Here is a 56,273-nt window from a genome sequence, read left to right as displayed (position 1 = left end):
GGTGCGCCGGGCGGCCTCTTCGACGCCGAGACCAACATCAAATATGCCGCAAAATATCTGCGCGGCGCCTGGCTCGTCTCCGACAACAAAGAAGACGACGCTGTCCGCCTCTATGCGCGCGGCTATTACTACGACGCCAAGCGCAAGGGCATGAATGATGTCGCCCAGGGTAATTACTGAAACCTGGCAGCTACCAAAACAAACCAATTGAAACAGCGGTCGTAGCCTACGGCTGCGGCTGAGCCTGCCGGTGTGATTCGGCTTGCTGTTGCGGCGCTCGCGCTTGCGGCAACGCCGCCAGGACTGCCTTCAGAAGCGTCTGCGGTTGATAGCCGAGCCAGCCCGGCGTCAGGCCGAGCCGGACGACGATCAGATTGGCGGAAGGCACGATCGCCATGCTCTGCCCGTCATGCCCCGTGAGCCAGAACGTATCCTCGGGCAGCCCGAACGCGGCGCTCGATCCACCCGGCGCAAGCCAAGCCTGACCTTGCGTATACCGGCCGTTCGACGCCGCCGTCGGCGTGCGCATGGCGCCGACGAAGCCCTCCGGCAACAGCCGCTGTCCGTTCCACACGCCATCCTGCAACAGGAACTGCCCGAAGCGGGCCCAATCATGCGCCGTCGCGTAGAGATAGGAGCTTCCGACAAAGGTGCCGCGCGCGTCGAGTTCGAAGACGGCACTCGTCATTCCGAGAGGGGAGAAGAGCGCGTCGTGCGGATAGGAAAAGGCTGCCGGCGCATTGCCGATTCTGTCCATCCAGATACGCGACAAGAGCATCGCAGTGCCGCTCGAATAGCGGAAGCGCTGACCCGGCGGCGCCTCTATCGGGGCATTGGCCGGCAACGACACCATGTCGGGGTCGAGATAGAGCATGCGCGTCACGTCAGCGACGTTGCCATAGTCCTCGTTGAACGCCAGGCCGCTCTCCATGCCGAGCAAGTCGGATACCTTGATCCTGGCGCGCTGATCGTCCTTCCACTGCGCCAGCAGATGATCATCGTCGAAGGAAATCTTGCCATCGAGCATCAGCCGGCCGAGGATCGCCGCATTCACCGTCTTCGTCATCGACCAGCCGATCAGCGGCGTCTTCGCCGAGAATCCGGGGCCGTAGGCTTCGGCCACGATGCGGCCGTCACGCACCACCACGATCGCCCGCATCGCCGGCCCGGAAAGTCCGGCATCGCCCAGGAGCGCGGCGATCTTCTCGTCGGGATCACCTACCCCCTCACCCTGCGGCCATAAGGCATCATTCGTCTCCGCTCTGACCGTCGCATCGAAGGGCACGGCATTCGCCGCCGCTTCGAAGTCGCCGTCCGGCACGCTCGTACAACCGAGACCGCTGCGATGGAAGGCGTAACTCGGCGCGAACAGCCCCATGAAGCGCGCCGTCACACGGCTGTTTTCGCGGTCGACGCTTACACTCATCAGCCGAAGCAACGGATTTCCGGGCGCCTGGACATCGTCATGAAGCACATCATCCGCCTCCCGGCCGGCAATGAAGACATTGGAGCAGACGATCTTGGCGGCATAGCCGCCGCCGACGCGCAGAAGCTCCGGCGGCCGGACGAACAGCCAGGCGGCGCCGGCAACGACGATGAGAACGACAAGGAGAGCAAGCGCCTTCAGGACACGCAGGACAAATCGCATGGCATTCCTCCGAATGCTTGGAGAGAAGCAGGAATTCCGCCTGCCGGAAAGGGCGCGGCGCGAAGAATATTCCGTCACCCAATCACTTTCCGAGGAGGGCGATGTTCTCGAACGGCGCAGGCCCTCAGCCCACGTCATCAAACTGTAGCAGTGGCGCGCTACACGCCCTGAACGCTAAAAAGGTGACAGACTCATGTCAGAATTTGCACCGGATGCCGGCTTCCGCAAGAACCGGAAACTCAAGGACGCCCTTCTCCGCCACAAGGCTTTTTCGAAGGAGGGCTTCTCCGAGCGGCTCTTCGGTCTTCTCTTCTCCGGCCTCGTCTATCCGCAGATCTGGGAGGATCCGGATCTCGACATGCAGGCGATGGAGTTGAAGCCCAATCACCGCATCGTCACCATCGGTTCGGGCGGCTGCAACATGCTCGCCTATCTCTCCAAGGCGCCGGCTTCGATCGACGTCGTCGACCTCAACCCGCACCATATCGCGCTGAACCGCCTGAAGCTTGCCGCCTTCAAGCACCTTCCCTGTCACGCCGATCTCATCCGCTTCCTGGCGATGCCGAACGAGAAATCGAACAGCCGCGCTTATGATCAGCATCTGGCTGCCAAACTCGACGAGGCGACGCGCAGTTACTGGAACGGCCGCAAGTTCGGCCGCCGCCGCGTCACCGTCTTCGACCGCAACATCTATGAAACCGGCCTGCTCGGCCGCTTCATCGGTGCTGCCCACCTCCTTGCCCGTCTGCACGGCGTCAAGCTGCGCGAAATGACCAAAACCCGTTCGATCCGCGAGCAGCGCCAGTTCTTCGACGAGCAGATCGCACCCCTGTTCGAAAAGCCGGTCGTACGCTGGATCACCGGCCGCAAAAGTTCGCTCTTCGGCCTCGGCATTCCGCCGCAGCAATATGATGAGCTCGCAAGTCTTGCTGACGATCATTCGATCGCGCCGGTGCTGAAGCATCGCCTGGAAAAGCTCGCCTGTCATTTCCCGATGCGCGACAACTATTTCGCCTGGCAGGCCTTCGGCCGCCGCTACGGCACCGAAGAAGAAGGCCCGCTGCCAACCTATCTGAAGCCGGAGCACTACGAGGTGATCCGCGCCAATATCGACCGCGTCAACGTCCACCACGCAAGCTTCACCGAACTTCTGGCCCGCGAGCCGGCGGCTTCCCGCGACCGTTATGTCCTACTCGACGCGCAGGATTGGATGACCGACGGACAGCTGAACGACGTCTGGCGGGAGATCACCCGCACGGCGCGCGAAGGCGCTCGCGTAATCTTCCGTACCGCCGCCGAAAGAAGCATCGTCGAAGGCCGTCTGTCACCTTCGATCCGCGACCAATGGGATTATTTCGAAGAGAAGTCGCGAGAGCTGACCGCGCTCGATCGTTCGGCGATCTACGGCGGCTTCCACATTTACGGGAAGAAGGCGTGAGCAAGATCGGAGCCGAGATGGCAGGAAAGAGCGATCAACATGCCAGCCTGATGGACGGCATGTACCGCTACCAGCGCCATATCTACGACCTGACCCGCAAATATTACCTCCTCGGCCGCGACAGCACGATTCGCAATCTCGACGTGCCAGACAGCGGCACCCTGCTCGAAGTCGGCTGCGGTACCGGCCGCAACATGGCTTTGGCTCACAGGCATTTCCCGAGCGCCAAGCTGTTCGGCCTCGACATTTCCCAAGAAATGCTGATCTCGGCGCGCAAGACCTTCGCCACGAAAGCGACAATCCCGGAATTCCGCGTCGCCGATGCCACGGCGTTTACCCCGCGCGAATTCGGCGTCAGCGGCTTCGACCGCATCCTGATCTCCTATGCCCTGTCGATGATCCCGGACTGGGAGCGCGCCGTCGATGCGTCGATCGCCGCACTCAATCCAGGCGGCCAGCTGCATATCGTCGATTTCGGCCAGCAGGAAGGCCTGCCGCCTTGGTTCCGCCGCATGCTGCAGGCCTGGCTTGCGAAATTCCATGTCACTCCGCGCGCCGATTTGCAGGAGGTCTTGGAAGCGCAGGCCGAGGAACACAATGCGCGATTGTCCTTTGAAACAGTCGGCGGCGGTTACGCCTGGCGGGCGGCCATTATCAGCAGGCGCTCATAATTCGCTTGAAACTAACCGATTTTTTACGTTGATATGATGAAAAGAGGGTTATTCCTCTGCTGGGCTCGTCATTTTCGAAGGTCAGGCTGTGGGGCAAAGAGATCATTCGGTTCACGACGGGATACCCATGCGCCGGCTTTTGTTTTGCGTTCTGCCCCTGGCCATCCTGCTGGCGGGCTGCTCCTCCTCCGGTCATGACTATCTCGAAACCGCATCGATAAAGCCAAAGACGCGCTTCAAGGACACCGATCCTCAGGATTTCGGCTCGAAGCATCCGCAGCAGAACGCGATCCACGGCATCGACATTTCCAAATGGCAGGGTGACATCGACTGGGCGACGGTGAGGAATTCCGGCGTCGGCTTCGCCTTCATCAAGGCGACGGAAGGCAAGGACAGGGTCGATCCGCGCTTCGACGAATATTGGCGCGAGGCGCGCGCCGCCGGCATCCCGCACGCCCCCTACCATTTCTATTATTTCTGCTCCTCGGCCGATGAGCAGGCCGACTGGTTCATCCGCAACGTGCCCAAGGAGGCCATGCGCCTGCCGCCGGTGCTCGACGTCGAGTGGAACGCCGAATCGAAGACCTGCCGCTATCGTCCCGACCCGGTAACGGTGCGCTCCGAAATGCAGCGCTTCATGGACCGGCTGGAGGCCTATTACGGCAAGCGCCCGATTATCTACACCTCGGTCGATTTCCACCGCGACAATCTCGCCGGCTATTTCCAGGATTATCATTTCTGGGTCCGCTCGGTGGCGAAACATCCCGAAGTGACCTATTCCGACCGCCGCTGGGCCTTCTGGCAATATACCTCGACCGGCGTTATTCCCGGCATCAAGGGGCCGACCGACATCAACGTCTTTGCCGGCAGCGCAAAGAACTGGAACAATTGGGTCGCGGCCGTTTCCAAGGATAGAAATTCTTAGTAACGTCTTTCAATCTTTCTTGCTTCCGTCACATTCCTCTGTGAAAGCGACGGATATCCATTTGCTATAAGGACCACCTTCATGCACCGCTCGCTCGCAAGCCGCTCTGCACTCGCCCTCCTGTTTGGCCTTGCTTTTGCAGGCGGCGCGGCCGCCCAGCAGGCGCCCACGGCCTCGGCTCCGGCAGCTCCCTGCGGCGGCGATCTGTCGGCCTTCCTCCAGGGCGTCAAGGCTGATGCGGTCGCCGCAGGCGCCAGCGCCGCGGCCGCCGACGAGGCGCTGGCCGGCGCCGAAATCGATCCCAAGGTCCTGAGCCGGGACCGCGCCCAGGGCGTCTTCAAGCAGACCTTCCTCGAATTCTCGCAGCGCACTGTTAGCCAGGCCCGCCTCGACATCGGCCGCCAGAAGATGAAGCAATATGCCGACGTCTTTGCCCGGGCCGAGCAGGAATTCGGCGTTCCCCCAGGCGTGATCACTGCATTCTGGGCGATGGAAACCGATTTCGGTGCGGTCCAGGGCGATTTCAACACCCGCAATGCCCTGGTGACGCTGTCGCACGACTGCCGCCGCCCGGAGCTCTTCCGCCCGCAGTTGATCGCCTTGATCGAGATGGTCGAGCACGGCGACCTCGACCCCGCCACCAACACCGGCGCCTGGGCCGGCGAAATAGGCCAGGTTCAGATGCTGCCGCGCGACATCATCGCCTATGGCATGGATGGCGACGGCGACGGCCATGTCCGCCTGAAGCAGAGCGGCCCGGACGCCATTCTGACGGCAGCGAAATTCATCCAGCATCTCGGCTTCGAGCGCGGTCAACCCTGGCTGCAGGAAGTCACCCTCCCCGACAACCTGCCTTGGGAGAAATCCGGCCTTGGCGGCGCAATGAAGGCGAGCGAGTGGTTCGCGCTCGGCGTCAAGCCGCGCGACGGAAACACTGCCTTCGGTGAGTTGGAGGGCGATCTGGTCCTGCCGCAGGGCCGCATGGGGCCGGCCTTCATCGCCTATCCCAATTTCAAGATCTATCTCGAATGGAACAAATCGTTCATCTACACGACGTCGGCCGCCTATTTCGCCACCCGCCTTTCCGGCGCCCCGACCTATCTCAAGGGCACACCGGAACAGGGGCTTGCCAACGACCAGATGAAGACGCTGCAGACCAAGCTGCAGTCACTCGGCCACGATGTCGGCGAGATCGACGGCATTCTCGGTTCCGGCACGCGTATAGCGATCCAGAAGGAACAGCAGCGCTTGGGCATACCGGCCGACGGCTGGGCGACGCCTGCCCTTCTCAACGCTCTCTGATCGCCTCTGACACTCCCGCCGCTCGTTTCGCAAGAAACGGGTGGCGCCGCTCACCGTCCGCGTTAAAGCATAATGCTGAGGAGCGACGCCGGGTCTAGACGATGCGGCTTTTTGGAGGACGAGGGCATGGACAGCAGAATGAGTGCCTGGATCTGGAGCCTGCTGCTCCTGCTCGGTCTTATCTGGGGCGGCTCCTTTTTCTTCGCGCGCATCGCCGTCCAGCATATTCCGCCGCTGACGCTCGTCTTCCTCCGTCTGCTGCTGGCCGGACTGGCGCTGCACGTCTATATCGCCGGCCGTTTCGATATCTATTCGACCCTGAAAGCCCGCTGGCGCGAATTCCTGATCCTAGGGCTGATCAACAATGCCCTGCCGCATGCGCTGATCTTCTTCGGTCAGACCCGCACCGGCGCCGGCCTTGCGGCGATCTTGAACGCAACGACGCCGATCTGGACCGTGCTGATCGCCAATTATCTCACCTCCGACGAAAAGCTGTCCTCGGCCAAGATCGCCGGCTGCCTCGTCGGCCTCGCCGGAACGATCGTGCTGGTCAGCCCTGGCCTGTCGGCCAGCGGCCAAGCCCCCCTCTGGGCGCTGCTGCTCCCTGTGCTTGCCGCCATCTCCTACGGGTTCGCAGCCACCTACGGCAAGCGATTCAAGGACGTTCCGGCACCGGTCACCGCAGCCGGCCAGTTGACCGCGTCCTCGCTGATCGCTTTGCCGCTGTCGCTGCTGGCCGATCGCCCCTGGACGCTCTCCTTGCCGACGCTCGACATCCTGCTCGCCGTCCTGGCGTTGGCGCTGTTGTCGACCGCCTTCGCCTACATTCTCTATTTCCGGATCATGGCGGCGGCGGGCGCCACCAACGCCTCGCTTGTCACCCTGCTGGTGCCGCCAAGCGCCATCCTGCTCGGCGTGCTTTTCCTCGGCGAACGGCTGGCGATTGGCGAATTCGCCGGCATGGCGCTGATCGGTTTCGGCCTTGTCATCCTCGATGGCCGCGCCCACCGCCTGCTGGTGAAAGCCGCCTGACGATCGGTTGCATATTCCCTATGTTTTCAACCGGTTGCCGAGCCGCCATGTTTCGGGCGCATAGGTAAATTCACGATCGCCTGATTTAACGCAGCGTTAAAATGTGTGAAGAAAAATTTGCATGAAATTATCGTTTTACCTCAACGACTTGAGAAAACGATGTTCGACTTATCCACCGGCCGCTTCGGCAGCGCAGCATAAGATTCGCTTTTCAACCGACATATTTGAGACATAATATCGGCCGGTTAACGCGAGGAGACAGACATGGGACTCACGCAATCCTTGAATGTTCTGTTGGTCAGTGCAGCGTTTGCTTTCGTCCTGTCCATGCTCTTTATTTGAGCTGACGGGCTGGGAATGCTGATAGTGCCTAAACTCCCCTGATCAATCCGCCAACGAAAAAGCGCATGTCCCGCCCGACATGCGCTTTTTCACTTTTGAACGTCTGAAAGGATCAGGCGGCTGCGCCCGCGCTCTTTGCCGTCCGGCGGGAGTAGCCGAGGTTGTCGAGCACCGCGGAAACCAGCGGCGCGCGGTTCATCGTATAGAGATGGAAATCACCGATGCCGCGCCGGACGAGATCCTCGATCTGCTCGGCAGCAACTTCGGCCGCGACCTTTGCCCGATCCTCGGGCTTGTCGTCGAAGCCCGCGAAACGCTCATCGAGGAAGGTCGGGATGACCGCGCCACAGGCACCGGCGAAACGCTTCAGTTGCGTCAGGTTCTGGATCGGCATGATGCCGGGCACGATCGGGATCGAAATGCCGGCGGCGCGCACCTGCTCCAAGTAGCGCTCGAAATTGTCGTTGTCGAAGAAGAACTGCGTCAACGCCCGGTCAGCGCCGTTATCGGCCTTGCGCTTCAGCATCTCGATATCGGCGGCCGTATCACGGCTTTCCGGGTGTTTTTCCGGATAGGCGGAAACCGAAATCTCGAAATCACCGACCGACTTGAGACCGGCCACCAGTTCCGCGGCATTGGCGTAACCGCCGGGATGCGGCTGATAGGGCGCACCGACGCCGCCAGGCGCATCGCCGCGCAACGCCACGAAATGCTTTACGCCGACCTTGCGAAACGTATCGATCATTTGATGCGTTTCCTCCTTCGTCGCACCGACGCAGGTCAGGTGCGAAGCGGTGGCAAGCGGCGTCTGCGACAGGAAGCGCGTCACCGCCGACAGCGTCGGCGCCTTGGTGGTGCCGCCGGCGCCATAGGTCACCGACACGAAATCCGGATCCCAGTCCTGCAGCTTAGCGACGGCATCCCAGAGCTGCGCCTCCATTTCTTCCGATTTCGGTGGAAAGAACTCGAAGGAGATCCCGAAGTTGCGCCCGCGTCCTTCGCTTTTCAAAGCCATATTCATACTCTCCCGGCAAATGTAGCTTCGGCGCCTTCGCTGGTCTGCGAAGCCATGAGGCGCCTCGGATCGCGCGCGAGCCAGACGGTGACCGTCAACCCCTGCCCGCCCTGCTGACCCGGATGAAGATCGACGACCTGCTCGACGTCGAGCCCGGCCTTGCGCAGCCAGTCGGACATCGCCTGGTGCGAAAAGCCGAGACGGACATGGGCATGTTCGTCGCGGAGATATTCGAGCGTGTGCGGTGCGAGATCGATGACCACGAGCCGCCCGCCCGGCCGCAGCATGCGCGCCGCTTCCGCGATCGCAATCTCCGGCTGGTCGAAGAAATGCAGCACCTGATGGATCGTCACCAGGTCGAAATCCTGCCCCTCGAACGGAAGGTTGAGGATATCGGCGTGGCGCACCGTCGCCTTGGTGATACGCGACTTGTCGAGATTGGCGCGCGCCACGCTCAGCATGTCGCGGCTGGCGTCGACACCGACAGCGCGGCGGTAGAGCCCGGACAGGAGTTCGAGGATGCGGCCGGTGCCGGTGCCGAGATCCAGCAGCGAATCGATCGGCTGGTTGCCGAGCAGCCGAATGACGGCGGCGTCGACCTCCTCATCGGCCGCGTGCAGGCGACGAAGCTCGTCCCATTCGGCGGCGTTGCGGCTGAAATAGGCCTGCGCCCGCTCGGCCCGCTGGCGCTTGACCTGCGAAAGCCGCTCGCCGTCGCGAAGGATGGTGGGATCATTCTCGGAGACGTGTCTCAGCAATGCCCGCACCAGCATGGCCGCCTTGCCGTCCTGTTTGAGGCGGAAATAGGCCCAGGCGCCTTCTTGGTAGCGTTCGATCAGTTCGGCCTCGCCGAGCAGCTTCAGGTGGCGGGAGATTCGCGGCTGCGATTGGCCGAGGATTTCGGTAAGATCCGTGACCGTCAGGTCGCCGCCGTCGAGAAGGGCCAGAAGACGCAGACGCGTGGGTTCGCCGGCCGCCTTCAAGACGTCCACCAACCCATCCAGTCCCAGCTTCAAAGGTTCGCTCATCATTGGCCCAATCAAGATATAAACATATCTTTATGTGATTTGAAAAGCGGTGGCAAGCGGCAATTCGCACTGTTCGCGAAATTGCCTGCGCAAATTGCGACAGGGCCCGAGATGAAAAAGCCCCGGTCGAACCGGGGCCTTTGCAAGCAGAAATAAAGCAGGATCAGCGCGTCAGGCGCTTGTGAGCCTGACTGCCAGGATTGAGGGCGTCGGGGCCGAGGCGGCGGATCTTGTCCTGCTCGTAATCCTCGAAATTGCCTTCGAACCATTCGACATGGCCCTCGCCTTCGAAAGCCAGGATGTGCGTCGCCAGACGGTCGAGGAACATGCGGTCGTGGCTGATGATGATGGCGCAGCCGGCGAAATTCTCGAGCGCGTTTTCGAGAGCGCCGAGCGTTTCCGTATCGAGGTCGTTGGTGGGTTCGTCGAGCAGCAGAACATTGCCCCCGGCCTTCAGCATCTTGGCGAGGTGCACGCGGTTGCGCTGACCGCCCGAGAGATTGCCGACCTTCTGCTGCTGATCACCACCCTTGAAGTTGAAGGCGCCGCAGTAGGCACGCGAGTTCATGTCGAACTTGCCGAGCTTGATGATTTCGGCGCCACCGGAGATTTCCTCCCAGACCGTCTTGTCGGCGGCCAGCGCGTCGCGGCTCTGGTCGACATAACCGAGATGCACGGTCTCGCCGATACGGATCGAGCCGCTATCCGGCTTTTCCTGGCCAGTGATCATCTTGAACAGGGTCGTCTTGCCGGCGCCGTTCGGGCCGATGATGCCGACGATGCCGCCCGGCGGCAGCTTGATCGACAGGTCGTTGATCAGCGTGCGACCCTCGAAGCCCTTGGTGATGCCTTCCAACTCGATGACCACCTGGCCGAGCCGTTCGCTGACCGGGATGATGATCTGCGCGTCGCCGGGACGCTGCTTCTCGGCCGCCTCCACCAACTGCTCGTAGGATTTGATACGCGCCTTCGACTTGGCCTGGCGAGCCTTCGGGCTGGAGGCAATCCATTCCTGCTCGCGGCTGATCGCCTTCTGGCGCGATGCCTCTTCGCGGTTTTCCTGCAGCATGCGCTTGGCCTTGGCCTGCAAATAGGCGGAGTAGTTGCCTTCGTAAGGGATGCCGCGGCCGCGATCGAGTTCGAGGATCCAGCCGGTGACGTTATCAAGGAAGTAGCGGTCGTGGGTAATCATCATCACGGCGCCGGGATAGTCGCGCAGATGCTTTTCGAGCCAGGCGATGGTTTCGGCGTCCAGATGGTTGGTCGGCTCGTCGAGCAGCAACAGATCCGGCTGCGAGAGCAGCAGGCGGCAGAGTGCGATGCGGCGGCGCTCACCCCCGGACAGGCTGGTGACCTCGGCATCGCGCGGCGGGCAGCGCAGGGCTTCCATCGCCATCTCGACCTGGCTTTCCAGATCCCAGAGGTTCTGGCTGTCGATGATGTCCTGGAGCTTCGCGCCCTCTTCCGCGGTCTCATCCGAGTAGTTCATCATCAATTCGTTGTAACGATCGACGATCGCCGTCTTCGCGGCAACACCTTCCATGACGTTCTCGAAAACCGTCTTGGTGGGGTCGAGTTTCGGCTCCTGCTCGAGATAGCCGACTGTGGCACCCTCGGCGAGCCAAGCTTCGCCGGTATACTCCTTGTCCTGGCCGGCGATGATGCGCAGCACAGTGGATTTACCGGCGCCGTTCGGTCCGAGGATGCCGATCTTGGCATCCGGGTAGAAGGAAAGGTGGATGTTCTCCAGGATCTTCTTGTTGCCATAGGCCTTGTTGAGGCCGGACATATGATAGATGAATTGACGTGCCATGCTGCGCTGCTCCGGGCGGGAAACTTCGTTTCGTGCCGCTATGTAGGCGAAACAGCGCCTATGAGCAACGCCGAAACCCGTTTACGCCGGATTCCGATCAGAAGCCCGCCGCATCGACAACGCCCTCGTCACAGCCGAACGAGGTTTTTCCCGCTCCCTGGATCAGATCGGCAAGGCCCGCGCTTTTTGCCGATGCCGTTCCCGCATCAGCAGACAGGCCGATCGTCAACTCGCTGATCACCCTGACATTGCCGGCTCGCCGGCAGCTCATCTTGACGCGCTCGCCCGCACCCGGTCCGAAGCTCTTGTCGAAAGCAGCCTTGATCGCCTCGGCCCTGACCGTCTTGCCGATATTGGCGGCGAAGAGATCGCGCACGGCCGATGTATTGAGCGCATCCACCAGATGGACGCCGACGCCGAAATAATCCTCCACGCTCATTTTCGTGCAGGTGCCATGCTTTATCCATTCGTGCCGTTCGAGGCCGGACTGCGTGCCGGGCATCGCCTTTGCAAGCGACGCCTGCGTCTCGGCCGAAAGCGTGACGTCAGGCAATGTCTCCCATTTGCCGTCCTTGTCGGCAGCCTTCTGGTCGTCGCTGACGCCGCAATAATCCTGCCGCATCGGCCACAGGCCGTGCAGCGAGAAATTCGTCGCATCATGGCGCTCGCCGGTCTGGCTGGCGCATTCGGGCTTCTTCTGGTTCGTCTGGCAGAAGGCGGGCTGCCAGCTCGCAGCAAGAATGAAACGGGTACGGCCCTCGGCCTCCTGCGCCACGGCAGCGCCGGCAAGGATCATCGACACGGCGAATGTAAAGGTACGCAACTGCATGCTGCTCATTTCAACCCCCAAAGAAGAACAATGCAGGAACAGATAAGCACAAAGAGTAAACGGCAGCAACCCTGAATCGCAACTATCCTGGAATTTGTTATCGACTGCGCGTCGTCGGAAACAGTCGGCTGTTCCGGGAAGCCCTGTTCTCGAGTTACGCACGGACGCTGTCGCACTTATGGCTGCAGAATATTCTGCTTAAATCGATTCCGCTTTAAGAAATTATGCAGTAGCGATCTGCTCTGCTGCGGCAGGGAGGATCCGGATGTTTTCTGATACGCAAAGGCTCGCCATAGGGGAAGCGTCTCTGGCCTATCATCATGCCGAGGCCATCCACCCGGCACGCGGCATCCTGTTGATATCGCATGGCTTGGCGGAGCACTCGAAGCGATATGGCCGCTTTGCCGATGCGATGGCGGCGCGGGGCTATCAGGTCTATGCCCATGATCACCGCGGCCACGGCGAGACGAGGGCTCCCGACGCGCCGATCGGCCGCTTCGCCGGCCGGAATGGCGTCGACCGGGTGATCGGCGACGTCTTGGCCATGCGCGCCCATGCGGCCTCGCGCCATACCGGCTTGAAGGTGATCCTGCTCGGCCATTCGATGGGCGGCCTCATCGCGCTCAATGCCGCCGTCACCGCTCCGGCCGACTTCGACGCCGTCGCCGTGTGGAATTCGAATTTCGCCGTCGGCCTTGCCGGCAGAGCCGCCCAGGCGATCCTGCTTGCCGAGCGGATGCTGAAGGGCTCCGACGTGCCGAGCGGCCTCCTGCCGAAGCTCACCTTCGGCGCTTGGGGAAAATCGATCCCGGACCGCCGCACCGAGTTCGACTGGCTGTCGCGCCATGCCGATGAAGTCGACAAATATATCGCCGATCCGCTCTGCGGCTTCGATGCTTCGGTCTCGCTCTGGCTCGATCTCTTCGAACTGACGTTTCGCGGACCGCAGAAGCTCCATCTCGACCGCCTACCGCGCGACATGCCGATCCATCTGGTCGGCGGCGGCGAGGATCCGGCGACGGAGCGTGGAAAAGCCATCCTCTGGCTGGCAAACCGTTTGAAAGCCCAAGGCTTCTCTCATATCAACGTCCAGATATATCAGGATATGCGACACGAAACGCTGAACGAGATCGGCGCCGACGCGGCGACCGCCGCCTTCGCGCACTGGTGCGACGAGGCACTCGCAAGATCCTGAGCCAGAGAGATTCCATCATGAGCAGCACTTCCGCCCGCCCCGCTTCGTCCACCTCGGAGGTGACGACGGGGCTTGCGCTGATGTTTCTTTCGGTGATGTTCTCGCCGCTCATCGATATCTTCGCCAAGCTTGCCGTCGTCACCATCCCCTCCGCCGAGATCACCGCCGGCCGCTTCCTCGTGCAGGCGCTCTGCATGCTGCCGATCGTGCTATGGCGGCGCAGCTTTACCGATTTCTCCTGGCGCCAGAGCCTGTTCCACGCCATCCGCGGCTTCGTCATCACCGTGTCGATGATCTCTTTCGTCACCACGCTGAAATATATGGCGGTCGCCGACGCGATCGCAATCTTCTTTATCGAGCCGATCATCGTGACGATCCTCGGCGGCATTTTCCTCAAGGAGACGATCGGCTGGCGGCGCTATACCGCCTGTGGCGTCGGCTTTTTCGGGGCGATGCTGATCATTCAGCCGAGTTTCGAGGAGGTCGGCTACATCGCGCTCCTGCCTGTCGTCAGCGCGCTCTGCATTGCGGCCTTCGTGTTGATGACCCGCGTCCTCTCGCACAGGGAAGATCCCTGGTCGATGCAGTTCCAGATGGGCATCTGGGGCTTGCTCTTCTGCGCCCTCCTGCTTTTCGTCGGCGAAGGAAGCGGCTCCGATCTCTTCGATCCTGTCATGCCTGCAGGCAGCGCTTGGTTCTACGTCGCCGGCGTCGGCGCCATGGCCGCGATCGCCGGCATCCTCGGCGTCTATGCCTTTCGTGCGGCACCGGCGTCGACGCTGGCGCCGCTGCAATATTTCGAGATCGTCTCGGCAACGATTTTCGCCTGGCTTGTTTTCGGCGATTTTCCGGATGCGATCAAATGGCTCGGCATCACGATCATCATGGCCTCGGGCTTCTACATCCTATGGCGCGAGCGCCGCTTTGCTTCAAAGCCCGTATCCGATACATCTGAGGTGACGCTGGCGCCGTAGACACCGACGGGAGGAACATGACCGAGACCGCGACGAACAAACCGCCGCTTGCCGGCATCCGGGTAATCGAGCTTGCCCGCGTGCTCGCCGGCCCCTGGGCGGGCCAGATGCTTGCCGATCTCGGCGCCGACGTCATCAAGGTCGAAAATCCCGACGGTGGCGACGACACCCGCCAATGGGGACCGCCCTTCGTCGAAGGCGCCGACGGCGAAAATCTCTCGGCCGCCTATTACCATGCCGCCAATCGCGGCAAGCGCTCGATCACTGCCGACCTCAAGAGCCCTGAAGGCCAGGATCTCGTCCGTCGTCTCATTGCCACCGCCGATGTGGTGATCGAGAATTTCAAGGTCGGCGGCCTCGTCAAATACCAGCTCGATTACGACAGCGTTCGCAAGCTGAACCCGAGGCTCGTCTATTGCTCGATCACCGGCTTCGGCCAGACCGGCCCCTATGCCGGCCTTGCCGGCTACGATTACATCGTCCAGGGCATGTCCGGCTTCATGTCGATAACCGGCGAACCGGATGGCCAGCCGATGAAGGCGGGCGTGGCGATCGCCGACATCTTCACCGGCATCTATGCCGTCTCGGCGATCGAGGCCGCCTTGATCCATGCGCTGAAGTCAGGCGAAGGCCAGTTGATCGACATGGCGCTGCTCGATGTGCAATCGGCCGTGCTCGCCAATCAGAACATGAATTACCTGATCTCCGGCGCCGCACCGCCCCGCCTCGGCAACGCCCATCCGAACATCTCGCCCTATGAGGTGGTGCCGACGGCCGACGGTTATCTCATCCTTGCCGTCGGCAACGACGGTCAGTTCCGCCGCCTCTCAACCATCCTCGGCCTGGAGACGATCGCGGATGACGAGCGTTTCTCCACCAACAAGGCCCGCGTCGCTAACCGCGGCGAGGTGCGCCGCTTGATCTCCACCGAGACGCTGAAATGGCAGAAGGCGGATCTCCTGAAGGCCTGCGAGCAGAACGCCGTTCCATCAGGAGCAATCAACACGATCGAGGAAATGTTCGCCGACCCGCAGGTCAAGGCCCGCGGTCTGCGCATCGACCTTGCCGATGCCGCCGGCACCGTCATCCCCGGGGTCAGGACGCCGGTGGTACTGTCGGAAACACCGTTGCACTACACGAGGCCGAGCCCGCGCCTCGGCGAACACAGGGAAGAAATTCTGGCGGAACTCACCGAGCTTGAGAGGAAGGCATCGTCATGAAGAAGGTATCATTATGAAAAAGACCGGCGGGGAATTGATCGTTGAGGCGCTGAAGGCAAATGGCGTCAAACGCCTCTCCTGTGTGCCCGGCGAGAGTTTCCTCGCAGTTCTCGACGCCTTGCGCGATAGCGATATCGACGTCCTCGTCTGCCGGCAGGAAGGCGGGGCGGCGATGATGGCGGATTGCTGGGGCCGGCTCACCGGCGAGCCGGGCATCTGCATGGTGACGCGCGGCCCCGGCGCCACCAACGCCTCCGCCGGCCTGCATATAGCCAAGCAGGATTCGATCCCGATGATCCTCCTGATCGGCCAGGTGCAACGAGAGGCGCGCGAACGGGAGGCTTTTCAAGAGGTCGAATTCCGCCGCGCCTTCACCGAATTCGCCAAATGGGTTGGTGAGATCGACGCCGCCGCCCGCATTCCCGAATTCGTCACCCGCGCCTTTGCGGTCGCAACCTCCGGCCGTCCCGGCCCCGTAGTGCTGACACTGCCGGAAGACATGCTGCGCGACGAGGTCGAGGCACCCCGCGCCAGGCATTATGCCAGCGTCGAGGCCCATCCCGGCCGCAGCCAGATCGACGATTTTTATCTGCGCCTGCTCAAAGCCGAACGGCCGATGGTAATCCTCGGCGGCACGCGATGGGATGCCGATGCCGTCGCCGATTTCGCAACCTTCTCAGAACGTTTTCAGCTGCCGGTCGGCTGTTCATTCCGCCGACAGATGCTGTTCGATCATCTTCACCCCTGTTATGCCGGCGATGTCGGCATCGGCATCAATCCGGGGCTCGCCAAGGAGATCAAGGAGAGCGACCTCTTGATCCTGCTCGGCGGCCGCATGTCGGAAATGCCGTCCTCCGGCTATACGCTGCTCGACATCCCCTACCCGGCCCAGTCGCTCGTTCATATTTATCCGGACCCGTCGGAGCTCGGCCGCGTCTATCGTCCCGATCTTGCCATCTGCGCCAGCCCCGCCGATTTTGTCGAAGCACTCGCCGATCTCGAAGCCCCGGCCGAGCCGCGCTGGGCAGAGCGGACCGCGCATATGCATCAGGCCTATCTCGCCTGGTCGAAGCCGCCGGCCACGGGTCCGGGCGCCGTCCATATGGGACCGATCATGGAGTGGCTGGAAGGCAATATCGGGCCGGAGACGATCTTCACCAATGGCGCAGGCAACTACGCCACCTGGCTGCACCGGTTCCACCGGTTCCGCCGCTTCAACACCCAGGCCGCGCCCACCTCCGGCTCGATGGGTTACGGCCTGCCGGCGGCAGTGGCCGCCAAGCGGCTCTTTCCCGAGCGCGAGGTCATCTGTTTTGCCGGCGACGGCTGCTTCCTGATGCACGGCCAGGAATTCGCAACCGCCATCCGCTACGATCTGCCGATCATCGCAATCGTTATCAACAACGGCATGTACGGCACGATCCGCATGCACCAGGAGCGTGAATATCCCGGTCGCGTCAGCAGCACCGATCTGACCAACCCCGACTTCGCAGCCCTTGCCCGCGCCTATGGCGGCCACGGCGAGACGGTGGAAAGCACAGAGGAATTCGCTCCCGCCTTCGAGCGCGCGCGCGCAAGCGGCAAACCTGCGATCATCGAAGTGAAGCTCGATCCGGAAGCGATCACACCGACGCGCACTTTGTCCGAAATCGCCCAAACAAAAAGCCGGTAAGTTGTCCCACCGGCTTTGAGAGACGGAACTGCGGCGACCTTAGTCGAGCGCAGCCGTGACGATGAACTCGACCTTGTATTTCGGCGCGGCGAGCTTGGCTTCGCTGGTGGCGCGTGCCGGCGGATTGGCCGGATCGATCCAGGCTTCCCAGGCTGCGTTCATCTCGCCGAAATAAGCAATGTCCGAGAGATAGACGAGGGTCTGCAGGATCTTCGACTTGTTGCTGCCGGACGCGGCAAGCAGACGGTCGACCTCGGCAAGCGCAGACTTGCACTGATCGGTGACGCTTTCGCCTTCGCCGACCTGGCCTGCGAGATAGATCGTGTTGCCGTGAATGACGGCGCCGCTCATACGTGTGCCGACGTCGATACGCTTAATACTCATTATCGTCTCCTGGGTGATTGGAAGTGGCGGCGCTGCGGAGCAGCGCCTGAAAATCAGCGTCCCGCACGACGCTCAACTGCGGATATGATGCGTCTTCTGGTAGATCGCCGTCGAGCGGGCGCCCGAGCGGCAATAGCCGAGCATCGGCCGCGGGAATTCGTCGAGCGCGTCGACCATGCCCTGTACCGCTTCCTCCGTCACGCCCATCGGTCCAACCGGCACATGGGCGATATCGAGACCGAGCTCTTTGGCGCGCGCCTCGATGGCGGAAAACGACGTCTGGTCGGGGCTTTCATGATCGGGGCGATGGCAGACGATCGATTTGAAGCCGAGCGCCTTGATCTCATCGAGGTCTTCGAGCGTGATCTGCCCCGAAACCGAATATTCATCGTCGATCTGGCGAATATCCATCGTCTTGTCTCCTCAAAGATCGTGGGCTGATGGTCTACGACGGGAGGCCCGCAAGCGTCAACAACACTTCACTCACAGGAACGCAAAGGTCAGCGCATAGCTGCGGCTTTCACCGGGAGCGAGCATGTTGAATTCACCGGCCGCCTGAAGCTCGTCGCGCGATACCCAGCGATGCGAAACCGGCTCGATGCCGATGATATGGGCCGGCGCCTTCTGGTTCCGCCAGATCTGCAGATAGGGCAGCGTATCGGCGCGGAAGCGCACGCTGAGCGTCCTGCCGCCGATTGCGGCGATCGGACCGAGCCTGACTTCCGCCAAGCCCTCCTCCGTCGCCGGCGCCGGCACGCAGAAGATGCCGCCAGGCTCTTCGCCGAATGTCCAGGGGAAGCCGCCATTCTCCAGCATCCGGCCTTCGAGCCGCGTGCCCTCGTCCAGCCATTTGCCGCCGGTGTTCATGTGATACATCAGGAAGGTCGGCACCGTCTGGTCGCTGGTATTGACGACCCGGTCCTCGAGCCGCACCTCGCCGGTCGCTCCGTCGATCCGCCACAGCCGCTCGATGCGCTGCGGCAGTCCCTCGACGGTCACGATGTCGATATCGGCGCGGCATTCGGCATTGCCATTCTCGTATTTCGTCCACAGGATCTTGGCGGCGTGGCCGGAGGCCGATCCGTGCAGCGGATAGACCTTGCCGTCGGCACGGCCGGCGATCGGCTGGCGATGGCGGATATGATCCGGCCCGCAGGTGAAGAGAAAACCTTCGAGCGAGTGGTCGATTCGCGGATCGCCATCGTCAGGAATCGCCCGTTTCGGCGCAATATCGACGCCTTCGACGATACATCCGCCGACATCCAGCACCGATGTTTCATCGAGCATAAGGCGCGGCCCGCTTGCAGCGGCAAATTCGATCATCTCGGGTCTCCAATTTATCGGCCGCCGTAGCGTTAGGTTTAGCACTGGCCTTCGTCAATCGGCGCCGTTCTCCTCTTGCTCTTTTGCCGCAACCGTGGATTTTGCGGAACGGACACAAGGATGCAAACGTTTATGAGTAAAAGGAAATCTTAGGGATTTTCATATTTTGTTCAGCACGCTTTCATAAATTCCACACTAGCGTCAAAATTCGCGGGTGTGTGTCGGCCCAGTCACTGTTCGAGGTGTGAGACGTGAATCGCTTTTTGAAGTCGGCATTTTCGCTTGCGGCCCTGCTGGCAGCCGTTGCGGCTGCAGCACCGCAGGCTGGCGCGCAGCAGTTTCGTGACCGCCGCCAGAGCGATGTCGTACTGGTCACTCCGAACGGCGAAATCCTCGATTATGTCCCCCGCGGCTTTGCCTATGCCCGCGACCGCAGCGGCAACCGCGTGCTGATCGACGCCTACGGCAACGTCGTCGCCACCGAAATGCGCGCCCGCGGTTATTATCCGCCGCCGCCCGCCTCACGCGATGTCTATGCCGACCAGGGAGGCAACGACCCTTATTATGCCGACGACAACCCCTATGGCGACACGCGTTATTCTGAGCGGGGCGCCGTCACCGGCGGCATTCCGCGCGACGCAGCGATCGAGCGCCTGCCGCTCGGCGAGGAGCCCTATCCGGACGACAACAGCATCGGCAATCCGCAGTCGGGCGACGATTACGCCTCGATCGATCCCGATCAGCAGATCCCGCCCGCCGATGCGCCGAAGGCAGCACCCAACGAGCCCGTGATCACGCTGAAGAACAAATCGAAGCCCGAGATCGTCGCGCTGCAGGTCTTCCTCGACCGCGCCGGCATCTCTCCTGGCGTCATCGACGGGCACATGGGTTCGAACGTCACCAAGGGCATTTATGCCTATAATCAGATGACGGGGTCAAATCTCGATCCCAATGACACCGATGCCATTCTGGAAGAGCTGCGCATGAACGGCGGCCTGCCCGTCGTCAGCTATACGATCACGCCGGCCGATGCCGCCGGCCCCTTCGTCGCTGAGATCCCGGAAGATTATTCGCATAAGGCGCTGCTGCCGTCGCTCGCCTATACCTCGACCACTGAAATGCTGGCCGAGCGTTTCCATATGGACGAGGCCTTCCTTAAGGAGATGAACCCCGGCGCCGATTTCAGCGTTCCCGGCACGGTGATCAAGGTCGTCAATCCAGGCGAGATGAAGACCGGCGAGGTCGCCCGCATCATCGCCGACAAGGGGCGCAAACAGGTTTTCGCCTATGACGGCGCCGGCAATCTCATCGCCGCCTACCCCGCTTCGATCGGCTCCACCGACACCCCCTCCCCGTCCGGCACGGTGACGGTCGAGCGCGTCGCGTTCAATCCCGGTTATACCTACAACCCGAAGATCAACTTTCAGCAGGGCGCCAACGACAAGATCCTCAACATCCCCCCAGGGCCGAACGGCCCGGTCGGCACCGTCTGGATGGCGCTTTCCAAGCCGACCTACGGCATCCACGGCACGCCGGAGCCCTCCAAGATCGGGCGCACCCAGAGCCACGGCTGCATTCGCCTGACCAACTGGGATGCAACCGAGCTTGCGAAAATGGTCAAGCCCGGTGTGACGGTCGAGTTCGTCGACTGAGCCAAAGCCAAACTGGTCACAAACGATAAGGCCGCCGGATCGCTCCGACAGCCTTTCTGTTTCAATGCTTGGGTATTCAGGCCGCTGTCGCCATGCGAGCCGAGGCGGTCAACCGAACAGGCACCTTGCGCATGATTTCCTCGGCGAAACAGGTGGCGTTCTCACGCGCCTTGTCGAGATTGCTGACGCGCGTGGGGTCCATGGTCTGCAGCGTGCCGCCACAGTCGAAGATGTCGCGGAAGGCCGAACGTTCGATGATCGCCGTGTCCAGCACCGGCACGTGCCGCTCGTTGAGCAGCGACTTGACGAGCTGCAGCGCCCGCGTCGTCACCATCGAGTTGACCCGGGTCAGCACCACCGAATGACCGATCTTGATGCCCGCCTTCTCGTCCAGATACTGCAGCAGTTCGAGCACCTGCGCGCCGCCGCGCGCATCCATGGCACAGCCTTGGATCGGGATCAGCACGTGATCGGAAAGGCCGACGGCGGTGGCAAGCAGCGGATTGCGGGCGCCCGGCAGATCCACAATGAAATAGTCGGTATTATGCTTGTTCTCGCTGATATGCTGCGGCAGCGAGGCGGTCGTCACGAAATCGATCACCGAAATATTGGGCACGTGCCCCGATATCTCGTGCCAGCGTGAAATCCAATGCTGCGGATCGGCATCCAGAATGGTCACGCGATAGCCCTGACGGGCAAGCTCGGTCGCGAGCAGCAGAACAGCGGTCGTCTTGCCGGCGCCGCCCTTGGTATTTGCGAATGTAATGACTGGCATGTTCGGTCCTCGGAGGAAATGGCGCGAGTCGGCATCGCTCTTTTGCGCACTGTCGGAGCATCGTGCGGTTAACCCATCCTTTACAATCATGGTTAACAAATTGCGAACGCGCGCGGCGAAATTGCAGCCTGTATTTTTCATATCCCTAAAATTCAGGATGTTTCCGAGACGAAAAGGCCCGGAAAGCAAGAGCTTTCCGGGCCGGTCTGCAGGTCCGCCGCGATCTTGTCAGAAGCAATCCTTGAAAAGCGCCTTGGTATTTTCGAGCGTCATCGCCACCGGATTGCCGCCGGCGCTCGGATCCTCGATCGCCATGGCCGACAATTCGTCGATGCGGTCGGGCGCGATTCCCATCGCCGTCAGCGTCTCCGGCACGCCGAGCTCGGAACGAAGCGTCAGCACATAGTCGTAGAAGCCGTCAAAGCCGCCCGATATGCCGAGATAGGCGGCTGCGCGGCCGATCTTCTCCTCGATCGCGGCGCGGTTGAAGCGCAGCACCGCCGGCATCACGACGGCATTGGTCATGCCGTGATGAGTGTTGTAGACGGCGCCGATTGGGTGCGACAGCGCATGGATGGCGCCGAGCCCCTTCTGGAAGGCGACGGCACCCATGGCGGCGGCCGACATCATGTTGGCGCGGGCTTCGAGGTCGGTGCCTTCCCGATAGGCGCGCGGCAGGAATTCCTTGACGAGACGCATGCCTTCGAGGGCGATTCCGGCAGACATCGGGTGATAGAAAGGCGAGGAATAGGCCTCCAGGCAATGCGCGAAAGCGTCCATGCCGGTGCCGGCAGTAATGATCTTCGGCATGCCGACGGTCAGTTCCGGATCGGAAATGACCACACCCGGCAGGAACTTCGGATGGAAGATGATCTTCTTCACATGCGTGACGGAATTGGTGATGACGCTGGCGCGCCCGACCTCCGAACCGGTGCCCGCCGTCGTCGGCACCGCGACGATCGGGGCGATGCCTTCGAGGCTCGCACGCGTCCACCAGTCGCCGATATCCTCGAAATCCCAGACCGGCCGCGTCTGGCCAGCCATGAACGCAACGCACTTGCCGAGATCGAGACCTGAGCCGCCGCCGAAGGCGACGACGCCGTCATGGCCGCCATCCTTGAAAGCCTTGACGCCTGCATCGAGGTTCTTCTCGTTCGGGTTCGGGTCGACGTCAGCGAAGATCGCCCGGCCGAGGCCGGCATCTTCGAGGATATCAAGCGCGGTTTTGGTGATCGCCATCGAGGCCAGGCCGCGGTCAGTGACGAGCAGCGGCTTTTTGATGCCGAGGCTCTTGCAGGCGTCGGCCAGTTCCTTGATGCGGCCCCGGCCGAGCTTGACCGATGTCGGATAGCTCCAGTTTGCGGTGATGTTGCTGCTGCTCATGCTGTGACTTTCTTCAGGTGGAAGGATTTCGGACGCGTCAGATTCTGGAAGCCGATGATCGACAGCGAGCCGCCGCGGCCGGTCTCCTTGACGCCGGTCCAGCAGAGCGCCGGATCAAGATAATCCGCGCGGTTCATGAAGACGGTGCCGGTTTCGATCTCGCGGCCGAGACGTGCTGCCCGCTCGGCATCTTTGGTCCAGAGCGAGGCCGTCAGCCCATACGGGCTGTCGTTCATCAAAGCCAGCGCTTCCTCGTCGCTCTTCACCTTCATGATGCCGACCGCCGGGCCGAACGTCTCCTCGCGCATGAAGGCCATGGAATGGTCGACATCGACGAGGACCTGCGGGGCGAGATAGGCGCCGCCGTCGTCCTGAGGGAAAAGCTTGGGATCGACAAGCGCCTTGGCGCCCTTGGAAACCGCATCGGCGATCTGCTCGCGCACCACCTTGGCGAAGCGCTTGTTCGCCATCGGCCCGAGCGAAGTCTCGGGATCGAGCGGATTGCCGAGCTTGTAGTTCGACACCCAGGCGACCGATTTCTCGACGAAGGCGTCATAGAGCGATTCATGCACATAAATGCGCTCGATGCCGCAGCAGCATTGGCCGGAATTGTAGGTCGCACCGTCCATCAGCGTATCGACGGCCGCATCGAGATCGGCGTCTGCCATGACATAACCCGGATCCTTGCCGCCGAGTTCGAGACCAAGGCCGGTAAAGGTGCCGGCGGCGGCCCGCTCCATCGAGCGACCGCCCTCGACCGATCCGGTAAAGTTGACGAAATTGAAGCTGCCGGCTGCGATCAGCGCCGACGTCGTTTCATGATCGAGAAAGACGTTCTGGAACACGTCCTCGGGAACGCCGGCTTCGATAAAGGCTTGCACCAGCCGCTCGCCGACGAGCAGAGTCTGCGAGGCGTGTTTCAGCACCACAGTGTTGCCGGCCATGAGTGCCGGGGCAACCGTGTTGATCGCCGTCATATAGGGATAGTTCCAAGGTGCCACGACGAAGACGACGCCATGCGCTTCGCGCTCGATGCGGCGCTCGAAACGGTCGCTCTCCTCAACGACGAGCGGCGCCAGCGCATCAGCCGCGATCGAGGCGACGTAGTTGGAGCGCTCGTTAAAGCCCTTATATTCGCCGCCATACTTGATCGGCCGGCCCATCTGCCAGGCAAGCTCCGGCACGACGACGTCGGACATCTCGTTCAGCCGTGCGGCGCCCTTCAGAACAAGCTGAACGCGTTCTTCAAGCGGCCGTTTCGCCCAGGCCTTCTGCGCCTTGCGGGCGCGCGCCACCACGTCCTTGGCGGCGTCGAGCGACAGTGCTGCGCGCTCCGCGTAAACCGATCCGTCGACCGGTGAAATGCATTGGATCATTGCCATGATCGATTTCCTGTCCTCGTATCATTCAAAATGTGGGTGGGCGACCGCCCCTCATCCGCCTGCCGGCACCTTCTCCCCGCTGGCGGGGAGAAGGGACTGCGCAGCAACGCTTTCGTCAACCGCAAATCCCGCGCAGGGCACGTCCCCTCTCCCCGTTTTAACGGGGAGAGGGTTAGGGTGAGGGGCAAGCAAACCCACAAAACGCTATTAAGCTCTTTCGAACCCGCGCGCCACTTCCCAATCGGTGATGCGGCGGTCGTATTCTTCCTGCTCCCATTCGGCAGCACGAGTGTAATGGTCGATGACGTCGTCGCCGAAGGCTTTGCGCAGCATCGCCGATTCCGTCATCGCATTCGCCGCCGAACGTAGTGTGCGCGGGATTTCGCGAATGTCCTTGCCGCCATAGGCGTCGCCGACGAAGGGAGCTTCGAGTTCCAGCTTGTTCTCGATCCCGTCGATACCAGCGGCAAGCAGCGCGGCGAAGGCGAGATAGGGATTGAGATCGGAGCCTCCGACCCGACATTCGATGCGGATACCCTTGGTCTCCTCGCCGCAGAGACGATAGCCGGCAGTGCGGTTGTCCTTGCTCCAGATCGCCTTGGTCGGCGCAAAGGTGCCGGCCATGAAGCGCTTGTAGGAATTGATGTAGGGCGCCAGGAAATAGGTGATCTCGCTCGCATGGGCGAGAAGCCCGGCAACGTAATTGTGCATCAGCGGCGACATGCCGTATTTGCCGGCATGGTCGAAGAACAGCGGCTTTTCCTCGAGGCTCCAGAGCGACTGGTGGATGTGCGAAGAGCTGCCGGCCGCATTGTAGTTCCACTTCGCCAGGAAGGTGATGGCCTTGCCCTTCGACCAGGCGATCTCCTTGCAGCCGTTCTTGATAATCGCATGCCGATCGGCCATGGCGAGCGCATCGGCATAGCGCACGTTAATCTCCTCCTGGCCGGCGGAGGCCTCGCCCTTGGAGTTCTCGACCGGAATGCCTGCGCCCTGCAGTCCGGTGCGGATCGCCCGCATCACCTCTTCTTCCTTGGTGGTCTGGAAGATGTGGTAGTCCTCGTTATAGGCGCTGGCGAGCTTGAGATTGCGGTAGCCCGAGGCATGCGCCGCCTCGTAGCTCTGGTTGAACAGGAAGAATTCGAGCTCGGAAGCCATATAGGCCTTCATGCCCATGTCTTCGAGCCGCTTCACCTGCTTCTTCAAGATCGCGCGCGGCGAATGGGCAACCTCTTCATGGGTGTGATGGTCGAGCACGTCGCAGAGTACCAGGGCCGTACCTTCGAGCCAGGGAATGCGGCGCAGCGTCGAAAGATCCGGCTTCATCGTATAGTCGCCGTATCCCTTCTCCCAGCTCGTCGCCTTGTAGCCGGAGACGGTTTCCATCTCTATGTCGGTCGCCTGCAGGTAGTTGCAGCTGTGCGTTTCTTTCCAGGCGCTCTCGACGAAATATTCCCCCTGGAAACGCTTTCCCATCAGCCGGCCCTGCATATCCACCTGGCAGGCGAGAACCGTATCGATGCGCCCTTCGGCAACATCCTTCCTAAGATCGTCGATTGTGTAGCTGCTGCTCATGATTGATCCGCCTGAACTGGAATTGAAGAAATCGGGGCAACGAAATCGCATGCGCTCGGCCTGGTACACGGCCCGATGCCTTTTCGTTGATCCGGTGATGGGGCCGCAGGATGCGGCCCCGCCACTTGAGAGGGAAGCCTCGATGCTTAACGTTCGCCGCTTTCGCCGACGGCCGCCTCGGCCGCCGCGATCTCGGCCTGGCGCTTCGCCACGTCGGCGCCGATCGGCGGCCCCTTGAAGCGACGGCTCTCGAAGCCGAACCAGACGATGCCGGTGACCACGAGGAAGCCGACGGTGATGTAGAGCGCCCATTCGTTCGGTGGCTGGATGCCTAGAATGAAGATCAGCATCATCGCTATGATCGACAGCACCGCGAACAGCTTGAAGACGCCCTCTCCGAGGTTCCACGGGCCCATTTTGTCCCACTTCGACGTGCCCCAGGCGAAGAGGCCGAGCGTAATCGGGATCGCGAAGGAGAAGAATAGGAAGATGACCGTGCACGAGACGACGATCGTGTAAACCGGGGTATCCCCGATCGTAACGAGCGACGAGCCCCAGACGAACAGCACCGACAGGATCGAGCCCGTCCAGATCGCGGCAACCGGGGTACGATACTGCGGGCTGACCTTCGACAGCGCCTTGGAGGCCGGCAGCCCGCCGTCACGCGAGAAGGCGAAGATCATGCGGGAGACCGAGGTGACGGTCGCAAGGCCGCACAGCCATTGGCTGACGAAGATCGCAAGATAAAGGAGGTCCTTGACGACCGGGTTCACCTGGCTGTCCATCGCCCAGAAGAACACGTTCCAGCCCTGTTTTGCCGCCTCATCCATGTTCGGCAGCATCAGCACGAAGGCGCACAGCATGATATAGCCGAACAGCGCCGACCATAGAACCGAGGCCACCATGCCGCGCGGGACCGAATGGGCGGCCTTGACCGTCTCTTCCGACGTATGCGCAGAGGCGTCATAGCCGGTGATGGTGTAGATCGGCAGCAGCAGACCGAGAAGGAAGACCCAGGCGCCCGAGGTGGACGGCCAGACGTTGCCACCGACTTCGCCGGAATAATTGGCGAAGGTGAAGAGCCGGCCGAATTCATAGGAGGGCGCCGCGAGAAGGCATACGACCGCCAGCGCGATCGAAGTCGCGAAGATCAGGTAGCCCGAAAAGTCGGTCAGCTTCGCAGTCAATCCGATGCCCATGTGGTTCACCAGGGCCTGAGCGCCGGTGATGATCACCAGGAACAGGATGCGCACCGTCGTTGTGTCAGTCAGCCCGAGATAGGTCGTGCCGAAGGAGCCCATGAAGAAATAATAGGTGCCGACATTGATGGCGCCGAGCACGGTGACGAGACCAAGCAGGTTGAACCAGGCGGTCAGCCAGCCGGTGAAGCGGTTGCCGAGAATCGAGCCCCAGTGATAGAGGCCGCCAGCCGTCGGATAGGCGGAGCTGATCTGCGCCATGGCGACGGCGAAGACGAGCGAGATGAAGCAACCGACCGGCCAGCCGATGCCGATCGCCGCTCCGCCGGCGCCCGAGGTCGCCTGGGCCAGCGAATTGATGCCGCCGGAAAGAATGCAGATGATGGAGAATGATACGGCGAAATTCGAGAACGAACTCATCCGTCGTTCGAGTTCCTGGGCATAGCCCATCGAATGCAGGATGTGCACATCCTGCTTCTTATCAAGTTCGGTATAGTCCGACATGACTTCCCCCTGTTCACGACAGGCCGCGGAATTGCGGCCTGTCTAGTGCCAATTGCCCGCGGCTTTTTCGCCGTGCGGACGTCCGCAGATAAACTGCTCCCTCGGGTCTTGTTTTTTATTCAGGCTTCCAGGCTGTGCTGGAGAAGCCCTGTCAGATAGTCGGCCATGACCCCTTGGCCGCCATCGTCTGCGATGAGGTCGTTACGGACCTCGATCATTACATTGCGCAAGCCGTTCGAAAGCCCGTGCAGGATCAGCGTGTGGGTCACGCCGTCCGCAGGCCCGTAAGGCTGGTTGCGTTCAGTCCTGTAAAGCGGCGCGCCGGCCGCAGCCTCCAGCATGCGGTCGGCGAGCCGACTGTCCTCGTCGTGCAATATGCCGAGTTCGACGGCGCGTTGCCGTCCATGATAGACCGGCGTGAAGCTGTGCATCGTCACGATGACGGTATCCTGCCCCCTCGCCCGACGATCGCGGATCAGTCCGCGGATGGCATCATGGAAAGGCACGTAAAGCGCATCGGTGCGCGCCAGACGCTCCTCGGCGCTCAAATCCTTGTTGCCGGGAATGGCATAGATCTCGCTGGTTTCCGGCATGGCGCCCAATGAACTTGGCGGCCGGTTGCAGTCGTAGATCAGCCGGGAGAAGCGCTGGAAGACGAGAGTCGCGTCGAGTGCCTGCGACACGCCGCGGGCAACCGCGAGCGCACCCGGATCCCAGGCGATATGGCTCGACAGCGCTTCGTTGGGTAGGCCGAGATCGCCGAACCGGGCAGGAAGTGTCTTCGAAGCGTGTTCGCAGACGAGCAACACTGGGCTCCGGCCGTCGATGCGTTCGATCCCGACGCAATCGCCATCCGCTTCGCTGAGGATTTTTGGCCGGGCCAGCACCAACGGCGCCACTCCTATCCCTTAATAAAAGCTTTATAGAAAAGAATTCTTCAGCTTTTGGCGACTGTCAAGCAGTCGCTGAAAATTTCTTTTCATGACAGTGGTTGACATGGATTGTGACAGCGTTGTTAACTTTGGTCGGAGGAGTGGCGCCAGACCACCCCCGGGGAGCAAGATCAAGTGACCACTGCGTCGAAGACGGTTTCGGACGTCATACATTCGCATCTCGGCGTGTTGACACGTGCCGAGAAACAATTGGCGGAAAGCCTTCTCGACAATTATCCGGTTTCCGGCCTCGGCAGCATCACCACGATCGCAGAGAACGCCGGCGTTTCAACACCGACCGTCGTACGGATGGTGCAGAAGCTCGGTTTCAAGGGGTATCCCGATTTTCAGGCGCGCCTGCATCAGGAGGTCGAAGCGACGATTTCCAATCCCATCACCAAGCACGATCGCTGGGCGCAAAACGCGCCGGGCACTCATATCCTCAACCGTTTCGCCGATGCCATCATGGGCAATCTGCGCCAGACACTGACCGATCTCGATACGGCGACCTTCGACAGCGTCGCCTCGCTGCTGTCGGATCGCAAGCGCGGCCTCTATTTCGTCGGCGGCCGCATCACCGGCGCGCTGGCCGAGTATTTCTTCACCCATATGCAGGTCATCCGGCCGGCCACGACACTGCTGTCGTCCAATTCCAGCAGCTGGCCGCAATATGCCCTCAACATGAACGCCGGCGACATCCTGATCATCTTCGATATCCGCCGCTATGAGCAGGAAATGGTCAGCCTTGCCACCGCCGCCCGCAAGCGCGGTGCCGAAATCGTCGTCTTCACCGACCAATGGGCCTCGCCCGCTGCCAAACTCGCGCGGCACGCTTTCCGCGTCCGCATCGAAGCGCCATCGGCCTGGGATTCGTCGGTCGTCACTCTTTTCATCGTCGAGGCTCTGATCGAGGCCGTCCAGAATTCCACCTGGGATGAGACGAAGGAGCGCATGAAGACGCTGGAAGGGCTGTTCGAGCAGAGCAGGCTTTTCCGCAAACCGAGTTAAGAGGGAAAGGCTAAAAGAGAGGGAAAAACAAACGCGGACTTGGCGGAAGTGAACGATGCCGTCGCAAATGAAACATCAGTCACAAGCGCCTGCTGTTCCGGCAAAACTAACGTCATCCAACCGTCACACAAGCTTCATGTAAGCTGATTAACAGCATCGCCAGACACTGAAAACCGAAGGAGAACAACAGTGATCTCTAACATTTCTCGACTCCTGTCGCTTTCTACTGCGATGATCGTGGCTTCGACCGCGATTGCCGCCGCAGAACCGAGCGCAGAACTGATCGCCGCCGCCAAAAAGGAAGGCACGCTGACCACGATCGCTCTCCCGCACGACTGGTGCGGCTACGGCGAGGTCATTGCGGGCTTCAAGGCCAAGTACGGCCTCGAGGTCAACGAGCTGAACCCGGATGCCGGCTCGGGTGACGAAATCGAAGCGATCAAGGCCAACAAGGGCAACACCGGTCCGCAGGCCCCCGACGTCATCGACGTCGGCCTCTCCTTCGGCCCGTCCGCCAAGAAGGACGGTCTGATCCAGCCTTACAAGGTCTCCACCTGGGATTCGATCCCGGATACAGCAAAGGATCCGGAAGGCTACTGGTACGGCGACTACTACGGCGTTCTCTCGTTCCTCGTGAACAAGGACCTCGTCAAGGAATCGCCGGCTGATTGGCCCGACCTGAAGAAGAGCGATTACGCAAACAGCGTCGCGCTGGCAGGCGATCCGCGCACCGCCAACCAGGCTGTCCAGGGCGTCTACGCCGCCGGTCTTTCCGCATCCGGCGGTGACGCTGCCAAGGCAGGCGAAGAAGGCCTGAAGTTCTTTGCCGAGCTGAACAAGGCCGGCAACTTCGTGCCCGTCGTCGGCAAGGCCGCTCCCTTCGCGCAGGGATCCACACCGATCATCATCGCCTGGGACTATAACGCGTTGTCTTGGGGTGAAGGCCTGAAGGGCAACCCTCCGTTCGAAGTCGTCGTTCCGAAGACGGGTGTCGTCGCCGGTGTATACGTGCAGGCGATTTCCGCCTTCGCTCCGCACCCGAACGCCGCCAAGCTCTGGATGGAATACCTCTATTCCGACGAAGGTCAGCTCGGCTGGCTGAAGGGCTATTGCCACCCGATCCGCTTCAACGATCTTGCCAAGAACAACAAGATCCCGAAGGAACTGCTCGATAAGCTGCCGCCGGCAGCAGCCTATGAAAAGGCCGTCTTCCCGACGCTCGAAGAGCAAGCGGCAGGCAAGGAAACCATCACCAAGAACTGGGATTCCGTCGTCGGCGCCAACGTTAAGTAAACTCCGATCCGGCCTCCCCGCCCCAAGGGCGGGGAGGTCTTCTCACTCCGATGCCCAGGATGAGCTTTTCATGAGTACCGTTTCAACGCCGATGGTGAGCAGCGCCCCCTTGATCAACAAAGACCGCGTGATCGACTGGCTGGGCATTGCGCCCTTCATCATTTTTTCTCTTCTGTTCCTGATCATCCCCACGCTCTATCTTGTGGCGGGCGCATTCCTGACGCCCGAGGGCGATTTCACGCTGAAGAATATCGGCGATCTTTTTACTCCATCGATCATGAGCGCCTACTGGATCAGTATCAAGGTCTCGGTGGCATCCGCCCTTGGCGGCGCGCTGATCGGATTTTTTCTCGCCTGGGCCGTCGTGCTCGGTGGTCTGCCCGCCTCGGTGCGCTCGACGCTTTTGACCTTTTCCGGCGTAGCCTCGAATTTCGCCGGCGTGCCGCTTGCCTTCGCCTTCCTGGCGACGCTCGGCCGCACCGGCCTCGTGACGGTATTCCTGCGGGAATGGTTCGGCTTCAATCTCTACGGCACCGGCTTCAACCTTCTGTCCTTCTTCGGCCTAACCATCACCTATATGTATTTTCAGATCCCGCTGATGGTGCTGATCCTGACGCCGGCGCTCGACGGCATGAAGAAGGAATGGCGCGAGGCCTCCGAGATTCTAGGCGCCACCAACCGCCAATATTGGATGATGGTCGCCCTGCCGATCCTGTGGCCGAGCCTGCTCGGCACCACGCTGCTTCTCTTCGCCAACGCCTTCGGCGCCATTGCCACCGCCTTCGCGCTGACTGGCAGCTCGCTCAACATCGTGCCGATCCTGCTCTACGCGCAGATCCGGGGCGACGTTCTGCACAATGCCAATCTTGGTTACGCCATTGCGCTCGGCATGATCGTCATCACAGGCGTCTCCAACGTCCTTTACCTCATGCTGCGCATGCGCGCCGAGCGGTGGCAGAAATGAAAACACAACGTCTTGGAGCCTGGATTGCCATCATTCTCGGCGCATCCTATTTCATCATTCCGCTGATCGGCACGATCGAATTTTCGCTGCGCATGCGCCGCGGCGAATACAGCCTCGACGCCTATCAGTCGGTTTTCTCGGACATACAATTTCGCGAGACCTTCGGCTACTCCATGCTGATGGCGTTGCTCACCATCGTCTTCGGCATGCTGCTCGTGGTGCCGACGGCCTACTGGGTGCGGCTGCGCCTGCCGCAGATGCGTCCTGTTGTCGAGTTCATCACGCTGCTGCCGCTCGTCATTCCGGCGATCGTCATCGTCTTCGGCTACCTCAGAATGTACAATTCGTCATCCTACTTGCCGCTGACGGGTTCGACGACCGGGACCAACGCCCTGCTGGTCTTCTCCTATATCACGCTGTCCCTGCCCTACATGTACCGCGCCGTCGATACTGCCATGCGCGCCATCGATGTCCGTACGTTGACGGAAGCGGCCGAAAGCCTCGGCGCCCGCTGGACGACCATCATGTTCCGCTGCATCTTCCCGAATGTCATGAGCGGCGTACTCTCCGGCGCCTTCATCACATTGGCGATCGTCATGGGCGAGTTCACCTTCGCCGCATTGCTCAACCGTCCGGCCTTCGGCCCCTATTTGCAGCTCGTCGGCGCCAACAAGGCCTATGAACCTTCGGCGCTCGCCGTCATCGCTTTCTCGATCACCTGGCTCAGCATGGGCCTGCTCAATCTCGTTTCCCGCTTCGGCAAAGCCCGCCCGGCAAAGGCTTAAGGTAACCGGCTCATGTCTTTCCTCACTCTGAATAACATCCAGAAATCCTTCGGCCCGGTTCAGGTCGTCAAGAATTTCAACATGAACATCGAGAAGGGCGAATTCATCTCCTTCCTAGGCCCGTCAGGCTGCGGCAAGACCACCGTCCTGCGCATGATCGCCGGCTTCGAAACCCCGACCGGCGGCACGCTGACCATCAACGGCAAGGATCAGAGCGCGCTGAAGCCGAACCAGCGCAATATCGGCATGGTCTTCCAGGCCTATGCCCTGTTCCCCAACATGTCGGTGCACGACAACGTCGCCTTCGGCCTCAAGGTTGCCGGCGCGCCGAAGCCGGAGATCGACGCCCGCGTCAAGGAAATGCTCGGCCTGATCAAGCTCGATCATCTCGCCGACCGTTACCCCTATCAGCTGTCGGGCGGCCAGCAACAGCGCGTGGCACTTGCCCGCGCGCTCGCCGTTAAACCGCAGGTGCTGCTGCTCGACGAACCCCTCTCGGCGCTCGATGCCAAAATTCGCGTGTCACTGCGCGAGGAAATCCGCCAGATCCAGCAGCAGCTCGGCATTACCACCGTCTTCGTCACCCACGACCAGGAAGAGGCGCTGTCGATTTCCGATCGCATCGTCGTCATGAACGCCGGCAAGGCCGACCAGATCGGCTCGCCCTTCGACATCTACAACAAGCCGGCCACGCGCTTCGTCGCCTCCTTCGTCGGCACGCTGAACCTGATTGAGGCCAAAGTCGTCGATCCGGATACCAACCTCATCCAGATCGGCGATCAGAAGATCACCCTGAAACAGTCGGTCGCAGCCCACAAGGCGGGCGAGACCATCTCGCTGGCGCTGCGCCCGGAAGCAGGCTCGCTCTCCGACACTGCCAGAAGCGATACGGCGCTCACCGGCCAGGTCGTCTCGGCTCACTTCCTCGGTTCAGTCATTCGCACCCGCATGAATGTCGGCGGCAACGTCATTTCCTTCGACATGTTCAACAGCCCCGGCGTCACCCCGCCCCAGGCCGGAGAAACCGTGACGCTCCGCTTCATGGCTGCCGATTTGCTGATCATCCGCGACTGAGTTCACAAATATAGCTCACGCAAGAGGCGCCGCGAAACGGCGCCTTTTCATTGCTAGGAATGATCGAGGAGAGGTCGTGACCGCCTGAAACACCCGGCGCGGTGTGCCTCCACGCCAGGGGCAGGTTTGGCTTGAGCGCCATCCCCACTCTCCGTCATCCCAGGCCTTGAGCTGCCTTTGAGCCTGGGGTCCATGCCCGTAGCTGCTGATGGATGCGGTTTGGATGCTCGGCTCAAGGCCGAGCATGCCGGAGTGTGGGGTTGGATGGTGGAACAATCGCGCGCAGACCCTCATGTCAGGCATGCCACCTGTCAGTGAACCCACAATGCCGGCTATCGCCAAACAATTGACAATGCCGCTCTCACCGAATCGCCCGGTCGTCCGCGTCAAAGCGATGCACACGCGCTTGATCCGGCGTCGCATAGACGATCTCATCGGGCTCATACTGGTGCTCGCCGAAAAGGCGCGCAGTCAGCAGGCCGCACTGCTCGGATTCCAGATAGATGATCGTGTCGGCGCCGAGATGCTCGACATGCACGACCTTCGCAGGCCACGTCCCCTGCTCGCGCGACAGCGTCATGTGTTCGGGACGCACACCGATCGTCTTGGCGCTATGATCGCCCACCTTGTCGCCGGGGACGAAATTCATCTGCGGCGAGCCGATGAAGCCGGCGACGAAGACGTTGGCCGGGCGGTTGTAAAGCTCCATCGGCGAGCCGATCTGCTCGATCGAGCCGGCATTCAGCACGACGATCTTGTCGGCAAGCGTCATCGCCTCCACCTGGTCGTGGGTGACGTAGATCATCGTCGCCTTCAGGCCGCGGTGCAGCCGGGCGATTTCGAGCCGGGTCTGGACGCGCAGCGCCGCATCGAGGTTCGACAGCGGCTCATCGAACAGGAAGAGTTCCGGTTCGCGCACGATGGCGCGGCCGATCGCGACGCGCTGCCGCTGGCCGCCGGAGAGCTCGGCTGGCCGCCGCCCTAGATAAGGCGCGAGCGAGAGCATGCCGGACGCCTTGCCGACCCGCTTGTCGATCTCGTCCTTGGCCGTTCCCGCCTGTTTGAGGCCGAGTCCCATATTGTCCTTGACCGTCAGGTGCGGATAGAGCGCATAGGACTGGAACACCATGGCGATGCCGCGCTTGGCCGGCGGCGTCAGCGTCTCGTCGCGGCCGTTGATGACGACGGCGCCCGAGGTCACGTCCTCGAGGCCGGCGATGCTGCGCAACAGCGTTGATTTTCCGCAGCCGGACGGCCCGACGAAGATGACGAATTCGCCGTCCTTGACTTCGAGATCGATGCCTTTCAGCACCTCATGCGTGCCATAGGTCTTGCGGATGGATTTGAGTTGAAGCGATCCCACTGTGTTTCCCTTACAATCTGACCGGCTGGCCGGTACGCACGCTCTCGTCGGCGGCAAGGCAGATGCGCAGCGACGCCACCGCATCCGCCATATGGCGATCGAGGTTCAGATCCTCGCGGATCGCCCTCAGCATGAAGGCCTGTTCCAGGTCGCAGAGCGCCTGATGACCAGGCTCGCCTGTCATCCTCATATCCTGGTCGGGCCTGATGAATTTGCCGTCGGGGCCGGTTTCAGCCGTGTGCAGACGGATCACCGACGTCTTGGTGTGCGTGTCTATATCGTCGGACTTGGCATTCGGATCCATGACGATCGACACTGCGCCCTTCGGCGACATTACATCCTTCACGAAAAAGGCTGTCTCGGAGATCATCGGTCCCCAGCCGGCCTCATGCCAGCCGACCGAACCGTCCTCGAAAAGCACCTGTAGGTGGCCGTAATTATACATGTCGGCGGCGATTTCATCGGAGAGACGCAGCCCCATGCCGCGCACCTCGACGGCTCTCGCATCGGTGATCTGGCACATGACGTCGACATAATGCACGCCGCAATCGACGATCGGCGGGGTCGTGCGCATCAGCGACTTGTGCGTCGCCCAGGTCGGACCGCTGGACTGCTGGTTGAGGTTCATGCGGAAGACGTAAGGCGGGCCGAGCTTGCGCGCCTCTGCTATCAGCTTCATCCAGGACGGATGATGGCGAAGGATATAGCCGATCACCAGCTTGCGCCCCGCCTTCTTCGCTGCCGCAACGACCCGCTCGGCATCGGCGACGGTGGTCGCCAGCGGCTTTTCCACGAAGACATGACAACCGGCCTCGAAGGCGGCGACGGCATAATCGGCATGGCTGTCGGAATAGGTGTTGATCGAGCAGAGATCCGGCTTCAGCTCTGCAAGCGCCGTCGCGAAGTCGGGATGAACAGTATAGCCCTGCAGCGCGGGCTCCAGCTCCGGTGTCGAGCGATTGACGAGACCGACGATTTCGAAGCCGGGATTGTTGTGATAGGCGAGCGCGTGGCTGCGGCCCATGTTGCCGAGGCCCGCAACGACGACGCGGATCGGTTTCTCCTGGCTCATTTGACGGCTCCCGACGTGATGCCGCGGATCAGCTGCCGCGAGAAGATGACGTAAAGGATCAGGATCGGTAGGATGGCTAGCGACAGGGCCGCCAGCACCGCATTCCAGTTGGTGACGAACTGGCCGATGAAGATCTGCGAACCGAGCGTCACCGTCTTGGTGCTTTCGGCAGGCGCCAGGATCAGCGGGAACCAGAGGTCGTTCCAGATCGGAATCATCGTGAAGACGGCGACTGTCGCCATGGCCGGGCGCACCAGCGGCAGCACCAGGCGGAAGAAGATCGCATATTCGGAAAGCCCGTCGATGCGCCCGGCATTCTTCAGATCGTCCGAAACCGTGCGCATGAATTCCGACAGGATGAAGATCGCCAGCGGTATGCCCTGCGCGGTATAGACGAGGACGAGCGCCGTCAGCGTATTGACGAGACCGGCCGCCACCATGCCCTGCAGGATCGCCACCGTGCCGAGGCGGATCGGGATCATGATGCCAATCGCCATGTAGAGCCCGAGCAGCAGATTGCCGCGGAAGCGGTATTCAGACAGAGCGAAGGCGGCCATTGCGCCGAACAGCAGCACCAGCAGGATCGAAACAACAGTCACAACGAAGCTGTTCTGGAAATAGGTGGCGAAATCGCCTTGCCCCAGCACCGTCTGGTAGCCGACGAGGCTGAAGGTCGACGGCGTCGGGATCATCAGTGGTTCGCGGAAGATCGAGTTGCGATCCTTGAACGAGTTGACGATGGTCAGGAACACCGGAAACAGCGCGACCAGCGTATAGGCGCCGAGCGCCAAGTGCACGAGGCCGGTGCGGATCGGAGATGTGCGTGCCTTGGACATGCGCGCTCCTCAGAACTGGTAGCGACGCATGCGCCGCTGGATGACGAAGAGATAAAGCGAGACGCCGGCGAGAATGATGAGGAACATCACGGTCGCGATCGTCGCACCCATCGAGCGGTCACCAAGCTGCAGCTGGAAACCGAAGAAGGTGCGGTAAAGCAGTGTCCCGAGAATGTCGGTCGACATGTCGGGTCCGGCAAGCGCGCCCTGCACCGTGTAGATCAGGTCAAAGGCGTTGAAATTACCGACGAAGGTCAGGATCGATATAATGCCGATCGCTGGCAGGATGAGCGGCAGCTTGATCTTCCAGAACTGGGCCCAGCCGGTGACGCCGTCACATTCGGCCGCCTCGATCACCTCTTCGGGAATGCTGAGCAGCGCTGCATAGATCAGCATCATCGGAATGCCGATATATTGCCAATTGGAGATCAGCGACACGGCGATCAGCGCCGAACCCGGCTTGCCGAGCCACGGCGCGAACAGGAATTTCAAGCCGATGAGGTCGAGCATCCAGGGCGCCACACCCCAGATCGGCGACAGGATCAGCTTCCAGATGAAGCCGACGATGACGAAGGAGAGCAGCGTCGGCAGGAATATCGCCGTGCGGTAGAAGGCCACGCCCCGCAGCTTCGGTACCGAAAGCAGGGCTGCGAGCGCAATGCCGATCGGGTTCTGCACGCACATGTGGATGGCGAAGAAGATCACGTTGTTGACGAGGGCGTTCCAGAAATCATGCGCCCAGCGCGGATCGCCGAACAGCACCTTGAAATTCGCAAGCCCGACGAAGGCCGGCTGCCCGTCGACAGTGTTATAGAGCGAGAGCCTCAGCGTTTCGATGAGCGGCAGCACCATGACAGCGGAGTAGACGATCACCGCAGGCAGCATGAAGACGAAGATGTGCCAGCGCACCGGGCGCTTGATCGGGACGATATCGGCCGCGTTGTCGGTTTCGCTCATGGCTTTGCCTGTTCTTGTCGCCTCGCCGCAATCTTGCTGGCGCAGATGGAAAATGTTGCGCCTCGCCCGAACTCTCTGCGGTTGGCAAGAGAGGAAACGCCCTGCTGGGGATGCGATAACGGGCTGGGAGGTCGCTGCGAGTCTCCTTCTCCCCGCAAGCGGGGAGAAGGTGGCCGGCAGGCCGGATGAGGGGCCGCAAACGCCACCCCTGATCGCATTCACTTGGCCGGCTTGTACCAGCTATCGAGGCCCTTCTGCAGCTTCTCGGCGGCGACCTGCGGCGTATCCGTGCCGTTGATCACATTGGCCGATTCGACCCAGGTCTCGTTCTCGAGGTTCGGCGTGCCGCGCGACAGGATCTGGTAGGTCGAGCGGACGGTCGACTTGTAGGGGCCGCGCCAGGAAACGAACTCCTGAGCGAGCGGATCGGACATCTTCACCGGGCTGGAGTTCAGGCTGAAGAAGCCCGGCAGCGCGTTCGCATAGATATCGGCGAATTCGGGCGAAGCGACCCAGCTGAGGAACTTCTTAGCTTCCTCAGGATGCGTGCTCTTCGCGTTCAGGGCGACGCCGATATCAGGATGATCGGAAATATAGCCCTGGTCGCCTGCCTTCGGAACCGGCGGCGGGAAAGCGCCCATCTTGAACTGCGCCTGCGTGTTGAAGAGCGCGATCTCCCACGAACCGGCCGGGTAGATGGCGGCGCGGCCCAGCGTGAAGAGGTTCTGGCTGTCCGAATAGGTCTGGGCTTCGAAACCATCGCCGAGATAGGGCTTCCACTTGGCAAGCTCTTCAAAGGGCTTGACCCATGCGGGATCGGTCAGTTTCTGCTTGCCTGCGATCAGGGCTAGGCGGCCCTCTTCACCCTTCCAGTAGTTCGGGCCGATGTTCTGGTAGCCCATGGTAGCGGCTTCCCAGAGATCCTTCGTGCCCATGGCGAGCGGAATATAGGTGCCATCGGCCTTGATCTTGTCGAGGGCTGCGTAGAACTCGTCCTGCGTCTTCGGCACGGAGATGCCGAGCTTGTCGAAGGCATCCTTGTTGTAGATGAAGCCGTGGATGACCGAAGCCATCGGCACGCAGAAGGTGGACTTGCCGTCGTCGGTCGTCCAGGCAGCCTTGGCGACCGGCGAGAAGTTCTCCATACCCGACAGGCTGGTGATGTCGACGAGCTGCTTCTTGTTGAAGAGTTCGAGCGAGGCGTCGAACGGACGGCAGGTAATAATATCGCCTGCGGAGCCGGCATCGAGCTTGGCGTTCAGCGAAGCGTTGTATTCGGTCGGCGCTGTCGGCGAGAAGACGATCTTGATGCCCGGGTTTTTCGCTTCGAACGCCGGAATGATCTTCTCCTGCCAGATCTGCAGGTCGTCGTTACGCCAGCTTTCGACGGTCAGCGTGACATCGGCGGCATGGACGAGACCTGCCGAGGTCAGCAGGCTTGAGGCAAGCAGCAGGCTTTTCAGAGCAGTGTTTTTCATTTCCCTCTCCTGTTTTTAGCGCCGAGGCGCCGTTTTCGATCTGAAACAAGCAATTGGCGCGCCTGAGGAAACGCCCAATGCCCCTTGGAGGGCCGCCAGCAACTGCCGGCCCCGAAAGCTCGATAGGCCGAAGGCGATCGCCTGCGGTCCGGCTGCGCACCCTGCAGATAATCTGCATCGCGCGATGCCTGAGGGGGAAAGCTATGGATCCTAAATTATCCGCCAGCCTACCAAGCCAGGGGATCATTCTCCGATCATCTTCGAAGCGGGTCCGGCTTGGCTTTGCTGCCGGTTTTCGTGGTCTTCGAAATGCTGTTCCCTTTTTCCGAATTAAGGCCAAAAAAATACCAATTGTCCAGATGAAATTTAACATTTCGGCCATCAAAAATTCATTAAAAAATTTTGTTGAACAAAATCAATGGACTAAAAAGATAAAATTTTGCCGCCGCCCCCCACTTGGTAAATGGTATTTTTTTGGTATTGTAAGAAAAACCAAGGGGAACGGCGTATCGGAGGCCCGATGACGGAGCTTGCAATCGGCATAGACGGCGGCGGGACGAGCTGCCGGGCAGCGGTCGCGGATAGAAACGGCAACGTCCTTGGCCGCGGTAAGGCAGGCCCTGCCAATATCCTGTCCGACCTGGAAAACTCCCTGCTCAACATCGTCGAATCCGCCCGGCAGGCGCTCAGCGACGCTGGTCTCAACGCTGAAGCCCTATCCTCCGTTGTATCGGTCGTCGGCGTCGCGGGCGCCAACGTCTTGGACTACGGCAAACGAATCGAAAGAGCCCTGCCCTTTGCCCAAGGCTGTGTCGTCACTGATGCCTTGATCTCCCTACAGGGCGCGCTCGGCGATGCCGACGGCATCGTCGGCGCCTTCGGCACCGGTTCGGTCTATAATGCGCGAAGGGATGGCCGGCTGAAGGGCATCGGCGGCTGGGGCTTCGTTGTCGGCGACCAGGCAAGCGGCGCCCGCCTCGGCCGTGACCTCATGGAACGGTCGCTACTCGCCCGTGACGGGGTGCGCCCGGCATCGCCGATCACAGAAGCGGTCATGACCGAATACGGCAACGACCCGGAGCAGATCGTCAATTTCGCCCATACGGCCCGGCCAACGGATTTTGCCCGTTACGCGCCCATGGTCTTCAAACATGCGTCAGAAGGCGACGTCGTCGCGGTCGGTATCGTCAAGGACGCCGCAACGGCGATCGGCGAAAGCCTCGACGCGCTGCTCTGGCCGGAATGCCCGTCGATCTGCCTGCTCGGCGGTCTTGCGGAAGCTTACGAGCCCTGGCTTTCCGAACGCTACAAGCCGCTGCTCGCCAGGCCGAAGAACGATGCCCTGCAGGGCGCGGTGGAACTCGCGGTCAAGCTCCTCAACGATCAGCAGAGAGGTGCGGCATGACCGACGATCTCGCCACCCTCCTGTCTTTGCAGCGCCTGCAGGCGGCGGGTACCGGACCCCTCTATGTCAAGCTGCGCCGCACGCTCGAAGAAGCAGTGCGCACCGGCACGCTCGGCCAGGGCGATGCGCTGCCGCCGGAACGCGACATCGCCGAATTTGCCGCCGTCAGCCGCGTCACCGTCCGCAAGGCGATCGACGAGCTCGTCGCCGATGGCCTGCTGGTGCGCCGCCACGGCTCGGGCACCTTCGTCGCCAAACCAGTCTCCAAGGTCGAGCAGCGCCTGTCGCAGCTCACCTCTTTCACCGAGGACATGGCGCGCCGCGGCATGTCCTCCCGCTCCGAATGGCTGCACAAGGGCGTGCATACCCCCTCGCCCGACGAAATGATGATCCTTGGCCTACCCGCCGGCATGAAGGTGTCGCGACTCTCGCGCCTGCGCATCGCCGACGACCAGCCATTGGCAATCGAAAACGCCAGCGTCTCCGGCGAATTCCTGCCGGACCCCTCCGCCGTCACCAATTCGCTCTATGCCGAACTGGAGCGCCTCAACGTCCGCCCGGTACGCGCCGTACAGCGCATTTCGGCGACTAACATGAAGGAGGCCGACGCCCAGCTTCTCGGCGTTCCTGTCGGTGCGGCCGGCCTGTCGATCGAGCGTATCTCCTACCTCGGCTCCGGCCGCGCCGTGGAATTCACCCGCTCGCTCTATCGCGGCGATGCCTATGACTTCGTGGCCGAGCTGACGATCGGCGTGAGCTGACGGCTTGAGGCTATCCAAATTATACGGATAATTCGGGGATCGAAGGCTGGAAACCTATCAAGCAGAAGCAAACTCAACCGATCCCTTTCCAGACAGCGAGGGCGCCCTCGTCGATCGGCTCAAAGAAATCCGGCCCGTCTCCTAAGACTTTCCCTTTGAGCAGGCCAATTTTGAAGGAGGATCGTACAACCGGAACAAGCTTCACCACGGGCTTGCGCCCTTTGGTGATCACCACCTCCTCACCGGAAAGAGCGGCATCGATCAATTTCGACAGACTGGCCTGTGCGGCTCGGATGGTTACTTGGGCTTCCCTCACCTAGCTAAGGATGCCATTCCGTCGTCACTTCCGCTATCGAATTCAAACCGCCTGACCACGGGAAATTATCGCGCCACATCAAAAGCATGAAGCCGGAAAGTGAATCATTTTCCGGCTTCATCATCTGTTGATTCATTGCATTAAGAACGGCAACGAGCGCACCTCTACGCCGCGTCGTCGATCTCCTCGTCCGTCTTGCGCGGCACGTAGTTCAGTACCGGCCCGAGCCAGCGCTCGACTTCGGCAATCTCCATGCCCTTGCGCTTGGCATAGTCTTCCACCTGATCCCGCTCCACCTTGGCGACGCCGAAATAATAGGAGTCGGGGTGGCCGATATAGAGGCCGGATACGGACGAGCCGGGCCACATCGCATAGCTCTCGGTCAGCTTCACACCAGCCGCCTTTTCCGCATCGAGCAGCTTGAAGAGCGTTGCCTTTTCCGTGTGGTCGGGCTGAGCGGGGTAACCCGGCGCCGGGCGGATACCGGCATAGGCTTCGCCGATGAGATCCTCGTTGCTGAGCTGCTCATCCCTCGCGTAACCCCAATATTCGCGCCGCACCTCTTCGTGCATGCGCTCGGCGAAGGCTTCGGCGAAGCGATCTGCCAGCGCCTTGACGAGAATCGAGGAGTAATCGTCGTTCGACCGCTCGAAGCGTTCGGCGATGGCGATTTCCTCGATTCCGGCTGTCACCACGAAACCGCCGACATAATCCTGGACCCCGCTCGTGACAGGTGCGACGAAGTCCGAAAGCGCGACATTCGCCCGTCCGTCCCGCTTCGAAAGCTGCTGTCGCAAGGTGTAGAAGGTGGCAAGCTCCTTGCTGCGGCTTTCGTCGGTGAAGAGGCGGATATCGTCGCCGACGGCGCCGGCCGGCCAGAAGCCGATGACGGCGCGCGGCCGGAACCACTTTTCGTCGATGATCTTTCTCAGCATGGCCTGGGCATCGGCCCAGAGCGCACGCGCCGCCTCGCCCTGTTTCTCGTCTTCGAGAATGGCGGGGAAACGGCCGCGCAGTTCCCAGGTCTGGAAGAACGGCGTCCAGTCGATGTACCGCGCAAGCTCGGCCAGGTCGTAATCCTCGAACACCCGCGTGCCGAAGAATTGCGGCTTCGTCGGCTGATAGGCCGACCAGTCGACCTTATGCGCATTCTCGCGAGCCCGCGCCAAAGGCAGGCGCACTTTCTCCGCTTCGCTGCGGGCATGGGCAGCCGCCACCTTGGCATATTCGGCTCTTACATCGTCGACATAGCCCTGCCGGGTTTCCGGCGAGAGCAGCGCCGAGACGACGCCGACGGCGCGGCTCGCATCGGTGACATAGACCGCCTGGCCCTTGTTATAGCCCGGATGGATCTTTACGGCCGTATGCACGCGGCTGGTCGTGGCGCCGCCGATCAGCAGCGGGATCTCGAAGCCCTGCCGCTCCATCTCCGCCGCGACATGCACCATCTCGTCCAGCGACGGCGTGATCAGGCCGGAAAGACCGATGACATCGACCTTTTCGGCGATCGCCGTTTCGAGGATCTTCGTTGCCGGCACCATGACGCCGAGATCGACGATCTCATAGTTGTTGCAGGCGAGCACGACGCCGACGATGTTCTTGCCGATATCGTGCACGTCGCCCTTGACGGTCGCCATCAGGATCTTGCCGGCCGACTGTCGGTCGTCGCCGCCGTTGAGGCGCTTTTCCTCTTCCATGTAGGGAAGCAGGACGGCGACGGCCTGCTTCATGACCCGCGCCGACTTGACCACCTGCGGCAGGAACATCTTGCCCGAGCCGAACAGGTCGCCGACGACATTCATGCCGGCCATCAGCGGCCCTTCGATGACGTGCAGCGGACGGGCCGCCTGCCGGCGCGCTTCTTCGGTATCGGTCTCGATGTATTCGGTGATGCCGTTGACAAGCGCATGTTCAAGACGCTTCTCCACGCTCCATTCGCGCCAGGAGAGATCCTGGACACGACCCTCCTTTGCCCCGGCGCCACGGAAACGCTCGGCCACTTCGAGTAGCCGCTCGGTGCTATCGGGACGGCGGTTCAGCACGACGTCCTCGCAGGCTTCGCGCAGCTCGGGATCGATGTTGTCATAGACGGCGAGCTGGCCGGCATTGACGATGCCCATGTCCATGCCCGCCTGGATGGCGTGGTAGAGGAACACGGCATGCATCGCCTCGCGCACCGGCTCGTTGCCACGGAAGGAGAAGGACAGGTTGGAGACGCCGCCCGAGATATGCACGAGCGGCATGCGCTCACGGATCGTCCGCGTCGCCTCGATGAAGTCGACGCCGTAATTATTGTGCTCTTCGATGCCGGTCGCGACCGCGAAGATATTCGGGTCGAAGATTATGTCCTCGGGCGGGAACCCGATCTTCTCGGTCAGCAGCTTATAGGCGCGCTCGCAGATTTCCACCTTGCGCTCATAACTGTCGGCTTGTCCCGTTTCGTCGAAGGCCATGACGACGACGGCGGCGCCGTAATTGCGCAAAAGCCGCGCCTGTGCGAGGAAATTTTCCTCGCCTTCCTTCAGCGAGATCGAGTTGACGATCGGCTTGCCCTGCACCCGCTTCAGGCCGGATTCGATGATCGAGAATTTCGACGAGTCGATCATGACAGGCACGCGAGCGATGTCGGGCTCGGCGGCGATCAGGTTGAGGAACTCGACCATCGCCTTCTCGGAATCGATCAGGCCCTCGTCCATATTGATGTCGATCACCTGCGCGCCGTTTTCCACCTGGTCGCGGGCGACATCGAGGGCTGCCGTGTAATCGGCATTGGTGATCAGCTTGCGGAACTTCGCCGAGCCGGTGACGTTGGTGCGCTCGCCGACATTGACGAAGGGAATGTCCTTGGTCAGCTCGAAGGGCTCGAGGCCCGACAACGACATGAAAGGACGATGCTCCGGGATCGGCCGCGGCTTGTATTTGGCGACAGTCTCGGCGATCGCCCGGATATGCTCCGGCGTCGAGCCGCAGCAGCCGCCGACAATATTGACCAGGCCTTCGCGCGCGAAACTGTCGATCTGCGCCGCCATCAACTCCGGCGTTTCGTCATACTGGCCGAACTCGTTCGGCAGGCCGGCATTCGGATAGGCGCAGATGAAAGTATCGGCAACGCCCGAAAGCTCCTGCAGATGCGGACGCATCGCGTTCGCCCCGAGGGCGCAGTTCAACCCGATCGTAAAAGGATTGGCGTGGCGCACCGAGTTCCAGAAGGCTGACGGCGTCTGGCCGGAGAGCGTGCGGCCGGAAAGGTCGGTGATCGTGCCGGAGATCATCACCGGCAGTCGCACGCCCTTGGCCTCGAAGCGTTCCTCGCAGGCGAAGATCGCCGCCTTGGCGTTCAGTGTGTCGAAGATCGTCTCGATCAGGATGATGTCGGCGCCGCCGTCGATCAGCCCGTCGATCTGCTCGCCATAGGCGTCGCGCAGATCGTCGAAGGTGACGGCACGGAAACCGGGATTGTTGACATCGGGCGAGATCGATGCGGTGCGGTTGGTTGGACCGATGGCGCCGGCGACGAAGCGGCGGCGGCCGTCCTCGCGCTCGGCGCGGATTGCTGCCCGGCGCACGATTTCGGCACCTTCCTTGTTGAGGTCGTAGACGGCGCCTTCCATCTGGTAATCGGCCTGGGCGATGCGGGTCGAGGAGAAGGTGTTGGTCTCCAGAATATCGGCGCCGGCCTTGGCATATTTGTAATGGATCTCTTCGATCGCATCCGGCTGGGTCAGGATCAGAAGATCGTTATTGCCCTTCTGATGGCAGGCGCAGCCGATGAAGCGGGTGCCGCGGAACTGGTCTTCGTCATAACCGAGCCCCTGGATCTGCGTGCCCATGGCGCCGTCGAGAACAAGGATGCGCTCGCTCGCGGCTTTCTTCAAAGCGGCGAAAACTTCACTGCCGTCACGCTTGCCCGTTTCCGGACCAAAGAGAGTATCAAACACGGGAGGGCTCCTTGACGTCGTAAGACCAGACTTCCAGATCACATAAAGATATCTTTATGTCAATATATGGCTATCGATTTCGTGCTTTGCAAAGCTTCGCCGATGACAGGCTCGCACGAGCTCTATATAGGCCTTTGCTAGGCTTGTGCACGAAATCGGAGGAGTATCATGGCACCCGCAACCGGCAACGCCGCGCTTGGAAACTGGACAAGCCGCGCCTATCACCGCAGCTGGCTGCTGGCGCAGGCAAATGGCCTCTTCGATTTCTTTCAGCACGATTCGATCAATCCCAAGGGTGGCTTCTACGATCTCGACAGCACCGGTAGGCCGCTCGATGCCGAGGGCCAGGTGCGCGGCATCCATATTGCGGCGCGCGCGGTCCATTGTTTCTCGATCGGCGCCCTGCTCGGGCGTCCCGGCGCCTCCGACGTCGTCGATCACGGCATGGACTATCTCTGGAACCACCATCGTGACCGCAAGAACGGCGGCTACTTCTGGTCGCTCGACAATGACGGTCCGGTCGATTCCAACAAGCAGGGCTACGGCCACGCTTTCGTCCTGCTCGCCGCCTCCTCGGCAAAGACAATCGGGCATCCGCTGGCCGACGGTATGCTGGCCGATATCACCGAGATCCTGAACAAGAAGTTCTGGGAACCGCGCCACGGCGCGATCGCCGAGGAATTCACCGCCGACTGGCAGCCGCTCGACGGCGGCGCCTATCGCGGCCAGAATTCCAACATGCACCTGACCGAGGCTCTGATGGCGGCCTTCGAAGTCACCGGCGACAGGGATTACCTCGCCAAGGCCGAAAGCATCGCCGATCTCGTCATCCGCCGTGCGGCCGGTTCGGTCGACTGGCGCGTCGCCGAACATTTCGACGCCGAATGGAACCTCGACAAGGATTACTATCATCCAAACGAAATGTTCCGCCCGGCCGGCACGACGCCAGGCCACTGGTTAGAATGGGCGCGCCTCATCCTGCAGCTCTGGGCCCTCGGAGGCAAACGCATCGAATGGATGCCGGATGCGGCGAAAGCCCTTTTCGAACAATCCATGGCCCTCGGCTGGGACAATGACAAGGGCGGCTTCTTCTACACGCTCGACTGGGACGACAAACCGGCCAAGCGCAACAAGCTCTGGTGGCCGGCCTGCGAGGGTGCGGCTGCCGCGCATTTCCTCAATGAGCACCTGCCGAGCGACTATCACGAGGAATGCTACCGCAAGATCTGGAACGTGATCGAACGCGCCTTCATCGACCACAGGAACGGCGGCTGGCACGAGGAACTGACGGAGGATCTCGTTCCCTCGCACGCGCTCTTCCCCGGCAAGGGCGACATCTATCACGCCCTGCAGGCTTGCCTCATCCCGCTTTTCCCGGCAACGGGCAGCCTGACGAAGGGCATCGCCGAGGCCGGCGGCAGGCTCTGACGGCTGTTTCAGCGGGCAGCGCCGACCCTCCGGCGCTCGGATTGTTCCGGCAGATGCGGCGGCGTCACAGCGGAGAGAGCCGCAACGTATCGAGATCCTTCGCCAGCATCAGCGCCAGGGCCTCGACCACAAGATTGTGGTCGTCGCGCTGCGGCAGACCGGAGACGGTGACGGCGCCGATGCAACCCGTGCCTTTGACATTGATCGGAAAACTGCCGCCATGCGGCGCATAATCGGCGCCATCAAGCCCGTTGTCCTCGACCGTCTTGCCATCCTTGCTGAGCTTCAGGCCGGAGGCATAGCTGCTGCGAAAATAACGCAGCACCATGTTGCGCTTGCGCCTGACCCAATTGACGTTGTCCGGCGTCACGCCCGGGAGCGCGGCATAGAAGACCGGCATCGAATGCAGCGTCACGTCGATTGCGATGCCGAGGCCGCGCTCGCTGGCGAGCTCCTGCAGAAGCTTGCCGAGCTGCCAGGCAGTGGTGAGATCGAAGGCATCGAAGCTCAGCGCCTTTTCCTGCTCGGCGATCCGACTGAGATCGTTGTCGATTGTCATGATAGGCGCTCCTCTCCTGCAATGATCCGCTGCAGACCATTCTCATCAGGAGAGAAAAAGTAAAGCAAAACTTGGCCTAAGGAGAAGTCAGAGCTTCGGCGTCAGCATTTCGAAACGGTCGCGGATGGTGGCGCAGGTATCGCCGCCCAATCGAGCAATGGCATCGACCGCGGCCGGATCGACATGCAGCCGTTCCGGATCGACGACGCTGTCGCGGTAATGCGCATAGACGATCTCACCGAGGATAATCTGCCGTGAGCGGCCGAGCTCCAGCGTCACGTGCCGCCGGCATTCGAAGGCGGCCGGCGCCTCTGCGATAAAGGGCGACGCCACCTTCGCGCCAGGTATCGCCGTCAACCCCGCCTGCTTCAACTCGTCGACACCACGCGGATATTTGCTGCCGCAGACATGCATGGCCTCGGCGATGGCGAAGGAGACGATGTTGACCGTGAAGACCTCTGTCAGGCGAATATTGTGGCCGGTGTCTTTGAACGACATGTCGGCATTGTTCTCGACGCCGATCGCCAGGATCGGCGGATCGGCCGACAGGCAGTTGAAGAAGCTGAAGGGCGCGGCGTTGATCCGGCCATGTTCGTCGACCGTCGTCACCAGCGCGATCGGCCGCGGGATGATCGTGCCGATCATCAGCTTGTAACGCTCGCGCTCGCTGAGCTCTTTGAAATCGAAAGAGACCGCCATGGTTCAGCCGATTTTCGAGGACGGCGAGAAACCGCTCATCGCGCCCATAAAGGGTTTCGGCAGCGGCGAGGCGTAGGAGCCGCGCTTGCTGGTGGAAAGCCCGAGCGACACCAGCGCCTCGGCCTGCTTGACGGCGGCCGCGACACCGTCGACGACGGGCACGCCGTAAATCGCCTGCAATTCCCTGCCCAGATCGGTCATGCCGGCGCAGCCGAGCACGATCGCTTCGGCCCCGTCTTCGACAAGCGCCCGCTCAATCTCGGCCCTCAGCTTGCCGATCGCGCCCGAGGCCGCGTTTTCCAACTCCAGCACCGGAATATCAGAAGCGCGCACCTTCGCCCGGTCGCCCATGCCGTAGCGGCGTACCAGATTGTCGATCAGCACCCGCGATCGCTCCAGCGTCGTCACCACGGTGAAACGCTGCGCCAGGAAGCCCGCCGTGACCACGGCGGATTCGCAGAGACCGAGAATCGGTACATCGGCAAAACTCCGCGCCGCTTCGAGCCCGGTATCGTCGAAGCAGGCAATCACCGCCGCGTCGTAACCCGCCGCCTGCCGCTCCTTAAGTTCCAAGAGCAGGCCAGGAATCGCGAGCGCCCCGTCATAATGTCCCTCGATGGAGACCGGCCCCATGCTGGATGTCGCGGCGACGATCTCCGTGCCGGATGCCGCCACCGCACGCGCGGCGGCCGCAGCCTTCTCGGTCATGGAGGCCGTGGTATTCGGATTGACGATGAGGATGCGCATATCAGTCTATCTTTGCCTGCCGCCGCCCCAGCATGGTCATGATGCCGAGCGCGATGAGAATGATGGTGAAAGAAAACAGCGTCGTTACCGTGCCGAGAGCGTAGAGCACCGGCGTCGTGACGTTGGTGGTCATACCGTAGATTTCGAGCGGCAGCGTATTGTAGCTGCCCGATGTCATCAATGTGCGCGCGAATTCGTCATAGGACAGTGTGAAGCCGAACAGCCCGACGCCGATCAGGCTCGGTGCGATCATCGGCAGCACGACGTGGCGGAAGGTTTGCCAGGAGGTGGCGCCAAGATCGCGGGCCGCCTCCTCGTAAGCGGGCGAGAAACGGTTGAAGACGGCAAACATGATCAATACGCCGAAGGGCAGCGTCCAGGTCAGATGTGCGCCGAAGGCCGAGGAATACCATGCGGGCTTGAGACCGCCCTCCTGAAAGACCACGCCGATGCCGAGCGAAATGATGATCGACGGCACGACCAGGCTGGCGACCGTGGCGTAGAACAGCACAGTCGAACCGCGGAAACGGCGGCGGAAGGCAAGGCCGGCCAGCAGCGACACGACGACGGTCACCACCATCACCATCAGCCCGAGGGTGAAGGAGCGACGGAACGAGGCACCGAAATCGCCGACCGCCTGCTTTTCGAACAGGTTGAAGAACCAGTGCGTGGAAACGCCGTTCATCGGGAAGGTCAGGCCACCATCCGGTCCCTGGAAGGAGAGGATCAGGATCGCCGAGAGCGGACCGTAGAGGAACAGCACGAAGACGACGAAGAAGATCGCCAGCAGATAGAATTCGAGGCCGCGCTTTTCGTGATTCATCTCAAAGCTCCTTGCGGATATCAACGACCCGCAGGATGGCGGCGACCATCAGCAGCACGACCGCAAGCAGCACCACCGCATTGGCGGCGGCCGCCGGATATTGCAGCAGCGACATCTGGTTCTTCATCATCAGCGCTACCGAGGCACTCTGGCCGCCGGACATCACCTGCACCGTCGAAAAATCCGCCATCACGAGCGTGACGACGAAGATCGTGCCGATCGCCATGCCGGGTTTGGCAAGCGGAATGACGACGTTCCACAGCACCTGCCAGCCCGATGCGCCGGCATCGCGCGCCGCCTCGAACAGCGACCGGTCGATGCGCATCAGCGTGTTGAAGATCGGCGTCACCATGAACAAGGTATAGAGATGCACCATGGCAAGCACGACGGCGAAATCGGAATAGAGCAGCCATTCGATCGGCTGCGGAATGATGCCCATCTTGATCAGCGCCGAATTGACCAAGCCGTTGCGTCCGAGCACCGGGATCCAGGAGATCATGCGAATGATGTTCGAGGTCATGAATGGCACGGTGCAGACGAGGAAGAGGATCATCTGCATCGAAGTCTTGCGGATGTGGAATGCCAGAAAATAGGCGACCCAGAACCCGATGACGAGCGTCAGCGCCCAGACGATGGCGGTGAATTTCAGCGTGTTGAGATAGGTCTTCCACGTCACCCATGAGCCGAGCGTATCGGTGTAGTTCATGGTGAGGAAATCGGGATAGAGGCCGGCGAAGTCGTAGTCCCAGAAGCTGACGACAGCGATCATGGCGATTGGCAGCAGGAAGAAGAAGCCAAGGATGGCGATCAGCGGCGTCGCCTGGAGATAGGAGATGGCTGAGGGGGAGAGGCGGAACGAACGTCTGCCGCCTGCGCCGCGGCTGCCTTCCTCCGTTTCCACTGCAATGGTCGCCATATCCGGTTCTCCGTTCTGATTACATCAAGCGGAACAAAGGTGGGTGCGGCCCCCTCATCCGCCTGCCGGCACCTTCTCCCCGCTGGGGAGAAGAGAATCGTGGCAGCGTCTCCGCTACCACAACTCCACCTGTCGTCATGCGGCCCGCCCGCAAAACTCCCGCTTCTCCCCAGCGGGGGAGAAGATGCCCGAAGGGCAGATGAGGGGGCGGAGCGAACCGACGTCTTGAGCATCAGCGAAAGACAGCAGCTCCCCGCCCTCCAGGAGGGATCAAGCCGCGATGAACTCGTTCCAGCGGCGGACCATGTAGCGGTCCTCGTCCATGACCGAGTTCCAGCAGGCGACCGCACCCATGCGGGCTTCGAAGGAACCGCCGTCGCGCACCGCACCGGCCTTTTCCATGACCTTGCCTTCGGGAGAGAGGATATCGCCCTGCGCCGGCTTGCCCTCGATCCAGTAACCCCATTCGTCTGCCGTCATGAAGTTCTTGGCCGTCTCCATGCAGGCGGAGTAGTAGCCCTGGCGGTTGAGATAACCGCCGACCCAGCCCGACGTATACCAGTTGATGTATTCGTACGCCGCATCGAGCTGTGCGCCCTTCAGATGCGAGGCAAGGCCGAGGCCGCCGCCCCAGGCGCGATAACCTTCCTTGAGCGGCTGGTATTTGCAGGCGATGCCCTTGGAGCGGACGGCGGCGACGGCCGGCGACCACATCGACTGGATGACGACCTCGCCCGAAGCCATCAGGTTGACCGACTCGTCGAAGCTCTTCCAGAAGGCACGGAACTGGCCGTCGCTCTTGGCCTTGATGAGGAATTCGATCGTCTTGTCGATCTCTTCCTTGGTCATGTTGCCCTTGTCGGCATATTTGATGTTGCCCATGGCTTCCATGATCATCGCCGCATCCATAATGCCGATCGACGGGATGTTGAGGATGGATGTCTTGCCCTTGAACTTGGGATCCATGATATCGGCCCAGGTGGTAATGTCGCGGCCGACGAGATCGGGACGAATGCCGAGCGTATCGGCATTGTAGATGGTGGGAACCATCGTCATCCACTGCGTCGGCTCCTTGGCGAACTTCTTTGCGCCCTGCGCCTCGACGAAGCCGACAGTGTGTGGTGCAGTGCCCTGGGCGATGACGCTGTCCGGCTTCATCTTGCCGTTGATGAAGAGCGGCACGATCTTGTCGTAATATTTGAGCTTCTTGACGTCCATCGGCTGGAGCACGCCTGTTGGAAATACCTTCTTGGCGATCCAGTATTCGATGTCGGCGATGTCGTAGCTGTCGGGCTGGGTGACGGCACGCTGGGCGGCAGCGTCGGAATCAGTCGCGGTCATCTCCAGCGTGATGCCGAGATCAGCTTTGCACTTCTCGGCGATGGCGTTGATGTTCGAAACGCCAGTGCCGAACTGGCGAAGCGTGATGTTCGTCTTCGCCCAGATCGTGGGAAAGCCGGTGATGGCTCCGGAGCCGGCGATGGCGCCGACGGCGGCAGCACCCGTCTTCAAGAGCGTGCGGCGGGAAAGACCCTTTTCCGCCTTGGTCGATGTCGTTTCAGTCGTCATGTCAGTTCCCCTTTTCTTGATGTGGAAGTTGATGTTTTTGATTGTTCATGCAGAGGCGCGGCCGAGAAGCACCGCATCCTCACGCTCCCAGCTGAGCGAGACCGCGTCGCCTACGGCGACCGGACGGGCGAAATAGTCGCTATCATCAGCAATGACGGTGAAGTCGTCGCTGCCGGCGCCGAAAACGGTGATCTTCACCGAGGAGCCGCGATATTCGACGTTGGAGACTATGCCGTTGAAGCCGAGCGTCCACTCTGTCGCCACCTGCAGACGCACGCGATCGGTGCGGATGCCGATATCGACAGGTTCGCCGACTTCCCTGCCCTCGCCCCGCACGGAAAAGCTCTGCCCCTCCGGCACGGTCATGACGAGCATGCCGTCCGCGCTCGACGTCACCTGGCCGGACAAGACGTTGTGATCACCCATGAACCGCGCGACGAAGGCGGTTGCCGGCTTCTCGAAAACCTCGCGGGGTGCCGCCGCCTGCTCGATCCGGCCGTCATTCATGATGACGATGACGTCGGCGAGCGCCATCGCCTCTTCCTGGCTGTGGGTGACATGGACGAAGGTGATGCCGAGCGACTTCTGCAGCTTCTTGAGCTCTGCGCGCATACGGATCTTCAGGAAGGGGTCGAGCGCCGACAGTGGCTCGTCGAGCAGCAGCGCCTCCGGACCGGTAATCAAGGCGCGGGCCAGCGCCACACGCTGCTGCTGGCCCCCCGAAAGCTGAGCCGGACGCCTGTTGGCATAGGGCTCCATCTGCATCAGCTTCAGCATCTCAAGCGCCTTGGCCCGCCGCTCCGCCTTGTCGACGCCCTTCATCTTCAGGCTGAAGGCGACATTGTCGACCAGGTCGAGATGCGGGAAGAGCGCATAGGACTGGAACATCATAGCCGTGCCGCGCCTGGCAGGCGGAAGATCGGTGACGACCGTTTTGCCGAGCCTGATGTCGCCGGAAGAAATGCTCTCATGGCCGGCGATCATGCGCAGCGTCGAGGTCTTGCCGCAGCCCGACGGGCCGAGGAAGCAGCAATAGGAACCGGCCGGAATCTTCAGGCTGATCCCGTGCACGGCCGTCGTCGCTCCGTAGACCTTCGAAACGGATACTATATCGATCTCTGCCGCTTTCGACATCATGCCTTCCCCTGTTCGGAAAAGATGATGCATCTGCCGTGCCAATCGCTTCCAACGCCAACTAAGCCCTTAGCGGGAAAGGATTTTAACACTCGAAGCCGCGCAGGCCCATTTTATGAGCACCGCATCGTCTGCACATGATTTAGGCTATCGTCTGCAATTTACTCAAAAAATCGTATACAATTTAGCCGCCATTTCGATGACAAATTCCGTTTAACTTTTGCCGCGAAGCCGGGTATGGTTTGCCCGCCATCAGGGAATAGTTTTCATGAAATCCGCCGCCAAGGCCATGCAGGCCGAAGAAGTCGCCGAGACCGGCGCGCATCAGATCCGCGATGCCATTCGCGAGGCAATCGTTGAGCGCAGGCTTTCCCCCGGCACCAAGCTTTCCGAAAGCGATGTCGGCAATCTTTTCAATGTCAGCCGCACACTTGCCCGCGCGGCGCTGCAGGCGCTTTCCTATGAGGGCCTCGTCAGCGTCGAGAAGAACCGCGGCGCCTTCGTCGCCTATCCCTCCCCTGATGAGGCCCGCCAGATCTTTGCCGCCCGGCGCCTCGTCGAGCCCGGCATATTGCGCGAGGCGGCGGCGCGGATCACCGCTGATGACATCGGGAATCTGCGAGAGCTTTTGCAGGAAGAAGGCCGCCTGATGAGCGAGCGCGGCCAGACGGCCCGGCGCGCCGAGATCAAGGCATCCGGCGATTTCCACCTGATGCTGGCGGAAATTTCGGGCAACGCCATCATGCAGCGCTTCATGGAGGAGCTCGTCGCCCGCTCATCCCTCGTCATCGCGCTCTACGGCCAGTCGACCGCTTCCAGCTGCGGCCATTCCGAACATGGCGATATCATCTCGGCGATCGAAGGCAAGGAACTCGACCGCGCCTGCCAGCTGATGCTGCATCATATCGCCCATATCGAGTCCGATCTCGACCTGCGCGAACGCAAGAGCCTCGGCCTCAAGGAAGCCTTCGAACTCTGAGCGGTTGGGCGCACGTCGCCAGCAGCTATCACGACGCCTTCTTCGGCAGCTTGTCCAGCGCGGCGAAAATCTCTTCCGCCGTCCGCGGCTCGCTTGAACGCAGCTTCACCGCGCCGTCACGCCCGATCAGGATCAGCCCGAACTCGCTGTAAGATGGCCCTTGCAGCCGCTCGCGAATATCGTCCGCATCAAGTTCCCAGCCATCGTCGAACAGCGAGAAAGCGCCGCCGCCGGCGATGATGAACACTTCGACGTCTTCCTCGATGAGGCGCATCTGCGCGTTCCGCAACCATTCGTCCTGGGTTGCCGCGCGGTCGTCCTGCGCATCGGCGAAGATGATCAGCACCCGTTTGCTGTCTCGAAACTGCTCGAGCGATTGCGGAAGTTCCGGCTCACGTCGCGGCGTGCCGATGATTTCATGAACGATGGATCTCAGCATGGTGCTATTCCTCGCCCGTCATCTACGGGCTGTGACTGCGCCATTCCAGCGCCGGCGCATTCAAGACGCGCGAGAACGCTGTAAAGCGCTGAATAACTGAATAATTCCCAAATCCGGTACGAACTGGGATCATGCAGTAAACGGCTGGAAATGGGGGAGGTTCCGACGAAGCGGAAAAGGATCGCAGCTCAACATCCGTTAGCTGCGATCCCTTTCCCGTCAGTCGCGGCTCTGGTCCTCGGCGGCATGCGCCGAGACGGCGACGAGGTCCGCTGTGCCGTTGGCAAGCAGGCGTTTGCGCACCAGCACGCGCATGACGCGTGCGGCCGTCGAGAAGGTCATCTGGTCAAGCGGACCTTCGCCCTCCCAGGGCTTGGTCAGCCGCTCGGTGACGGCACCGACGATATTCATCGGCACGATGTCGGTGCATTCGCGCATGGCTTCGAAAACGAAGCTGATCGGGATGACCCTTCCTTCATGGGTCACGATCGGTTCGGTCAATTCGCTGTCCCATTCCTCGAAGGCGTAAAGTGCTTCGCGAAACAGCTGCTGGAGGGTAAACGGCGCGTGGCCGTTATGAAGTGGCGGCAGGGCATTCATCATGTCTGTCTCCTCTTGATGGATTAAGCCAAATCCTCCTGGCTCGGTCGGCATGAACGCGGGGAACACAGCGTTTTTTGCCCCTGCGGACCGAATAACACGATTGATTCTATAGAGTAATCTTTCGTGAATAAAGCCCATTTCTCGGCCGAGGCGGCACCCGTTTTCCTAAACGCATGAAATTCCTGCATGTTTTAGGCGAAAATTTCTCAATGAGTCGGATTCGTGAAAATCCATGCCTGCCGCGTGTGATTGTGCGGGAAGCGGGAAAAACCCTGAAAAATCACGGAACTTTTGCGGCTGTAATCTGTTTTGTTCGCGCACTTCGTAAAAGCAGATGGGGTTACCACCAATGACGCAGATCCGTGAACCGGAGCGGCGGGCCAAAGTCCTGCGCGGCCGTCCTTACAGCCTTGATGAATTCGCCTCCAAATATGGCCTGCGCAGCGACCAGGCCGAGAGTCTGTTTACCCGTTTCGGGCCTTCCTCGATCGAACTCGATTTGCTGATGGCAGCCAAGCGTCGCGCGCCTGTTCTGCCGGACAGAATTGCCGAATAACGCCTTTCACAAACGGGATCGATAGATGAGCGACAGACGCCATGAGTGGATCAGCAAACGGGCCTATGCGATCTGGGAAGAACAGGGCCGTCCTGACGGCCGGGACAGCGAACATTGGCGCCAGGCAGTCGCCGAGCGGGACGCGCTGGAACGCACGCAGGCCTCCGTCGACGGACGTGAAGTGCTGGTGAAGTTCCGCTCGAAGCCGCAACGGCCGGAACTGCCGCGCGACGGCTGGCTCACTCCGCCCGCCAAGGCCGGTTAATCCAGGACGCCGGTGGCCGGCCTCGTCCTTCGAGGCACATCAATCAGCCGCCAGGACACGCCGTGGTCATTGCCACACGGCACACCGATCAGC

54 protein-coding genes (1 of these 54 running past the window's edge) are annotated in these 56,273 nt (G+C 61.3%); 24 read left to right on the top strand and 30 right to left on the bottom strand.

The features are described 5' to 3' along the window. Positions 1-180 carry the 3' end of a transglycosylase SLT domain-containing protein gene (locus ACQ7C1_RS11225; protein WP_430958317.1) on the top strand. It extends 762 nt beyond the left edge of the window, so only the last 180 of its 942 coding nucleotides appear in the window; its start codon lies beyond the left edge, outside the window; it ends in the stop codon at positions 178-180. 46 nt (positions 181-226) lie between these two features. Here ACQ7C1_RS11225 and ACQ7C1_RS11220 read toward each other — a convergent pair whose 3' ends face one another. Continuing rightward, a complete protein-coding gene (locus ACQ7C1_RS11220) occupies positions 227-1,648 on the bottom strand; it encodes a serine hydrolase domain-containing protein (protein WP_430958316.1) in 1,422 nt (473 codons plus the stop codon). On the opposite strand from ACQ7C1_RS11220, the gene ACQ7C1_RS11215 reads away from it, so the two are divergent. The 6 genes from ACQ7C1_RS11215 (at position 1,647) to ACQ7C1_RS11190 (ending at position 7,016) form a co-directional block, all read left to right on the top strand. Then, complete coding sequence (locus ACQ7C1_RS11215) at positions 1,647-1,796, top strand: hypothetical protein (protein ID WP_430958315.1); 150 nt, start codon at positions 1,647-1,649, stop codon at positions 1,794-1,796. The two genes, ACQ7C1_RS11220 and ACQ7C1_RS11215, sit on opposite strands and share 2 nt — an antisense overlap. Before the next feature lie 45 nt (positions 1,797-1,841). Further along, a complete protein-coding gene (locus ACQ7C1_RS11210; RefSeq protein ID WP_430958314.1) occupies positions 1,842-3,086 on the top strand; it encodes a DUF3419 family protein in 1,245 nt (414 codons plus the stop codon). Further along, positions 3,083-3,757: a class I SAM-dependent methyltransferase gene (locus ACQ7C1_RS11205; protein ID WP_430958313.1), complete on the top strand. Its 675-nt coding sequence runs from the start codon at positions 3,083-3,085 to the stop codon at positions 3,755-3,757. The genes ACQ7C1_RS11210 and ACQ7C1_RS11205 overlap by 4 nt, the downstream gene beginning before the upstream one ends. Positions 3,758-3,884: 127 nt before the next feature. Further along, positions 3,885-4,682: a GH25 family lysozyme gene (locus ACQ7C1_RS11200; RefSeq protein ID WP_430958312.1), complete on the top strand. Its 798-nt coding sequence runs from the start codon at positions 3,885-3,887 to the stop codon at positions 4,680-4,682. Positions 4,683-4,763: 81 nt separating this feature from the next. After that, positions 4,764-5,984, top strand: coding sequence for a lytic murein transglycosylase (locus ACQ7C1_RS11195; RefSeq protein WP_085778799.1), 1,221 nt, complete (start codon positions 4,764-4,766; stop codon positions 5,982-5,984). A 126-nt stretch (positions 5,985-6,110) separates the two neighbouring features. Beyond that, entirely contained in the window at positions 6,111-7,016 is a 906-nt protein-coding gene (locus ACQ7C1_RS11190) for a DMT family transporter (protein WP_430958311.1), read from the top strand. Between the two features lie 454 nt (positions 7,017-7,470). Here the strand turns inward: ACQ7C1_RS11190 and metF are convergent, their stop codons facing one another. The 4 genes from metF to ACQ7C1_RS11170 all read right to left on the bottom strand — a co-directional run bounded on the left by metF (position 7,471) and on the right by ACQ7C1_RS11170 (position 12,052). After that, positions 7,471-8,373: a methylenetetrahydrofolate reductase [NAD(P)H] gene (metF, locus tag ACQ7C1_RS11185; protein WP_430958310.1), complete on the bottom strand. Its 903-nt coding sequence runs from the start codon at positions 8,371-8,373 to the stop codon at positions 7,471-7,473. Positions 8,374-8,375: 2 nt separating this feature from the next. Further along, positions 8,376-9,401 (bottom strand): ArsR/SmtB family transcription factor, encoded by a 1,026-nt coding sequence (locus ACQ7C1_RS11180; RefSeq protein ID WP_085780130.1) that lies wholly within the window; start codon positions 9,399-9,401, stop codon positions 8,376-8,378. Positions 9,402-9,564: 163 nt separating this feature from the next. Next, positions 9,565-11,214: an energy-dependent translational throttle protein EttA gene (gene ettA, locus ACQ7C1_RS11175; RefSeq protein WP_011426118.1), complete on the bottom strand. Its 1,650-nt coding sequence runs from the start codon at positions 11,212-11,214 to the stop codon at positions 9,565-9,567. Positions 11,215-11,311: 97 nt separating this feature from the next. Then, complete coding sequence (locus tag ACQ7C1_RS11170) at positions 11,312-12,052, bottom strand: ribonuclease T2 family protein (protein ID WP_430958309.1); 741 nt, start codon at positions 12,050-12,052, stop codon at positions 11,312-11,314. 256 nt (positions 12,053-12,308) lie between these two features. Here ACQ7C1_RS11170 and ACQ7C1_RS11165 point away from each other — a divergent pair, with 256 nt between their 5' ends. The 4 genes from ACQ7C1_RS11165 to ACQ7C1_RS11150 are packed head-to-tail and all read left to right on the top strand — an operon-like array spanning position 12,309 to position 17,104. Beyond that, the gene (locus ACQ7C1_RS11165; protein WP_430958308.1) at positions 12,309-13,238 is read left to right on the top strand and encodes an alpha/beta fold hydrolase; all 930 of its coding nucleotides are present in this window, start codon (positions 12,309-12,311) and stop codon (positions 13,236-13,238) included. 17 nt (positions 13,239-13,255) lie between these two features. Next, entirely contained in the window at positions 13,256-14,212 is a 957-nt protein-coding gene (locus ACQ7C1_RS11160) for a DMT family transporter (protein WP_430958307.1), read from the top strand. A gap of 17 nt (positions 14,213-14,229) precedes the next feature. Beyond that, a complete protein-coding gene (locus ACQ7C1_RS11155) occupies positions 14,230-15,432 on the top strand; it encodes a CaiB/BaiF CoA transferase family protein (protein WP_430958306.1) in 1,203 nt (400 codons plus the stop codon). A 13-nt stretch (positions 15,433-15,445) separates the two neighbouring features. Continuing rightward, entirely contained in the window at positions 15,446-17,104 is a 1,659-nt protein-coding gene (locus tag ACQ7C1_RS11150) for a thiamine pyrophosphate-binding protein (RefSeq protein WP_430958305.1), read from the top strand. Between the two features lie 39 nt (positions 17,105-17,143). On the opposite strand, the gene ACQ7C1_RS11145 is transcribed toward ACQ7C1_RS11150, so the two are convergent. The 3 genes from ACQ7C1_RS11145 to ACQ7C1_RS11135 all read right to left on the bottom strand — a co-directional run bounded on the left by ACQ7C1_RS11145 (position 17,144) and on the right by ACQ7C1_RS11135 (position 18,811). Continuing rightward, positions 17,144-17,488, bottom strand: a complete 345-nt coding sequence (locus tag ACQ7C1_RS11145; protein ID WP_430958304.1) for a RidA family protein — start codon at positions 17,486-17,488, stop codon at positions 17,144-17,146. Between the two features lie 72 nt (positions 17,489-17,560). After that, positions 17,561-17,899 (bottom strand): TIGR01244 family sulfur transferase, encoded by a 339-nt coding sequence (locus ACQ7C1_RS11140; protein WP_088681306.1) that lies wholly within the window; start codon positions 17,897-17,899, stop codon positions 17,561-17,563. A 72-nt stretch (positions 17,900-17,971) separates the two neighbouring features. Then, positions 17,972-18,811: a DUF4432 family protein gene (locus tag ACQ7C1_RS11135; protein ID WP_430958303.1), complete on the bottom strand. Its 840-nt coding sequence runs from the start codon at positions 18,809-18,811 to the stop codon at positions 17,972-17,974. A gap of 251 nt (positions 18,812-19,062) precedes the next feature. On the opposite strand from ACQ7C1_RS11135, the gene ACQ7C1_RS11130 reads away from it, so the two are divergent. Beyond that, entirely contained in the window at positions 19,063-20,463 is a 1,401-nt protein-coding gene (locus ACQ7C1_RS11130; protein WP_430958302.1) for a L,D-transpeptidase, read from the top strand. A gap of 76 nt (positions 20,464-20,539) precedes the next feature. Here the strand turns inward: ACQ7C1_RS11130 and ACQ7C1_RS11125 are convergent, their stop codons facing one another. The 6 genes from ACQ7C1_RS11125 to ACQ7C1_RS11100 all read right to left on the bottom strand — a co-directional run bounded on the left by ACQ7C1_RS11125 (position 20,540) and on the right by ACQ7C1_RS11100 (position 28,171). Further along, positions 20,540-21,238 carry an AAA family ATPase gene (locus tag ACQ7C1_RS11125; protein WP_430958301.1) on the bottom strand — a complete coding sequence of 233 codons (699 nt, stop codon included), beginning with the start codon at positions 21,236-21,238 and terminating at the stop codon, positions 20,540-20,542. A gap of 228 nt (positions 21,239-21,466) precedes the next feature. Next, positions 21,467-22,621 (bottom strand): iron-containing alcohol dehydrogenase, encoded by a 1,155-nt coding sequence (locus tag ACQ7C1_RS11120; protein WP_085778813.1) that lies wholly within the window; start codon positions 22,619-22,621, stop codon positions 21,467-21,469. Beyond that, on the bottom strand, positions 22,618-24,003 hold the full coding sequence (locus tag ACQ7C1_RS11115) for an aldehyde dehydrogenase family protein (RefSeq protein WP_430958300.1): 1,386 nt from the start codon (positions 24,001-24,003) through the stop codon (positions 22,618-22,620). Before ACQ7C1_RS11115 ends, ACQ7C1_RS11120 begins: the two co-directional genes overlap by 4 nt. A gap of 207 nt (positions 24,004-24,210) precedes the next feature. Beyond that, positions 24,211-25,578, bottom strand: coding sequence for a glutamine synthetase family protein (locus tag ACQ7C1_RS11110; RefSeq protein ID WP_430958299.1), 1,368 nt, complete (start codon positions 25,576-25,578; stop codon positions 24,211-24,213). A gap of 146 nt (positions 25,579-25,724) precedes the next feature. After that, positions 25,725-27,281 carry an amino acid permease gene (locus ACQ7C1_RS11105; RefSeq protein WP_430958298.1) on the bottom strand — a complete coding sequence of 519 codons (1,557 nt, stop codon included), beginning with the start codon at positions 27,279-27,281 and terminating at the stop codon, positions 25,725-25,727. Positions 27,282-27,400: 119 nt separating this feature from the next. After that, positions 27,401-28,171: an N-formylglutamate amidohydrolase gene (locus tag ACQ7C1_RS11100; RefSeq protein WP_430958297.1), complete on the bottom strand. Its 771-nt coding sequence runs from the start codon at positions 28,169-28,171 to the stop codon at positions 27,401-27,403. Between the two features lie 177 nt (positions 28,172-28,348). Between ACQ7C1_RS11100 and ACQ7C1_RS11095 the strand changes: the two genes are divergently transcribed. From ACQ7C1_RS11095 to ACQ7C1_RS11075, 5 genes are all read left to right on the top strand, one after another. Then, the gene (locus tag ACQ7C1_RS11095) at positions 28,349-29,221 is read left to right on the top strand and encodes a MurR/RpiR family transcriptional regulator (protein WP_221112200.1); all 873 of its coding nucleotides are present in this window, start codon (positions 28,349-28,351) and stop codon (positions 29,219-29,221) included. A gap of 189 nt (positions 29,222-29,410) precedes the next feature. Beyond that, positions 29,411-30,514 carry an ABC transporter substrate-binding protein gene (locus tag ACQ7C1_RS11090; RefSeq protein WP_085778819.1) on the top strand — a complete coding sequence of 368 codons (1,104 nt, stop codon included), beginning with the start codon at positions 29,411-29,413 and terminating at the stop codon, positions 30,512-30,514. 70 nt (positions 30,515-30,584) lie between these two features. After that, positions 30,585-31,478 (top strand): ABC transporter permease, encoded by an 894-nt coding sequence (locus tag ACQ7C1_RS11085; protein WP_085778820.1) that lies wholly within the window; start codon positions 30,585-30,587, stop codon positions 31,476-31,478. After that, positions 31,475-32,263: an ABC transporter permease gene (locus tag ACQ7C1_RS11080; RefSeq protein WP_085778821.1), complete on the top strand. Its 789-nt coding sequence runs from the start codon at positions 31,475-31,477 to the stop codon at positions 32,261-32,263. The genes ACQ7C1_RS11085 and ACQ7C1_RS11080 overlap by 4 nt, the downstream gene beginning before the upstream one ends. Before the next feature lie 12 nt (positions 32,264-32,275). Next, on the top strand, positions 32,276-33,337 hold the full coding sequence (locus tag ACQ7C1_RS11075; protein ID WP_183701793.1) for an ABC transporter ATP-binding protein: 1,062 nt from the start codon (positions 32,276-32,278) through the stop codon (positions 33,335-33,337). A 361-nt stretch (positions 33,338-33,698) separates the two neighbouring features. On the opposite strand, the gene ACQ7C1_RS11070 is transcribed toward ACQ7C1_RS11075, so the two are convergent. The 5 genes from ACQ7C1_RS11070 to ACQ7C1_RS11050 form a co-directional block, all read right to left on the bottom strand. Further along, entirely contained in the window at positions 33,699-34,700 is a 1,002-nt protein-coding gene (locus ACQ7C1_RS11070) for an ABC transporter ATP-binding protein (protein ID WP_430958296.1), read from the bottom strand. Between the two features lie 10 nt (positions 34,701-34,710). Beyond that, positions 34,711-35,772, bottom strand: coding sequence for a Gfo/Idh/MocA family protein (locus ACQ7C1_RS11065; RefSeq protein WP_430958295.1), 1,062 nt, complete (start codon positions 35,770-35,772; stop codon positions 34,711-34,713). Further along, on the bottom strand, positions 35,769-36,608 hold the full coding sequence (locus ACQ7C1_RS11060; protein ID WP_097597924.1) for a carbohydrate ABC transporter permease: 840 nt from the start codon (positions 36,606-36,608) through the stop codon (positions 35,769-35,771). Before ACQ7C1_RS11060 ends, ACQ7C1_RS11065 begins: the two co-directional genes overlap by 4 nt. A gap of 9 nt (positions 36,609-36,617) precedes the next feature. Beyond that, on the bottom strand, positions 36,618-37,565 hold the full coding sequence (locus ACQ7C1_RS11055) for a carbohydrate ABC transporter permease (protein ID WP_085778826.1): 948 nt from the start codon (positions 37,563-37,565) through the stop codon (positions 36,618-36,620). 218 nt (positions 37,566-37,783) lie between these two features. Beyond that, positions 37,784-39,043 (bottom strand): ABC transporter substrate-binding protein, encoded by a 1,260-nt coding sequence (locus ACQ7C1_RS11050; RefSeq protein WP_097597922.1) that lies wholly within the window; start codon positions 39,041-39,043, stop codon positions 37,784-37,786. A 203-nt stretch (positions 39,044-39,246) separates the two neighbouring features. Between ACQ7C1_RS11050 and ACQ7C1_RS11045 the strand changes: the two genes are divergently transcribed. Genes ACQ7C1_RS11045 through ACQ7C1_RS11035 form a run of 3 tightly spaced genes read left to right on the top strand, consistent with a single transcriptional unit; the run spans position 39,247 to position 41,209 of the window. Next, on the top strand, positions 39,247-39,567 hold the full coding sequence (locus tag ACQ7C1_RS11045; RefSeq protein WP_430958294.1) for a hypothetical protein: 321 nt from the start codon (positions 39,247-39,249) through the stop codon (positions 39,565-39,567). Continuing rightward, positions 39,564-40,448, top strand: a complete 885-nt coding sequence (locus ACQ7C1_RS11040; RefSeq protein ID WP_430958293.1) for a BadF/BadG/BcrA/BcrD ATPase family protein — start codon at positions 39,564-39,566, stop codon at positions 40,446-40,448. Before ACQ7C1_RS11045 ends, ACQ7C1_RS11040 begins: the two co-directional genes overlap by 4 nt. After that, positions 40,445-41,209, top strand: coding sequence for a GntR family transcriptional regulator (locus ACQ7C1_RS11035; RefSeq protein ID WP_285191518.1), 765 nt, complete (start codon positions 40,445-40,447; stop codon positions 41,207-41,209). Before ACQ7C1_RS11040 ends, ACQ7C1_RS11035 begins: the two co-directional genes overlap by 4 nt. A 73-nt stretch (positions 41,210-41,282) precedes the next feature. Here ACQ7C1_RS11035 and ACQ7C1_RS11030 read toward each other — a convergent pair whose 3' ends face one another. Beyond that, the gene (locus ACQ7C1_RS11030; protein ID WP_430958292.1) at positions 41,283-41,525 is read right to left on the bottom strand and encodes a type II toxin-antitoxin system Phd/YefM family antitoxin; all 243 of its coding nucleotides are present in this window, start codon (positions 41,523-41,525) and stop codon (positions 41,283-41,285) included. 164 nt (positions 41,526-41,689) lie between these two features. Next, a complete protein-coding gene (gene metH, locus ACQ7C1_RS11025) occupies positions 41,690-45,463 on the bottom strand; it encodes a methionine synthase (RefSeq protein ID WP_430958291.1) in 3,774 nt (1,257 codons plus the stop codon). 168 nt (positions 45,464-45,631) lie between these two features. On the opposite strand from metH, the gene ACQ7C1_RS11020 reads away from it, so the two are divergent. Then, positions 45,632-46,891 carry an AGE family epimerase/isomerase gene (locus ACQ7C1_RS11020; RefSeq protein ID WP_430958290.1) on the top strand — a complete coding sequence of 420 codons (1,260 nt, stop codon included), beginning with the start codon at positions 45,632-45,634 and terminating at the stop codon, positions 46,889-46,891. Between the two features lie 64 nt (positions 46,892-46,955). On the opposite strand, the gene ACQ7C1_RS11015 is transcribed toward ACQ7C1_RS11020, so the two are convergent. The 7 genes from ACQ7C1_RS11015 to ACQ7C1_RS10985 form a co-directional block, all read right to left on the bottom strand. Then, positions 46,956-47,450 carry a heme-degrading domain-containing protein gene (locus tag ACQ7C1_RS11015; RefSeq protein WP_011426147.1) on the bottom strand — a complete coding sequence of 165 codons (495 nt, stop codon included), beginning with the start codon at positions 47,448-47,450 and terminating at the stop codon, positions 46,956-46,958. An 87-nt stretch (positions 47,451-47,537) separates the two neighbouring features. Continuing rightward, positions 47,538-48,149: a flavin reductase family protein gene (locus ACQ7C1_RS11010; protein ID WP_430958289.1), complete on the bottom strand. Its 612-nt coding sequence runs from the start codon at positions 48,147-48,149 to the stop codon at positions 47,538-47,540. A 3-nt stretch (positions 48,150-48,152) separates the two neighbouring features. After that, positions 48,153-48,896 carry an aspartate/glutamate racemase family protein gene (locus tag ACQ7C1_RS11005; protein ID WP_430958288.1) on the bottom strand — a complete coding sequence of 248 codons (744 nt, stop codon included), beginning with the start codon at positions 48,894-48,896 and terminating at the stop codon, positions 48,153-48,155. 1 nt (position 48,897) lies between these two features. Next, positions 48,898-49,719 (bottom strand): ABC transporter permease, encoded by an 822-nt coding sequence (locus ACQ7C1_RS11000; protein ID WP_430958287.1) that lies wholly within the window; start codon positions 49,717-49,719, stop codon positions 48,898-48,900. A 1-nt stretch (position 49,720) separates the two neighbouring features. Further along, positions 49,721-50,635: an ABC transporter permease gene (locus tag ACQ7C1_RS10995; RefSeq protein ID WP_430958286.1), complete on the bottom strand. Its 915-nt coding sequence runs from the start codon at positions 50,633-50,635 to the stop codon at positions 49,721-49,723. 270 nt (positions 50,636-50,905) lie between these two features. Beyond that, positions 50,906-52,204 carry an ABC transporter substrate-binding protein gene (locus ACQ7C1_RS10990; RefSeq protein ID WP_183701826.1) on the bottom strand — a complete coding sequence of 433 codons (1,299 nt, stop codon included), beginning with the start codon at positions 52,202-52,204 and terminating at the stop codon, positions 50,906-50,908. Between the two features lie 45 nt (positions 52,205-52,249). Next, positions 52,250-53,338 (bottom strand): ABC transporter ATP-binding protein, encoded by a 1,089-nt coding sequence (locus ACQ7C1_RS10985; RefSeq protein WP_430958468.1) that lies wholly within the window; start codon positions 53,336-53,338, stop codon positions 52,250-52,252. Between the two features lie 268 nt (positions 53,339-53,606). Here ACQ7C1_RS10985 and ACQ7C1_RS10980 point away from each other — a divergent pair, with 268 nt between their 5' ends. Beyond that, complete coding sequence (locus ACQ7C1_RS10980; protein ID WP_430958285.1) at positions 53,607-54,317, top strand: GntR family transcriptional regulator; 711 nt, start codon at positions 53,607-53,609, stop codon at positions 54,315-54,317. 28 nt (positions 54,318-54,345) lie between these two features. Here ACQ7C1_RS10980 and ACQ7C1_RS10975 read toward each other — a convergent pair whose 3' ends face one another. Continuing rightward, a complete protein-coding gene (locus tag ACQ7C1_RS10975; RefSeq protein WP_085778839.1) occupies positions 54,346-54,756 on the bottom strand; it encodes a DUF4174 domain-containing protein in 411 nt (136 codons plus the stop codon). Positions 54,757-54,975: 219 nt separating this feature from the next. After that, positions 54,976-55,359, bottom strand: coding sequence for a hypothetical protein (locus ACQ7C1_RS10970; RefSeq protein ID WP_038690240.1), 384 nt, complete (start codon positions 55,357-55,359; stop codon positions 54,976-54,978). Between the two features lie 349 nt (positions 55,360-55,708). Here ACQ7C1_RS10970 and ACQ7C1_RS10965 point away from each other — a divergent pair, with 349 nt between their 5' ends. Then, entirely contained in the window at positions 55,709-55,915 is a 207-nt protein-coding gene (locus ACQ7C1_RS10965; RefSeq protein ID WP_085778840.1) for a hypothetical protein, read from the top strand. Positions 55,916-55,940: 25 nt separating this feature from the next. Continuing rightward, positions 55,941-56,180, top strand: coding sequence for a DUF2934 domain-containing protein (locus ACQ7C1_RS10960; protein WP_430958284.1), 240 nt, complete (start codon positions 55,941-55,943; stop codon positions 56,178-56,180). The last annotated feature ends 93 nt before the right edge of the window (positions 56,181-56,273 follow it).

It is taken from the genome of Rhizobium sp. Nf11,1, assembly GCF_050587665.1.
GTDB lineage: Bacteria > Pseudomonadota > Alphaproteobacteria > Rhizobiales > Rhizobiaceae > Rhizobium.
This window is presented reverse-complemented; position numbering and strand designations above follow the sequence as displayed.

Bases quoted from the DNA above. Each gene is read 5' to 3' on its own strand.
- ACQ7C1_RS11215 (WP_430958315.1), top strand. From the start codon at position 1,647: ATGGCATTCCTCCGAATGCTTGGAGAGAAGCAGGAATTCCGCCTGCCG.
- ACQ7C1_RS11220 (WP_430958316.1), bottom strand. From the start codon at position 1,648: ATGCGATTTGTCCTGCGTGTCCTGAAGGCGCTTGCTCTCCTTGTCGTT.
- ACQ7C1_RS11210 (WP_430958314.1), top strand. From the start codon at position 1,842: ATGTCAGAATTTGCACCGGATGCCGGCTTCCGCAAGAACCGGAAACTC.
- ACQ7C1_RS11200 (WP_430958312.1), top strand. From the start codon at position 3,885: ATGCGCCGGCTTTTGTTTTGCGTTCTGCCCCTGGCCATCCTGCTGGCG.
- ACQ7C1_RS11195 (WP_085778799.1), top strand. From the start codon at position 4,764: ATGCACCGCTCGCTCGCAAGCCGCTCTGCACTCGCCCTCCTGTTTGGC.
- ACQ7C1_RS11190 (WP_430958311.1), top strand. From the start codon at position 6,111: ATGGACAGCAGAATGAGTGCCTGGATCTGGAGCCTGCTGCTCCTGCTC.
- metF (WP_430958310.1), bottom strand. From the start codon at position 8,373: ATGGCTTTGAAAAGCGAAGGACGCGGGCGCAACTTCGGGATCTCCTTC.
- ACQ7C1_RS11180 (WP_085780130.1), bottom strand. From the start codon at position 9,401: ATGAGCGAACCTTTGAAGCTGGGACTGGATGGGTTGGTGGACGTCTTG.
- ettA (WP_011426118.1), bottom strand. From the start codon at position 11,214: ATGGCACGTCAATTCATCTATCATATGTCCGGCCTCAACAAGGCCTAT.
- ACQ7C1_RS11170 (WP_430958309.1), bottom strand. From the start codon at position 12,052: ATGAGCAGCATGCAGTTGCGTACCTTTACATTCGCCGTGTCGATGATC.
- ACQ7C1_RS11165 (WP_430958308.1), top strand. From the start codon at position 12,309: ATGTTTTCTGATACGCAAAGGCTCGCCATAGGGGAAGCGTCTCTGGCC.
- ACQ7C1_RS11160 (WP_430958307.1), top strand. From the start codon at position 13,256: ATGAGCAGCACTTCCGCCCGCCCCGCTTCGTCCACCTCGGAGGTGACG.
- ACQ7C1_RS11155 (WP_430958306.1), top strand. From the start codon at position 14,230: ATGACCGAGACCGCGACGAACAAACCGCCGCTTGCCGGCATCCGGGTA.
- ACQ7C1_RS11150 (WP_430958305.1), top strand. From the start codon at position 15,446: ATGAAAAAGACCGGCGGGGAATTGATCGTTGAGGCGCTGAAGGCAAAT.
- ACQ7C1_RS11145 (WP_430958304.1), bottom strand. From the start codon at position 17,488: ATGAGTATTAAGCGTATCGACGTCGGCACACGTATGAGCGGCGCCGTC.
- ACQ7C1_RS11140 (WP_088681306.1), bottom strand. From the start codon at position 17,899: ATGGATATTCGCCAGATCGACGATGAATATTCGGTTTCGGGGCAGATC.
- ACQ7C1_RS11135 (WP_430958303.1), bottom strand. From the start codon at position 18,811: ATGATCGAATTTGCCGCTGCAAGCGGGCCGCGCCTTATGCTCGATGAA.
- ACQ7C1_RS11125 (WP_430958301.1), bottom strand. From the start codon at position 21,238: ATGCCAGTCATTACATTCGCAAATACCAAGGGCGGCGCCGGCAAGACG.
- ACQ7C1_RS11120 (WP_085778813.1), bottom strand. From the start codon at position 22,621: ATGAGCAGCAGCAACATCACCGCAAACTGGAGCTATCCGACATCGGTC.
- ACQ7C1_RS11115 (WP_430958300.1), bottom strand. From the start codon at position 24,003: ATGGCAATGATCCAATGCATTTCACCGGTCGACGGATCGGTTTACGCG.
- ACQ7C1_RS11110 (WP_430958299.1), bottom strand. From the start codon at position 25,578: ATGAGCAGCAGCTACACAATCGACGATCTTAGGAAGGATGTTGCCGAA.
- ACQ7C1_RS11105 (WP_430958298.1), bottom strand. From the start codon at position 27,281: ATGTCGGACTATACCGAACTTGATAAGAAGCAGGATGTGCACATCCTG.
- ACQ7C1_RS11085 (WP_085778820.1), top strand. From the start codon at position 30,585: ATGAGTACCGTTTCAACGCCGATGGTGAGCAGCGCCCCCTTGATCAAC.
- ACQ7C1_RS11080 (WP_085778821.1), top strand. From the start codon at position 31,475: ATGAAAACACAACGTCTTGGAGCCTGGATTGCCATCATTCTCGGCGCA.
- ACQ7C1_RS11075 (WP_183701793.1), top strand. From the start codon at position 32,276: ATGTCTTTCCTCACTCTGAATAACATCCAGAAATCCTTCGGCCCGGTT.
- ACQ7C1_RS11065 (WP_430958295.1), bottom strand. From the start codon at position 35,772: ATGAGCCAGGAGAAACCGATCCGCGTCGTCGTTGCGGGCCTCGGCAAC.
- ACQ7C1_RS11060 (WP_097597924.1), bottom strand. From the start codon at position 36,608: ATGTCCAAGGCACGCACATCTCCGATCCGCACCGGCCTCGTGCACTTG.
- ACQ7C1_RS11055 (WP_085778826.1), bottom strand. From the start codon at position 37,565: ATGAGCGAAACCGACAACGCGGCCGATATCGTCCCGATCAAGCGCCCG.
- ACQ7C1_RS11050 (WP_097597922.1), bottom strand. From the start codon at position 39,043: ATGAAAAACACTGCTCTGAAAAGCCTGCTGCTTGCCTCAAGCCTGCTG.
- ACQ7C1_RS11045 (WP_430958294.1), top strand. From the start codon at position 39,247: ATGGATCCTAAATTATCCGCCAGCCTACCAAGCCAGGGGATCATTCTC.
- ACQ7C1_RS11040 (WP_430958293.1), top strand. From the start codon at position 39,564: ATGACGGAGCTTGCAATCGGCATAGACGGCGGCGGGACGAGCTGCCGG.
- ACQ7C1_RS11035 (WP_285191518.1), top strand. From the start codon at position 40,445: ATGACCGACGATCTCGCCACCCTCCTGTCTTTGCAGCGCCTGCAGGCG.
- ACQ7C1_RS11020 (WP_430958290.1), top strand. From the start codon at position 45,632: ATGGCACCCGCAACCGGCAACGCCGCGCTTGGAAACTGGACAAGCCGC.
- ACQ7C1_RS11015 (WP_011426147.1), bottom strand. From the start codon at position 47,450: ATGACAATCGACAACGATCTCAGTCGGATCGCCGAGCAGGAAAAGGCG.
- ACQ7C1_RS11010 (WP_430958289.1), bottom strand. From the start codon at position 48,149: ATGGCGGTCTCTTTCGATTTCAAAGAGCTCAGCGAGCGCGAGCGTTAC.
- ACQ7C1_RS11005 (WP_430958288.1), bottom strand. From the start codon at position 48,896: ATGCGCATCCTCATCGTCAATCCGAATACCACGGCCTCCATGACCGAG.
- ACQ7C1_RS11000 (WP_430958287.1), bottom strand. From the start codon at position 49,719: ATGAATCACGAAAAGCGCGGCCTCGAATTCTATCTGCTGGCGATCTTC.
- ACQ7C1_RS10995 (WP_430958286.1), bottom strand. From the start codon at position 50,635: ATGGCGACCATTGCAGTGGAAACGGAGGAAGGCAGCCGCGGCGCAGGC.
- ACQ7C1_RS10990 (WP_183701826.1), bottom strand. From the start codon at position 52,204: ATGACGACTGAAACGACATCGACCAAGGCGGAAAAGGGTCTTTCCCGC.
- ACQ7C1_RS10985 (WP_430958468.1), bottom strand. From the start codon at position 53,338: ATGTCGAAAGCGGCAGAGATCGATATAGTATCCGTTTCGAAGGTCTAC.
- ACQ7C1_RS10980 (WP_430958285.1), top strand. From the start codon at position 53,607: ATGAAATCCGCCGCCAAGGCCATGCAGGCCGAAGAAGTCGCCGAGACC.
- ACQ7C1_RS10975 (WP_085778839.1), bottom strand. From the start codon at position 54,756: ATGCTGAGATCCATCGTTCATGAAATCATCGGCACGCCGCGACGTGAG.
- ACQ7C1_RS10970 (WP_038690240.1), bottom strand. From the start codon at position 55,359: ATGATGAATGCCCTGCCGCCACTTCATAACGGCCACGCGCCGTTTACC.
- ACQ7C1_RS10965 (WP_085778840.1), top strand. From the start codon at position 55,709: ATGACGCAGATCCGTGAACCGGAGCGGCGGGCCAAAGTCCTGCGCGGC.
- ACQ7C1_RS10960 (WP_430958284.1), top strand. From the start codon at position 55,941: ATGAGCGACAGACGCCATGAGTGGATCAGCAAACGGGCCTATGCGATC.